This window comes from Terribacillus halophilus, assembly GCF_900101385.1.
Lineage (GTDB): Bacteria > Bacillota > Bacilli > Bacillales > Amphibacillaceae > Terribacillus > Terribacillus halophilus.
Map to the genome: position 1 here is coordinate 1 of NZ_FMZB01000008.1, position 57,671 is coordinate 57,671.

Annotated in this window: 49 protein-coding genes, 11 tRNA genes, 1 rRNA gene and 1 pseudogene (1 of these 62 running past the window's edge); 47 read left to right on the top strand and 15 right to left on the bottom strand. The window is 44.6% G+C overall.

Annotation, left to right across the window (positions count from 1 at the left end; all coding sequences use genetic code 11):
* Positions 1–144 precede the first annotated feature (144 nt).
* From rrf to BLQ53_RS13605, 3 genes are all read left to right on the top strand, one after another.
* Positions 145–257 (top strand): 5S ribosomal RNA (gene rrf, locus BLQ53_RS13595).
* A gap of 31 nt (positions 258–288) precedes the next feature.
* Positions 289–363 (top strand) — tRNA-Asn (locus tag BLQ53_RS13600).
* A gap of 2 nt (positions 364–365) precedes the next feature.
* Positions 366–438, top strand: a tRNA-Thr gene (locus BLQ53_RS13605).
* A 642-nt stretch (positions 439–1,080) separates the two neighbouring features.
* Here BLQ53_RS13605 and BLQ53_RS13610 read toward each other — a convergent pair.
* The 4 genes from BLQ53_RS13610 to BLQ53_RS13625 all read right to left on the bottom strand — a co-directional run bounded on the left by BLQ53_RS13610 (position 1,081) and on the right by BLQ53_RS13625 (position 3,427).
* A complete protein-coding gene (locus tag BLQ53_RS13610) occupies positions 1,081–1,425 on the bottom strand; it encodes a DMT family transporter (protein ID WP_093727858.1) in 345 nt (114 codons plus the stop codon).
* 16 nt (positions 1,426–1,441) lie between these two features.
* Positions 1,442–1,756 (bottom strand): DMT family transporter, encoded by a 315-nt coding sequence (locus BLQ53_RS13615; RefSeq protein WP_093727859.1) that lies wholly within the window; start codon positions 1,754–1,756, stop codon positions 1,442–1,444.
* A gap of 6 nt (positions 1,757–1,762) precedes the next feature.
* On the bottom strand, positions 1,763–2,293 hold the full coding sequence (locus BLQ53_RS13620) for a TetR/AcrR family transcriptional regulator (RefSeq protein WP_093727860.1): 531 nt from the start codon (positions 2,291–2,293) through the stop codon (positions 1,763–1,765).
* Between the two features lie 222 nt (positions 2,294–2,515).
* A complete protein-coding gene (locus BLQ53_RS13625; protein WP_093727861.1) occupies positions 2,516–3,427 on the bottom strand; it encodes an AraC family transcriptional regulator in 912 nt (303 codons plus the stop codon).
* Positions 3,428–3,555: 128 nt separating this feature from the next.
* On the opposite strand from BLQ53_RS13625, the gene BLQ53_RS13630 reads away from it, so the two are divergent.
* The 3 genes from BLQ53_RS13630 to BLQ53_RS19325 all read left to right on the top strand — a co-directional run bounded on the left by BLQ53_RS13630 (position 3,556) and on the right by BLQ53_RS19325 (position 4,912).
* A complete protein-coding gene (locus BLQ53_RS13630) occupies positions 3,556–3,804 on the top strand; it encodes an Atu4866 domain-containing protein (RefSeq protein ID WP_093728000.1) in 249 nt (82 codons plus the stop codon).
* A gap of 42 nt (positions 3,805–3,846) precedes the next feature.
* Entirely contained in the window at positions 3,847–4,578 is a 732-nt protein-coding gene (locus tag BLQ53_RS13635) for an SDR family oxidoreductase (RefSeq protein ID WP_093727862.1), read from the top strand.
* A 202-nt stretch (positions 4,579–4,780) separates the two neighbouring features.
* Entirely contained in the window at positions 4,781–4,912 is a 132-nt protein-coding gene (locus BLQ53_RS19325) for a hypothetical protein (protein WP_280137072.1), read from the top strand.
* A 43-nt stretch (positions 4,913–4,955) separates the two neighbouring features.
* Here the strand turns inward: BLQ53_RS19325 and BLQ53_RS13640 are convergent, their stop codons facing one another.
* From BLQ53_RS13640 to BLQ53_RS13650, 3 genes are read right to left on the bottom strand one after another with little or no spacing between them, the layout of a single operon-like run.
* Positions 4,956–6,593: an FAD-dependent oxidoreductase gene (locus tag BLQ53_RS13640; RefSeq protein ID WP_093727863.1), complete on the bottom strand. Its 1,638-nt coding sequence runs from the start codon at positions 6,591–6,593 to the stop codon at positions 4,956–4,958.
* A gap of 12 nt (positions 6,594–6,605) precedes the next feature.
* The gene (locus BLQ53_RS13645) at positions 6,606–7,904 is read right to left on the bottom strand and encodes an arsenic transporter (protein ID WP_093727864.1); all 1,299 of its coding nucleotides are present in this window, start codon (positions 7,902–7,904) and stop codon (positions 6,606–6,608) included.
* A gap of 17 nt (positions 7,905–7,921) precedes the next feature.
* Positions 7,922–8,257: an ArsR/SmtB family transcription factor gene (locus BLQ53_RS13650; RefSeq protein WP_093727865.1), complete on the bottom strand. Its 336-nt coding sequence runs from the start codon at positions 8,255–8,257 to the stop codon at positions 7,922–7,924.
* A gap of 129 nt (positions 8,258–8,386) precedes the next feature.
* Between BLQ53_RS13650 and BLQ53_RS13655 the strand changes: the two genes are divergently transcribed.
* The 13 genes from BLQ53_RS13655 to BLQ53_RS13715 all read left to right on the top strand — a co-directional run bounded on the left by BLQ53_RS13655 (position 8,387) and on the right by BLQ53_RS13715 (position 21,515).
* Positions 8,387–8,707, top strand: coding sequence for an ArsR/SmtB family transcription factor (locus tag BLQ53_RS13655; RefSeq protein WP_093727866.1), 321 nt, complete (start codon positions 8,387–8,389; stop codon positions 8,705–8,707).
* Between the two features lie 15 nt (positions 8,708–8,722).
* A complete protein-coding gene (locus BLQ53_RS13660) occupies positions 8,723–9,994 on the top strand; it encodes an FAD-dependent oxidoreductase (RefSeq protein ID WP_093727867.1) in 1,272 nt (423 codons plus the stop codon).
* Entirely contained in the window at positions 9,988–10,476 is a 489-nt protein-coding gene (locus tag BLQ53_RS13665) for a GNAT family N-acetyltransferase (protein ID WP_280137073.1), read from the top strand. The genes BLQ53_RS13660 and BLQ53_RS13665 overlap by 7 nt, the downstream gene beginning before the upstream one ends.
* A complete protein-coding gene (locus BLQ53_RS13670) occupies positions 10,463–10,675 on the top strand; it encodes a hypothetical protein (protein ID WP_093727869.1) in 213 nt (70 codons plus the stop codon). The genes BLQ53_RS13665 and BLQ53_RS13670 overlap by 14 nt, the downstream gene beginning before the upstream one ends.
* A gap of 128 nt (positions 10,676–10,803) precedes the next feature.
* A complete protein-coding gene (locus BLQ53_RS13675; RefSeq protein WP_093727870.1) occupies positions 10,804–11,520 on the top strand; it encodes a YebC/PmpR family DNA-binding transcriptional regulator in 717 nt (238 codons plus the stop codon).
* Between the two features lie 112 nt (positions 11,521–11,632).
* On the top strand, positions 11,633–13,291 hold the full coding sequence (locus BLQ53_RS13680) for a sigma-54-dependent Fis family transcriptional regulator (protein WP_093727871.1): 1,659 nt from the start codon (positions 11,633–11,635) through the stop codon (positions 13,289–13,291).
* 152 nt (positions 13,292–13,443) lie between these two features.
* Positions 13,444–14,325 (top strand): 4-hydroxy-tetrahydrodipicolinate synthase, encoded by an 882-nt coding sequence (dapA, locus tag BLQ53_RS13685; protein ID WP_093727872.1) that lies wholly within the window; start codon positions 13,444–13,446, stop codon positions 14,323–14,325.
* A 12-nt stretch (positions 14,326–14,337) separates the two neighbouring features.
* Complete coding sequence (locus tag BLQ53_RS13690; RefSeq protein ID WP_093727873.1) at positions 14,338–15,498, top strand: iron-containing alcohol dehydrogenase; 1,161 nt, start codon at positions 14,338–14,340, stop codon at positions 15,496–15,498.
* A 12-nt stretch (positions 15,499–15,510) separates the two neighbouring features.
* Entirely contained in the window at positions 15,511–16,806 is a 1,296-nt protein-coding gene (locus tag BLQ53_RS13695) for a four-carbon acid sugar kinase family protein (RefSeq protein ID WP_093727874.1), read from the top strand.
* Entirely contained in the window at positions 16,775–17,782 is a 1,008-nt protein-coding gene (pdxA, locus tag BLQ53_RS13700) for a 4-hydroxythreonine-4-phosphate dehydrogenase PdxA (RefSeq protein ID WP_093727875.1), read from the top strand. The genes BLQ53_RS13695 and pdxA overlap by 32 nt, the downstream gene beginning before the upstream one ends.
* Positions 17,783–17,798: 16 nt before the next feature.
* A complete protein-coding gene (locus BLQ53_RS13705) occupies positions 17,799–18,743 on the top strand; it encodes a phosphoglycerate dehydrogenase (protein WP_093727876.1) in 945 nt (314 codons plus the stop codon).
* 13 nt (positions 18,744–18,756) lie between these two features.
* Complete coding sequence (locus tag BLQ53_RS13710) at positions 18,757–20,061, top strand: MFS transporter (RefSeq protein WP_244499352.1); 1,305 nt, start codon at positions 18,757–18,759, stop codon at positions 20,059–20,061.
* Positions 20,062–20,159: 98 nt separating this feature from the next.
* Complete coding sequence (locus BLQ53_RS13715) at positions 20,160–21,515, top strand: Nramp family divalent metal transporter (RefSeq protein ID WP_093727877.1); 1,356 nt, start codon at positions 20,160–20,162, stop codon at positions 21,513–21,515.
* 85 nt (positions 21,516–21,600) lie between these two features.
* Here BLQ53_RS13715 and BLQ53_RS13720 read toward each other — a convergent pair whose 3' ends face one another.
* Together BLQ53_RS13720 and BLQ53_RS13725 are read right to left on the bottom strand one after the other, a co-directional pair.
* Complete coding sequence (locus tag BLQ53_RS13720; protein WP_093727878.1) at positions 21,601–23,052, bottom strand: SLC13 family permease; 1,452 nt, start codon at positions 23,050–23,052, stop codon at positions 21,601–21,603.
* Positions 23,030–24,226, bottom strand: a complete 1,197-nt coding sequence (locus BLQ53_RS13725) for a glycerate kinase family protein (RefSeq protein ID WP_093727879.1) — start codon at positions 24,224–24,226, stop codon at positions 23,030–23,032. The genes BLQ53_RS13720 and BLQ53_RS13725 overlap by 23 nt, the downstream gene beginning before the upstream one ends.
* A gap of 700 nt (positions 24,227–24,926) precedes the next feature.
* Between BLQ53_RS13725 and BLQ53_RS13730 the strand changes: the two genes are divergently transcribed.
* Positions 24,927–29,246, top strand: a complete 4,320-nt coding sequence (locus tag BLQ53_RS13730; protein WP_093727880.1) for a S8 family serine peptidase — start codon at positions 24,927–24,929, stop codon at positions 29,244–29,246.
* A 32-nt stretch (positions 29,247–29,278) separates the two neighbouring features.
* On the opposite strand, the gene BLQ53_RS13735 is transcribed toward BLQ53_RS13730, so the two are convergent.
* Genes BLQ53_RS13735 through gabT form a run of 3 tightly spaced genes read right to left on the bottom strand, consistent with a single transcriptional unit; the run spans position 29,279 to position 33,368 of the window.
* Positions 29,279–30,664: an NAD-dependent succinate-semialdehyde dehydrogenase gene (locus BLQ53_RS13735; protein ID WP_093727881.1), complete on the bottom strand. Its 1,386-nt coding sequence runs from the start codon at positions 30,662–30,664 to the stop codon at positions 29,279–29,281.
* Entirely contained in the window at positions 30,648–32,048 is a 1,401-nt protein-coding gene (locus BLQ53_RS13740) for an APC family permease (RefSeq protein ID WP_093727882.1), read from the bottom strand. Before BLQ53_RS13740 ends, BLQ53_RS13735 begins: the two co-directional genes overlap by 17 nt.
* A 12-nt stretch (positions 32,049–32,060) precedes the next feature.
* Complete coding sequence (gene gabT, locus BLQ53_RS13745; protein ID WP_093727883.1) at positions 32,061–33,368, bottom strand: 4-aminobutyrate--2-oxoglutarate transaminase; 1,308 nt, start codon at positions 33,366–33,368, stop codon at positions 32,061–32,063.
* A 100-nt stretch (positions 33,369–33,468) separates the two neighbouring features.
* Between gabT and gabR the strand changes: the two genes are divergently transcribed.
* Positions 33,469–34,884, top strand: coding sequence for a MocR-like transcriptional regulator GabR (gabR, locus tag BLQ53_RS13750; RefSeq protein WP_244499353.1), 1,416 nt, complete (start codon positions 33,469–33,471; stop codon positions 34,882–34,884).
* 33 nt (positions 34,885–34,917) lie between these two features.
* Here the strand turns inward: gabR and BLQ53_RS13755 are convergent, their stop codons facing one another.
* Complete coding sequence (locus BLQ53_RS13755) at positions 34,918–36,306, bottom strand: NAD-dependent succinate-semialdehyde dehydrogenase (RefSeq protein ID WP_093727884.1); 1,389 nt, start codon at positions 36,304–36,306, stop codon at positions 34,918–34,920.
* Between the two features lie 327 nt (positions 36,307–36,633).
* Here BLQ53_RS13755 and BLQ53_RS13760 point away from each other — a divergent pair.
* The 13 genes from BLQ53_RS13760 (at position 36,634) to BLQ53_RS13820 (ending at position 40,758) form a co-directional block, all read left to right on the top strand.
* Positions 36,634–36,705: transfer RNA gene (locus tag BLQ53_RS13760), tRNA-Glu, on the top strand.
* 7 nt (positions 36,706–36,712) lie between these two features.
* Positions 36,713–36,788, top strand: a tRNA-Val gene (locus tag BLQ53_RS13765).
* Positions 36,789–36,890: 102 nt separating this feature from the next.
* A tRNA-Thr gene (locus BLQ53_RS13770) sits at positions 36,891–36,966 on the top strand.
* Between the two features lie 8 nt (positions 36,967–36,974).
* A tRNA-Tyr gene (locus tag BLQ53_RS13775) sits at positions 36,975–37,060 on the top strand.
* A 4-nt stretch (positions 37,061–37,064) separates the two neighbouring features.
* Positions 37,065–37,138, top strand: a tRNA-Gln gene (locus BLQ53_RS13780).
* A gap of 29 nt (positions 37,139–37,167) precedes the next feature.
* Positions 37,168–37,240 (top strand) — tRNA-Lys (locus BLQ53_RS13785).
* A gap of 35 nt (positions 37,241–37,275) precedes the next feature.
* A tRNA-Leu gene (locus BLQ53_RS13790) sits at positions 37,276–37,357 on the top strand.
* 21 nt (positions 37,358–37,378) lie between these two features.
* Positions 37,379–37,453 (top strand) — tRNA-Gly (locus tag BLQ53_RS13795).
* 3 nt (positions 37,454–37,456) lie between these two features.
* Positions 37,457–37,529, top strand: a tRNA-Ala gene (locus BLQ53_RS13800).
* A 128-nt stretch (positions 37,530–37,657) separates the two neighbouring features.
* A complete protein-coding gene (locus BLQ53_RS13805; protein ID WP_170829702.1) occupies positions 37,658–38,116 on the top strand; it encodes a DUF2243 domain-containing protein in 459 nt (152 codons plus the stop codon).
* Complete coding sequence (locus BLQ53_RS13810; RefSeq protein ID WP_093727886.1) at positions 38,103–38,867, top strand: cytochrome c oxidase assembly protein; 765 nt, start codon at positions 38,103–38,105, stop codon at positions 38,865–38,867. The genes BLQ53_RS13805 and BLQ53_RS13810 overlap by 14 nt, the downstream gene beginning before the upstream one ends.
* 121 nt (positions 38,868–38,988) lie before the next feature.
* On the top strand, positions 38,989–40,209 hold the full coding sequence (locus BLQ53_RS13815) for an MFS transporter (protein WP_093727887.1): 1,221 nt from the start codon (positions 38,989–38,991) through the stop codon (positions 40,207–40,209).
* Between the two features lie 57 nt (positions 40,210–40,266).
* Positions 40,267–40,758, top strand: coding sequence for a hypothetical protein (locus tag BLQ53_RS13820; protein ID WP_093727888.1), 492 nt, complete (start codon positions 40,267–40,269; stop codon positions 40,756–40,758).
* A 74-nt stretch (positions 40,759–40,832) separates the two neighbouring features.
* Here the strand turns inward: BLQ53_RS13820 and BLQ53_RS13825 are convergent, their stop codons facing one another.
* Complete coding sequence (locus tag BLQ53_RS13825; protein WP_093727889.1) at positions 40,833–40,994, bottom strand: aspartyl-phosphate phosphatase Spo0E family protein; 162 nt, start codon at positions 40,992–40,994, stop codon at positions 40,833–40,835.
* A 207-nt stretch (positions 40,995–41,201) separates the two neighbouring features.
* On the opposite strand from BLQ53_RS13825, the gene sigW reads away from it, so the two are divergent.
* From sigW to glmS, 6 genes are all read left to right on the top strand, one after another.
* Complete coding sequence (sigW, locus tag BLQ53_RS13830; RefSeq protein ID WP_093727890.1) at positions 41,202–41,765, top strand: RNA polymerase sigma factor SigW; 564 nt, start codon at positions 41,202–41,204, stop codon at positions 41,763–41,765.
* 13 nt (positions 41,766–41,778) lie between these two features.
* Entirely contained in the window at positions 41,779–42,396 is a 618-nt protein-coding gene (locus BLQ53_RS13835) for an anti-sigma factor family protein (protein ID WP_093727891.1), read from the top strand.
* Between the two features lie 199 nt (positions 42,397–42,595).
* Positions 42,596–43,420: a diadenylate cyclase CdaA gene (cdaA, locus tag BLQ53_RS13840; protein WP_093727892.1), complete on the top strand. Its 825-nt coding sequence runs from the start codon at positions 42,596–42,598 to the stop codon at positions 43,418–43,420.
* Complete coding sequence (locus tag BLQ53_RS13845) at positions 43,413–44,699, top strand: CdaR family protein (protein ID WP_093727893.1); 1,287 nt, start codon at positions 43,413–43,415, stop codon at positions 44,697–44,699. Before cdaA ends, BLQ53_RS13845 begins: the two co-directional genes overlap by 8 nt.
* A gap of 29 nt (positions 44,700–44,728) precedes the next feature.
* Positions 44,729–46,078 (top strand): phosphoglucosamine mutase, encoded by a 1,350-nt coding sequence (gene glmM, locus BLQ53_RS13850; protein ID WP_093727894.1) that lies wholly within the window; start codon positions 44,729–44,731, stop codon positions 46,076–46,078.
* Between the two features lie 407 nt (positions 46,079–46,485).
* Positions 46,486–48,288: a glutamine--fructose-6-phosphate transaminase (isomerizing) gene (gene glmS / locus BLQ53_RS13855; RefSeq protein WP_093727895.1), complete on the top strand. Its 1,803-nt coding sequence runs from the start codon at positions 46,486–46,488 to the stop codon at positions 48,286–48,288.
* A 230-nt stretch (positions 48,289–48,518) separates the two neighbouring features.
* Here glmS and BLQ53_RS13860 read toward each other — a convergent pair whose 3' ends face one another.
* Positions 48,519–49,694: an RNA-directed DNA polymerase gene (locus tag BLQ53_RS13860; protein ID WP_093727896.1), complete on the bottom strand. Its 1,176-nt coding sequence runs from the start codon at positions 49,692–49,694 to the stop codon at positions 48,519–48,521.
* A gap of 251 nt (positions 49,695–49,945) precedes the next feature.
* Here BLQ53_RS13860 and BLQ53_RS13865 point away from each other — a divergent pair, with 251 nt between their 5' ends.
* From BLQ53_RS13865 to BLQ53_RS13895, 7 genes and pseudogenes are all read left to right on the top strand, one after another.
* A complete protein-coding gene (locus tag BLQ53_RS13865) occupies positions 49,946–51,931 on the top strand; it encodes an RNA-directed DNA polymerase (RefSeq protein ID WP_093727897.1) in 1,986 nt (661 codons plus the stop codon).
* A 580-nt stretch (positions 51,932–52,511) separates the two neighbouring features.
* Positions 52,512–53,153 carry a sensor histidine kinase gene (locus BLQ53_RS19220; protein ID WP_244499354.1) on the top strand — a complete coding sequence of 214 codons (642 nt, stop codon included), beginning with the start codon at positions 52,512–52,514 and terminating at the stop codon, positions 53,151–53,153.
* On the top strand, positions 53,146–53,778 hold the full coding sequence (locus BLQ53_RS13875) for a response regulator (RefSeq protein ID WP_093727899.1): 633 nt from the start codon (positions 53,146–53,148) through the stop codon (positions 53,776–53,778). Before BLQ53_RS19220 ends, BLQ53_RS13875 begins: the two co-directional genes overlap by 8 nt.
* A gap of 108 nt (positions 53,779–53,886) precedes the next feature.
* Entirely contained in the window at positions 53,887–54,819 is a 933-nt protein-coding gene (locus tag BLQ53_RS13880) for an ABC transporter ATP-binding protein (RefSeq protein WP_093727900.1), read from the top strand.
* Positions 54,820–54,831: 12 nt separating this feature from the next.
* Positions 54,832–56,100 (top strand): ABC transporter permease, encoded by a 1,269-nt coding sequence (locus tag BLQ53_RS13885; protein ID WP_093727901.1) that lies wholly within the window; start codon positions 54,832–54,834, stop codon positions 56,098–56,100.
* Complete coding sequence (locus BLQ53_RS13890; protein ID WP_093727902.1) at positions 56,097–57,194, top strand: ABC transporter permease; 1,098 nt, start codon at positions 56,097–56,099, stop codon at positions 57,192–57,194. The genes BLQ53_RS13885 and BLQ53_RS13890 overlap by 4 nt, the downstream gene beginning before the upstream one ends.
* A gap of 130 nt (positions 57,195–57,324) precedes the next feature.
* Positions 57,325–57,671, top strand: a pseudogene (locus BLQ53_RS13895) (GNAT family N-acetyltransferase); it runs 187 nt beyond the window's last position.

Genomic DNA, 57,671 nt, shown 5'->3' on the forward strand with positions numbered 1-57,671 from the left:
GGAGCTGGATCTAGCCGCAGCGCTAGTCATTAGTAAGTCAACGCCAAAGACCAAGCACTCCGGTGCTTGGCACGCATGAGATGTAAAGCATGAAAAGTTTCTTATCTAGTTTTGAGGGTTCATTCCATATGAATTCTTGAATTGTCTGGTGGTAATAGCGAAGAGGTCACACCTGTTCCCATGCCGAACACAGTAGTTAAGCTCTTCAGCGCCGATGGTAGTTGGGTTCGCCCCGTGAGAGTAGGACACTGCCAGGCAGTTCTTTTTTGTATACATAATTGATATTGATCCACAGTAGCTCAGTGGTAGAGCTATCGGCTGTTAACCGATCGGTCGCAGGTTCGAATCCTGCCTGTGGAGCCATTGCTTCCTTAGCTCAGTCGGTAGAGCACCACCATGGTAAGGTGGGGGTCAGCGGTTCAAGTCCGCTAGGAAGCTTATAAGAAAAAACCTAGAAATCCAGTGTTTCTAGGTTTTTTTGTGCTTTCTTTTTAGTAATGACATAGTTTGTATATGTGGGCGGCCTCCCGACTCAGTTTTTTCGTGCTCGAACTTCACCAAATGGATTATCTGTCTCTGGCTCCATCTTCTTCGTAACGAGAGCATACAGGTGTTCATTGTTTTTTATGTCCTAGACGCTCTTGAATGGCCTTCATACTGTACCTTGGACTTAATAAGTAGGTTGACGTAGATCGGAAAAGATATCTTTCCGCCTCCCAACTTGCGATACAGTGCGGGGTCCATCAACGTAAGCAAGTTAACGGAATAGCCATAGATATCTTTATATCCTTTGTACTCATAAAAGATTGAGCAGAAGCAAAAAGAACTGATGACGAAAGTGATCGATAAAAAGACAGCTCCTGTTAGCAACAGCTACTTTCCTCTAATCTGCTAAAAGGTTTGCTAGTTGGTTTCATCGGGGAACATGTCATATCCTTGGAAACCAGAATGAATGGACTGTGACTATCTTTAAGGTGTATAAGCTTAAGTCGGGTTTGTATATCACCGCCACAAAGTATGTAACGTAGAACTAAAATAAATCGCATCAATCAAAAAAGCCTAGAGTACGAATCTCTAAGCTTATAATGATTCTGTTTCGCTGGACGCTTTATTTTGAGTATTTAATAGTATCAAACCGGCTATTGCCAGAGCAAGACCTAAGAACTTTAAAACTTCTGCAGACTCATCAAAAAGTACTATCCCAACTAATGCAGTTAGTGCTGTACCCCCACCTGCCCATGAAGCGTATGTTACCGATAAGGGTAATCTTTTTAAAGTAAGTCCAAGTAAGTAAAACGATCCAAGATAACCAACCACCACAAAAATGCTAGGAAGCAGTATGGAAAAACCATTCGAAATCTTGAGAGCTGTTGATGCAATAACTTCTAAAAAAATAGCGATGATTAACAGCATTATCTCTTTCATATTGTACTTCTCCTTTCTATTTGGAAATGTTCATTAGTACAAGACCTATTACTAAGAACCCTATCCCAATGAATCCCTTCTTTGTAATTTTATCTTGGAACAACATAACTCCTATTACTGCAGTTAAAATGGTACCAACACCGCTCCATGTGGCATAAACGAGTCCAAGTGGCAATGCTTTTAGAGTTAATGAAAGAGCATAGAAGCAGATGCCATAACCTAAGATTACTCCTACTATTGGAAGTACCTTTTTGAATCCATCGGATAGTTTCAACATGGTTGACCCAAAAACTTCAAAAATAATGGAGGCTGCTAAAAGTAGATATGCCATTTATTTTTACTCCTTTTCAAGATTATCTATTAAATTTTGCAGTAATTCTTTGCTATAAGGTAAAATATCGTTAATGTTCAATAAATTATTGAACCATAATCCATCGCAAACAAAGCGGATCGCAGCTACGTCTTTCCAATCTAAATCATCTTCCTTACATTTTTGCTGCCATTCTAAGTAAGCTCCCTTCCATAATTCCATTATTTCAGGACTATCTGTAAACGAGGCAACAAAACTGCTGTTAACAGAGCCGTTAGACGACTCTAAATCGTTTAATGTTGCTTGAGCATACGCTTTTATATATTTACCTTTCTCATCTGGATTTACTTTAATTAATCGCTCAAACTCGCTATTAAATTCTTCTATAGCGAGTACGTTTAATTGATAAAATAACTCATCCTTCGTCTTAAAATAATGAAGTAGCCCTCCTTTGCTCACACCTGCCTGATTCGCCACTTTTGCAAGGGATAGGCGACTTACACCATGTTCCATAATCATTTGTGCGGTTGTGTGCAATATGTGTTCTCTTTTATTCATCAAGATTCGCCTCCCAAAAACCGTCCAGACGGTCTGGTTTCGTGTTTTAAATTTAACATGTTGCACTGTGCTGCTGTCAATTAATAGTAAAAAATGCCCCCTCCTTAACAGGTGGGGAGCTTAGAAAAAAGTATCAGGGGTCATCCGCTGATACTTTTATAGAATGGAGAAAATAACGTACTAGAGGCAGAGTGTTAAACATGGCTTTCTTTTAAATTTGGGCTACACATTATAGAAATGCATATTCTCTTTACGATCTTTCCCTGGAGGCTTACCGAACATCTTCCTGTACTCCCTGTTAAAATAAGAAGGGCTATCATAGCCAACTTGAAAGGCAGCGTCAGCAACCCTCATATCTTTCCCGATAATCAACCGCCTTGCTTCATGGAGACGCAATGCTCTCTGGTATTGAATCGGCGTCATGGTTGTAACCTGTTTAAAATGATGATATAAAGCTGATAGGCTAAGGTTTACCGTTTTAGCTAGTGCCTCTATCTTTATTTCTTGGGAAAAGTTTTTCTTTAAATAATCCAGTGCAGCAGCCACTTCAGATAATTTACTCCCCTTGGCAACAAGGCTTTTTACTGTGTTACCGTGCTTTCCCTGCATAATGCGATATAGAATTTCCTTAATGATTAGGGGGGCGAGTATTTCTGTATCTTCAGGGGTATCCAGCAGTTTTACGAGTCTGATAATCGCATCCAGCATAACTTCATCTGTCTGATCTACAAATATCCCGCGCTCGGAAACATCTTTATTAGTGCTATGCTGCTTATACTCTTTTGAAACCTCTGCAATCTGCATCATGTTAAAATTCAATCTTAGACATAAATAAGGTTCCATCTCACTTGCTTCTAGAATTTCCCCGATAACAGGCAGATCGACTGCTACGATTAAGTAATCCCCTTTCTTATAAAAGAAGTCTTTTCCAATAATCGAGACCACTTTTCTTCCTTGCAGAACAATGCATAATGCAGGTTCATGCATAGTATGTACAGGCTCCAGCGGCTTGGCAGATCGAATAAATTCCAACCCATGGATAGATGTTGGATTCGTACCTTCCTTGACAGCGAAAGATGAGACTAGCTTTGTAAGCTCCTCTTCTCTACATTGCACGTGCTCTTCTGGCGACATGAATAATCCCTCCTTTTTGTGGAGCTTATCGGTTTGGAGGATAGGGCAAGAATCAAAGAGATACCGGCTACCACTCCATGTTAACTTTCCCTGATACTAATGGTAGAACAAATGAAGGAGCTGAAGATGTGAAAAAAACCGATCATTCTTATACTGGGCTTTGGGTTACCAAAGATCGCTATATCAGGCATGAGCTGCTGCCCGAAGGACGCTATGTTGAAGCTCGCGGCAATGTGGGATGCGCCTATACAGGTAATTATCAAATAACAGGTGACCACATTGAATATCAAGATGATACAGGATTTACAGCTGATGGAGATTTCCAAAACGGAATTCTATATCACGCAGGGATGGTTCTGTATCGTGAAAATAGCTAAAGATTCCTTAACGAAAATTAATAAAAAGAGGATGGTACAAGGATGAGTATAAAGAATAAAGTGGTTCTTGTCACCGGTGGAAGCAGCGGTATCGGAGCAGCAACTGTTGATTTATTAGCTGAGAATGGCGCTACGGTGATAGCAGCAGCACGCAGAACAGATAAGTTAGAAACACTCGTATCCACTCTTCGCCAAAAAGGATATAGTGCAGATTATAAGCAACTGGATGTGACAGACTTTGAACAAATGCAGCATACAGTACATGAAATAATAGAAGCACACGGAAAAATCGATGTCATCGTAAATAATGCCGGTGTAATGCCATTATCTAAATTGGAAGCTCTGAAAATCGCTGAATGGAATCGTATGATTGATGTAAATATCCGAGGGGTCCTGCATGGTATCGGAGCAGTGCTGCCTTTAATGAAAGAGCAGAATAGCGGACATATTGTCAATATAGCTTCAATAGGCGCATATGAGATTACTCCAACAGCAGCAGTTTATTGCGCAACCAAGTATGCTGTCCGTGCCATCACGGAAGGTTTACGACTGGAAGCAACGAATAATATCCGAACAACTGTAATTGCACCAGGGGTAACGGAATCAGAATTAGCTGATCATATTACCGATAAACAGGCAAGTGAGGCTATGATTGAGTACCGAAGACAAGCGATTCCTGCTTCTGCCATTGCACATGCAATTCTTTATGCAATCTCGCAGCCAGCAGAAGTCGATGTAAGTGAATTAATTGTAAGACCTACTCTTTCACTATAAAAGGAGTCAAATTTTATTTAGTGAAGTATTAGTAAAATTGATAATTAGTTAGAAAGGGGCTGAGTATGGAACGCAGCCCTTCCCGGTTATAGCGCTCAGTTTAAGAGCCATCATTATTTCTGTTCGCATTTATATAATTCCTTACGTCAGTTTTAGCTTGTTCCGTTGATTTTGTAAGATGTTCAATCGAAGTGGTACTTTTTTGTTTCCGAATAACCAAGAGGGTGATTGGGATGACTACAGCGAATATGGCGAAGAGGATGAGGAATACCATTCATTACCTCCTTTTGAATTTTGGTCGATTGTAGCATATGCATGTGACCGCTATGTGTAGATACTAATTCTTCGCACAAAAAAGATGCCGTATATGGCATCTTTTACTTTCGGTACACCTGATAATTTTTATTTCCGCCGGAGAGATTATATACTTCCTCAAAACCCATTTGGCGTAAAATATTTTGCGCAGCATTTCCTGTAACACCACTATTGCAATAGCAGAGGATCGGCTTTTTCGGGTCGAGGTCTTTTGCTTTGTTCCGTAGCTCTGCCAGAGGGATGTTCACAGCATCTGGAATATGTGACTTATCGTATTGGTTTTTCGCCCGTGTATCAATGATCTGGAAGGACTCTCCTTTTTCCATCCGGTGCTGCAGTTCTTTTGGTGTAAGTAGTTTATTTTGTTTTTTGATGGCATTATCAAGTGCCATGCCGGTGTACATGACGGGATCTTTTGTCGTGCTGAATGGTGGTGCATAGGCAAGGTCCAGGTGGAACAGGTCTTCTGCTTTGGCTCCGAAGGTCATTGCCGTAACAAACACGTCGATGCGCTTGTCCACACCTTCTTCGCCTACTGCCTGGACTCCGAGTAAGCGGCCGGTTGCTCGGTCGGCAATCGCTTTTATGATAATTTCTTTGCCGCCAAGATAAGCAGCGCGGGCAGGTTTGATATTGTGCAGAGTCTCTATATCATATCCTTGAGCAAGAGCCTCTTGTTCGTTCAAGCCGGTCTGTCCGATAGCAAGTTCAAATACACGGACAATCCCGGTGCCAAGGATACCGCGGTGAATAGAATTGCCTCCGGTAATGACATCACCCGCAATGCGTCCCATTTTATTCGCTGTCGATCCGAGCGGTCGGTATAGTGGCTTACCTGTAATGACGGAGAAGCTCTCTGCCACATCTCCGACTGCGTATACATCCGGCAGATTGGTCTGCATCTTTTCATTGACTGCAATTGCCCCAGTTTTTCCAAGTTTAACGTCGATTTTTTCGGCCAAAGCTGTATTTGGTTTGACTCCTACAGCTAGGAAGACAAGATCAGAAGCAATCGTATCGCCCTTGGAAGTAATGATCTCTGTTTCGGTAATGCGGACAGCTTCCTGATCAAGCAGCACATTCACACCATGTGCCTTCAGCGTGTCCGTGATACGATCGGCTATATCTTTATCCAGATGCTTCATCACTTGATTGCTGCGCTGGAGTATGGTCACTTCAATCCCTAGATGGGTAAGCTGTTCGGCCATTTCCAATCCGATATAGCCAGCGCCGATGATTGTAGCTGTTTTCGGCTTGCGGGATTCGATGAACTGATCGATTGCACCGGCATTCTGGATGGTTCGAATGTGGAAGACATGTCCCAGCTCAGTGCCTTCGATATTTGGTGTCAATGGACTGGCACCAGTTGCGAAGACGAGGATATCATACGTATCTGTCAGCGTTTCCCCAGTATCCAGATTTTTTATGGTTAAGGTCTTTGTATCATGATCTATGTCTGTGACTTCATGTCTCGTTTGAATATCGACGTTGTAACGTTTCTTGAACCAAGCTGGATCGCGGGGATTCAGTGTCTCCAGATCCTCGACCTCATCGCCTATGAAATAAGGAATGCCACAGACGCTGTAAGATATATCATAGTCTCTGTCATAAATGCGGATATCAGCTTCTTCGTTGTTCCGGCGTGCCTTGGCAGCAACTGATGTTCCGGCAGCAACGGAACCGATGATGCGTATTTTCATTGTATCTCTCCTTTAATGGATGATGATTAACCAAATATAAAGTCCAGTCAGTGTGATAAACAGCGTGGGTATCGTTAGAATGATACCAGTTTTGAAATAGGTGCCCCACGATATTTTGACACCTTTTTGAGAAAGGACGTGGAGCCACAATAAGGTTGCTAATGATCCGATAGGTGTGATTTTCGGACCAAGATCAGAACCGACCACATTTGCATAAATGAGGGCTTCTCGTATCGCTCCTGAAGCAGAAGTATGCGATATGGCAATAGCATCGATCATGACCGTCGGCATATTATTCATAATGGAAGATAGAGTGGCTGCAATAAAGCCCATGCCGATTGTTCCGATGAACATACCTTGGTCAGCAATATATTGAATGGCATCGGCGAGTATATCTGTCAAACCGGCATTACGCAATCCATAGACGACGACATACATACCGATGGAGAAGAAGACGATATTCCATGGTGCGCCTTTCACGACGGCTCTTGTTTCGACGGCTGGACTGTGGCGTGCGATCAGCAGGAAGAAGATTGCGATTGCCCCTGCTACAAAAGATACAGGGATACGGAAAAACTCACAAACCATATAGCCGATCACTAATAATGCCAATACATACCAAGATAGTTTAAACATTTTTCGGTCTTTAATAGCCGAAGAAGGCTGTTTTACAAAATTCACTTCATAGGTCGAAGGGATACGTTTACGGAAAAATAAATAAAGTACAAGAATACTTGCTCCCAGGGAAATTAAATTCGGAATAACCATTCGAGATGCATATTCCAGGAAAGTGATGCCGAAGAAATCGGCGGAAACGATATTCACCAAGTTACTTACAATCAACGGCAATGAGGTTGTATCGGCGATGAACCCGCTCGCAATGATGAACGGAAACACCAGTGTTTCATCAAAGCGGAGTGCCCGAACCATCGCCAATACAATCGGTGTCAGGATCAAGGCTGCTCCATCATTGGCGAAGAAGGCGGATACTAAAGCACCTAACAGGCAGACGTACACAAACATTTTCACGCCGTGTCCTTTGGCAGCTGCCGCCATATGTAAAGCGGCCCATTCAAAGAAACCGATGCTGTCCAATATAAGTGAAATTAAAATAATGGCCACAAAAGCCAAGGTAGCATTCCATACGATGGTGGTCACTTCCCATACATCGGAAAAATCAACCACGCCTGCCAGTAAGGCTAGTATAGCTCCTCCACAGGCAGTCCATCCTATATTCAGGTTCTTTGGCTGCCATATAATCAAAATAAGTGTTACAAAAAAGATGATACAGGCTAAGACTATTGTCAACATGTGTAATAACTCCCTACTTAACAAGTGATTGCTTCTGCTTTGCTTCGCAGTTTGATGAGCTGTTCATCATTATCATCCAACTGTCCGATGATCTGCTCCACTAAAATGTGTTGCTCACAAGCCTCATTAAAGCAATAGTAGCGCCACTGTCCGCGCTTTTCTTCACATACAAGACCCGCTTTTTTATACTTACGCAAATGCTGGCTCATGGCCGGCTGGCTAACTTCAAACATACCTACCAGCTCACATACACAGTACTCCTTTTCGGTCAGCAGTTTCATTAAAAGCAATCGAGTTGGATCATGAAGAATCTTTAAGGTCTCCGTGATCTTTTCAGTCGATAATCCTAACATCCAATCCCTCCCCTCGAAGCTAGTATATAAGCGAAATGTTATATAAGGCAATCATTATATACTTGTAAATCAAAAAAAGTTGATTTATAATCTATACATCAAAAAAAGTTGATGTAAGGAGTGCTTGTGATGAAGGAATGGCAAGATTATGAGCGTATGTTTAAAGCGCTCGCTGATAGTAAACGTCTCGAGCTGTTACATTTACTGGCTCAAACGCCAGAGGAGTCTGTTTGTGTTTGTGATCTGACTGAAGCGCTGAATATGGCGCAATCCAAGCTGTCCTATCATATCAAAATCCTGCTGGATGCTGGTTTGATCACAAAGGAAAAGCGGGGGACATGGAATTACTATGGCTTGCAGCATTCAAACTTGAATCATGTTTTGTCCGAAGAATTATGCTGTCTCTTAAGGGGACCAAAAGAAACAGCGGCTCAAGCGTGCTGTAAATAATAAGGAGGAGATCTTATGGGAAATGATTTACCTGTCGTTATTATCGGAAGCGGACCGGTGGGCCTTGCCGCAGCTGCACATCTTGCAAAGTATGGCGTGCCATTTCTTATCTTGGAGAAGGGGGAAGCAGCAGGGTCTACTATTAAAGAATGGAAGCATGTCCGTTTATTCTCGTCTTGGGAATATAACATTGACCAAGCAGCTAAGGAGCTGCTTGAGGGTAATGGTTGGCTAACGCCGGATATAACACAGCTTCCGACTGGAGGCGAACTGGTTGCCCGTTATCTTCAACCGCTGGCTGCTTTACCAGAAATCGCTCCATATGTTGTCTATGGTGCAGAAGTAATTGCTGTCACTCGAGAGGGAGTCGATAAGCTGAAAACTGCTGGAAGGGATAAGCTGCCGTTCCTTGTCTATGCTAAATCAGGCGGTAAAACAGCAGCATACCGTGCGAAGGCTGTCATCGATGCAAGCGGGACTTGGTATAACCCGAATCCCCCCTCAGCAGACGGTGTATGGCAGAAAGAACTTCAAGTACATACAGGCATTCCCTCTGCTGCTGAAGATATGGATGCTTTAAAGGATAAGCATATAGCGGTGATCGGCAGCGGTCATTCTGCTTTGCAAACATTGGCTGAGCTTGCTCAGGTAAAGCAGATTCACCCTGATACAGCTATTACTTGGCTGATCCGGCGTGGGAACCCTGCTTCCGCATATGGAGGCAAAGAGAGAGATCAATTGGCGGCAAGAGGCGCGTTGGGAATGCACGCGGAGAGCTTGGTTAATAGTGGTGTTTTAAATATCAAGCCAGGTTTCCGTACGGATAAGATCACCAATCAGGATAAGCGCTTCCGGATAACCAGTCTGTCTGGAGAAGCGGTTGAAGAAGTGGATGAAATATACGTCAATACAGGTGCTCGGCCTGATTTCAGTTTTTTAAGGGAAATACGATACCAAATTGATCCTGCCATTGAAAGCACGCCTGCTTTGGCACCATTGATCGATCCGAATGTTCACAGCTGCGGGACCGTAAGACCGCATGGTGAAAAGGAACTGCGGCAGCCAGAGCCGAACTTTTATATCGCTGGTGTGAAAAGTTACGGAAGAGCACCGACATTCTTGCTGGCAACCGGATATGAACAAGTACGCTCCATTGTCGCCAGGATCGCGGGTGATAAGCAAGCAGCGGAGCAAGTGAAGCTTTCGCTGCCGGAGACTGGTGTCTGTTCAACCGACCGTCTTTCTGTACAAACCAGCTGTAGTGAGAAAGGATGTTGTACATGCTGATAAGGATACTGGAACAGCGGGATTGGCCGGCTGTTAAACAGATCTATCAGGATGGTATGGATGGGGGAAATGCTACATTTGAAACAAATGCTCCTGACTGGGAAGAGTGGAATAAATCGAAACTGCCATTTGGAAGATTGGTGGCGAATCAAGATGGTATCGTCACAGGATGGGTAGCACTGACACCATATTCGAGCAGAGAGGTATACCGAGGGGTAGCGGACATCAGCATCTATATCCATCCAGCTTATCAAGGTCGCGGGGTGGGCAGGAAACTAATGAAGAAACTGCTGGAAATATGCGATCAGCAGGGCATATGGACAGTCCAAGCAAGTATATTCCCGGAGAATACAGCTAGCCTGGCACTCCATAAAAGCTGCGGATTCCGGGAGGTCGGAATCCGTGAGCGAATCGGAAAGCTCTACGGGAGGTGGCGGGATGTCATGCTATTGGAGAGGAGGATGACCTATGATCCTGAATAAAGGCGGAAAACTGAGTGTGGAATACTTTTTATCTTATTTAGAACTGGTTTCCAATGCCAGGCAATGCAGCACTGCAGAAGTGTATGATATTGTTTTTGACAGACTATTTGACCAGGATGAAACAAAACTTGGGCAAGCTAGCTTCCAAGCATTCAATGATGCATATGAACAGTTCACAAAGAAGCCGGAATCCATATGAGGACCCGGCTTTTTTGTAAAGGACCTAAAGTACTCCAGTTTTAGTACCGCCCTTTTTGCGTTATAATGGTAATAGCAATCATCATTTCACACCCGGTTTTAAAATAGATTGAAAGAGAGTGTTCAGCAATGGGACGTAAATGGAACAATATCAAAGAAAAGAAAGCTTCGAAGGATGCCAATACGAGTCGGATTTATGCGAAGTTCGGTCGGGAAATCTACGTAGTAGCCAAACAAGGCGAGCCGGATCCGGAAGCCAACCAGGCGTTGAAGTTCGTCTTGGAGCGCGCAAAGACATATAACGTACCAAAGGCAATCATTGAGCGTGCGATTGAAAAAGCAAAGGGCGGCGGCGAAGAGAACTACGATGAAATGCGCTATGAAGGCTTCGGTCCTAACGGATCCATGATCATCGTTGATGCACTGACGAACAATGTGAACCGTACAGCGCCGGAGGTTCGTGCTGCGTTCGGTAAGAATGGCGGGAACATGGGTGTCAGTGGATCGGTTGCCTACATGTTTGATGCAACGGCAGTAATCGGTATCGAAGGCAAATCCTCTGATGAAGTATTGGAAATCCTAATGGAAGCTGACGTTGATGCACGGGACATCATCGAAGAAGGCGATGCAGTCATCGTTTATGCGGAACCGGATCAATTCCATGTTGTACAGGAGGCACTTAAACAAGCTGGTATCGAAGAGTTCACAGTAGCTGAGCTTACCATGCTTGCGCAGAACGATATCAACCTTGATCCGGAATCCCAAGAGCAATTCGAGAAGCTGATCGATGCACTGGAAGATCTGGAGGATGTGCAGCAGGTTTATCATAATGTTGATTTAGGTTGAGTCCAGAAACACTTTTTCCTATCGGGAAAAGGTGTTTTTTTCTTGGTTTGCTTTTCTTATGATCGATTGCTAGTCTTAAAGTGTGTTTACGTTTGCAACAGGAGGAAAGAAAATGAAGGTAGTTGCAATTGCTCCCTACAAGGGATTAGGTATCTTGATGCAGGAAGTGGCAAACAGTCTTCAGCTAGAGGATGTTGAAATTTTATACGGTGATTTGGCTGAAGGTGTAAAAAATGCTGTTAGGGCAGAACAAGAAGGTGCCGATCTGATTATCAGCCGCGGCGGTACTGCGGAACGAATCAAGCAGAGAGTTAATATCCCAGTAATCGAAATAGAGGTATCAGGTTTTGATGTACTTCGTGTACTTTCCTTGGTTCGCGATAAGCAAAAGAAGGCTGCGTTTGTTGGATTTCCTGTTTTAGCTAAAGCCGTCTCGACCATTAGTAAGCTGACTTCCTCGGCAGTGGATGTATACGCAATCAACAAAGAAGAGTCTATTGAAACACGACTGCAGCAACTTAAAGATCAGGATTATACGTTCGTGGTTGGAGATGTAATCACTGTAGAGCTGGCTGAACGGATAGGCTTGCATGGAATCTTGCTAACATCAGGCAAAGAAAGTGTGCAGCAAGCTTTCCTGAAGGCGAAGGAGACACTTTCTTATTTAGAATCCTTTAACAATAAAAATAAGCAGCTGCTTCAAATGTTAAAACAGTTGAAGCAGTGGATACTCGTAGTTGATGAGCAGCAAAATATTATATTGGAAACAAAATCGGTTTCATCTTTCTTTCAGCAATATTTGCTTCAAGTGGCAGTGCGCGTGCAAAGCAGCTGTTCATTCGTTCTATCCGGTAAGGAAGATAGATTCTTGATAAAAGCAAATAGATTGCAGCAGGATAATCTGATCATGTACCAGATCGAGCCTGCATATGAAGATGAGGCGGCAATTGAAGTACGTTTAGGACAATATGCTGACACACCTGGCAGTGAAGGGTTATATGTCAGTAGATGGATGGACAAGGCACGACATTTCAAAAAGGACGAGTATGCGAGAGGAATATGGCTGATAGGAGAATCAGGTTCGGGCAGAGCCATTCTTGCTAGGTATCTGCACAATGTGCATGCTCCCTTCCTACGCATTTCCGGTAAACTGCTTAATAAGCAGCATTTAAATGAATTAAATACTGTTCTTTTAGAAGAAGGAACTATTTTTGTAAGGGATGCTGATCAGCTTAATCGGGTAGATATTGAAAAGATGGAGAAGCTTGTAAAGGACAGATCCGGTAAACTGCTTTTATCTGCTGCAGAGGAACCGCAAGATAAAAGGGGCACTGCTGTATTTAATCTGCCGCCGCTCCGGGACCGCAATGAAGAGATTCCTGTACTGACAAAAGTCTTTATCAGTCATTTTAATAATATGTATGGGAAGCAAATTGCCGGTGTTGAGGAGGAGGGGCTGGAAGAACTGATCCGCTTTGAATATCCCGGGAATGTAACGGATCTCCAACGCATTATTAAACAAGCAGTATTGAAATCAACTGGTGAATATCTATCAAAAGAATGTATCCTGGAGAGTATTTCATCAAGCAATCTTTTAAAGTGGGAGCTGCCGCTTCATGGTACACTAGCTGAAATTGAATCTGAGATAATATACCAAGTATGGAAAGCAGAGAACCAAAATAATACGAAGACAGCTGCGAGGTTAGGAATTAACCGGACAACATTATGGAGAAGACTGAAGGAGCGGGTTGAAAAAGGAGGACGCACATGAATTGTGCGTCCTCCTTTTTATATAAGTGTTTAAAAATGAAACAAAATAAAGTAATTAAAATAAAATAAATCAAAATATAAGAATTAGGTTGATTAATTAAACACCTTCTCCTATAGTTGAATTATGAAAGCGCAAACAACGGAGGGGATTATATGAAGTTAGCTGGTATTTGGCCGGCAATGGTGACGGCCTTTGATGAAGAACAACGCGTATCAGAGAAACATTTAAAACAGCTTACTGATCATTTGATCGGTGAAGGTGTCCATGGTTTGTTCATTTTAGGGACGAACGGTGAATTTCATACGCTAACCACAGAAGAGAAGCTGTTAGTTGCCAGAACGGTGATGGAAGCAGCAGATGATCGTGTACCAGTCATGGTTGGTACAGGAGGTAATTCAACCAAGGAAGTAATAGATTTATCCTTGCAGATGAAAGATTTGGGCGCGGATGCGTTATCGATTATCACCCCGTACTTCATACCAATAACGCAGGAAGAGCTAGCGGAGCACTACGAATACATTGCAGATGCAATTGAAATGCCAATCATGCTTTATAATATCCCATCTAAAACAGGGATGCATATCGAACCGGAGACAGTGGAGAGATTGGCAGATCATCCTTATATTATCGGAATAAAGGACAGCAGCGGTAAATTCGATAATATCCAAGCTTATATCGATGTGACAAAAGGAAAGGATTTTGCTGTATTCGCGGGTACAGATTCCCTTATTCTGCAGACACTGCAGGCAGGAGGTAAGGGGGCAGTAGCTGCAACTGCAAATGTACTGCCCAAGACGGTGCTGAGTATTTATCGCCATGCTCAAGAAGATGCAGCAGCTGCTGAAGCAGCGCAAAAATCACTGCAGTCTCTCAGGGATACATTTGCATACGGCACCATTCCGTCTTCCCTGAAAAAGGCTATCCAGATAAAAGGTTTTCAAGTTGGTGATCCGAGACTGCCTGTGAAACCTGTATCTGAAGAGGCTCTTCGAAAAATAGAGAACATGATGAAACAGTACAAGATGGGCTTATAGGAGGTCATACGCATGTATGTATTCAAAACGGCAGATACCATTATTACCAAAGTCGGGATCGCAAGTGAAATAGGAGAGCATCTTTCGCAATTAAAGCAGCATGTTCAAAAAGCTTTATTGCTGACACAACCTGCATTGCAAAAGTCAGGAGCAGTGGAGAAAGTTGTGGCAAGTCTTAATCAGGCGGGGGTATCGGTTGATGTGACAACAGATGTGGAACCCGAGCCGACTTTGTCCAATATAGAGACTGTCTACCAAGCAACGCTCAACGTGACAGACTACGATGTATTGATCGGTCTCGGCGGCGGCAGTATCTTGGATACGACAAAACTGCTCTCTGTCATGAAGACCAATGACATGTCATTGGATGAAATGCTAGGGTCAGACCAAGTGAAGCAGCCAGGGATTCCAACAGTCCTGATTCCGACAACTTCTGGAACCGGAGCGGAAGTGACACCTAACGCTATTGTCACTCTGCCAGAGAAAGAACTGAAGATTGGTGTGGTAAGCAGCTATCTTCTGCCGAATTTAGTACTGATCGACGCAGCTTTGACGACTGGCTTGCCAAAACCTATCACCGCAGCTACAGGAATGGACGCCTTTACACATGCGCTGGAATCTTATATTTCCAATAAAGCAAATCCTATCAGTGACATGTTCGCTTTGGAGGCTATCCGTCTTATCTCGGCAAATATCGAAACCGCTTACTTTAACGGCGGGAATATCGAGGCGCGGGAGCGTATGCTGATTGGTTCCATGTATGGGGGAATGGCCCTGACGGCTGCCGGCACTGCTGCAGTTCATGCGATGGCGTATCCATTGGGTGGTAAATACAAAATTGCCCACGGTGTTGCAAACTCCATGCTGCTGCCACATGTTACGCAGTTCAATATGGATGCGATTGAAACGAGACTAGCGACTGTTGCGGAACCGATGGGAATCAAAAAAGAGAATCAAGATGAAAAAGAAATGGCGCAAGCAGTTGTGGACCGAATTGTTGAACTTACGAAAATTTTGGAGATTCCGCAGGATCTGAGTGCCTATGGTGTCCAAGACAGCGCAATCGAGTCAATGGCAGTTGCTGCATTGGATGTGAAAAGACTGATGGATAACAATCCGAAACAGCTTACAAAAGAGGATGTAAAAGCAATATACGGTAAGCTGCTTGCTTAAGGTGGGATAGAGATGAACAGGATAGCGATCATCGCGGATGATTTGACAGGGGCGAGTGATTGCGGTGCCGCGTTGCTCCCATATGGAAAGGAAGTAAATGTGCGAGTCGGGGACACCTTTAATGGTGATTCCCATCAGGCTGTGGTCTGGAATACAGATAGCAGGGCATTACCTGCAAAAACAGCTTACGAGCAAGTGAAGCAAATAGCTTCAACAGTAAAAGAAGAAGCTTTCGATCTTGTATACAAGAAAATCGATTCTACTATGAGAGGCAATATCGGCAGCGAGCTGGATGCTTTGTATGATGTATTTCATCCGGATGTCATCATAGTCGCGCCTGCTTTTCCTAAGCAGAGTCGAATAGTAAAGAATAGGATTCATCGGGTTAATGGTGTTCCCTTGGGTGAATCAGAGGTAGCGCGAGATCCGAAGACACCTATCACCATTTCCGATATACAGACGCTTTTGCAAATGCAAAGTGCCCATAAAGTGGGTCACTTAACAGTGGAGCACTTGGAAAGCGGAGAGGTTCGAACCGAGGAGCAGCTCAAGCGTTTGGTTGCACAAGGGCATGATTACATCACTGTGGACGCTGCAACCGAGAATGATTTGAAGGTGCTGGCAGCAGCTGGTGTAAATAGTGGACTGCAAATCATATGGAGTGGGTCCTCAGGATTATTCCATCACTTGCCGGGATCCTTTGGTTTTGCCAAAAAGATAATGCCAAATGAAATGACGATCCAGCAGGGGAATGTGTTGTTTGTTATAGGCAGCATGAGCCGACATGGAAGAAATCAGCTCATGCAGTTATTGAGAGAAAAAGAGCTTGCATCGGTTGAGGTGAACGCAGAAAATTTGGTCACTGACACGGAAGCTGCAGAGAAAGAAAGTAAGCGAGTATTTCAGGAAGTACAAAAAGCGGTAGTTGAAAATCTGCATCCCGTCCTTTTCGTTTCGGAAAAACTGGTTGAAGCTCATGACGAGCTGGAAGCAGTCTCACATAGCAATCGAATTGCAAAAGAGCTGGGAAGACTTGTTGAGCAGATTGTTGAGCGATTAGGAATAAACCGCCTTTTTCTTACGGGAGGAGACACAGCCTTACAGGTTCTTCGGCAGCTCAGGGTCACTTCATTCCAACTATTCAAGGAGATTGAGCCGGGAGTTCCGTTTGGGAAAGCGTCGGAGCAGGACCTATATATCGTGACGAAGGCAGGAAGCTTCGGAAGTATGGAAGTAATGGTGAGGGCTTTGGAAGCATTGAAGGGAGAGAGACAGCTTGAAACCAATCATCGGAATCACAATGGGTGATGCTGCAGGTATAGGGCCCGAGATAATAGTTAAAGCATTGACGCACGAAGCTGTATACGAGTATGGTAGACCGCTTGTCATCGGTGATTTGTCTATGTTGAAACGTGCACAAGAGCAAACTGGGGTTGAAATCACTTTCAAATCAGTTTCCGCTATATCGGAATGTGTATTTGACTATGGCACTGTTGAAGTAGTGGATTTGAATTTGCTGCCGGAAGATCTGCCTCAAGGCTGTGTTTCAGCCGAGGCAGGAAATGCAGCTTTCCAATACCTTGCAAAAGCAATTCAATTAGGAAAGGAAGGGAAGTTGGCTGCCATCTGCACGGCTCCTTTGAATAAAGAAGCACTTCATCTAGGCGGACATCATTATCCGGGTCATACAGAGATACTTGCACATCTGACGGATACAAAAAATTATTCCATGATGCTTTCTTCTCCTAAACTGCGAGTCATTCATTTGACTACGCATCAAGGGTTGCTTGATGCTATCACTTCCATTACCCCTGACCGGACGTATAAAGTCATTCGGCTGGCTTATGAGACATTGAAGAAAGCAGGTTATGAGAATCCTAGAATCGCAGTCTGCGGAATTAATCCCCACGCCGGGGAGAATGGCTTATTTGGTAACGGAGAAGAAGAGGAAAAGCTTATCCCGGCTATTGTACAGGCACAGGAAGAGGGAATTTCAGCAAGTGGACCGCATCCGGCAGACACGCTGTTCTTCCGGGCCGTGCGCGGAGACTTCGATCTCGTCGTGGCCTGCTACCATGACCAGGGGCATGTGCCAATCAAAGTGTTGGGACTGGAAGAAGGGGTCAATATTACGGTGGGATTGAAAGGCGGCTTGATTCGAACGTCTGTGGACCACGGTACTGCTTTCGACATTGCCGGTAAAAATATAGCCGACGAACGGAGTATGCTGCAAGCCTTACAAACAGCAGCCGACTTGGCTCCAAAACAATCCATCACTAGATGAAAGAAAGGTGAATGTCATGCTAGTCGTTTCTACATCTCCTTCATTTGCTAAATACAGCAATGAACCAATAGAGTTACTGAAGAAAAACGGCATCGAGCTTAAGCTGTTGCCAGCAGATATATCCGAGGAGGACTTTATCAAGGAAGCAAAAGATGCACAAGCTGCAATTGTTGCGTTCAATAGTATCAATGAGCATGTGCTTAGCCAGCTGCCCGGCTTGAAGATAGTTTGTAAGCATGGGGTTGGGATCGATAATATCGATGTAAAAGCAGCAGCGCGAAATAACGTCATCATCACGAATGTACCGAATGCAAATAAACATGCTGTAGCGGATTATGCATTTGCCCTTATATTGTCTTTGGCACGTGATATTCCCAGAGCAAATCAGCTCACGAAAAATGGAGAGTGGCCGAGGGTATTCGGTTCCGATGTGTATGGGAAATCCTTGGGAATCCTTGGAACTGGACAAATAGGGAGAGAAGTTGCCAAACGTGCCAAAGGATTCAGCATGGAGGTACTTGCTTATGATCCATTTCCTGATGAACAATTTGCTTCAGCATATGACGTGAAATATGTCGATTTGCAGGAACTGCTGCAGTCAAGCGATTACGTGACGATGCATCTTCCGCTGCTGCCAGAGACAAAGCATTTGATTGCAGAGAAGGAATTAAAGCTGATGAAGGAATCAGCCTTTTTGATCAACGCTTCGCGCGGGGGTGTCGTTTCGGAGCAAGCCTTGTACCAAGCGTTGTCGAACGGCTGGATTAAAGGGGCGGCATTGGATGTATTCGAGGAAGAGCCATTGGTATCCCATCCATTGTTTGAATTGGATAATGTGCTTGCTTTGCCTCATATTGCCGGATATACACCAGGTGCAGTCAATAAATTGAGCGTTATTTGTGCGGAGAATGTCATCGCTGTACTCAAGGGATTCGGAATAGTAAAACACAAACTGAGATAAGGGGGGAACCTGGGTGGAGAAGAGAACGTATCAACCCGATCTGGGAGTGGGGAAAAAGACCAAGGTACGCTGGGTCGTTGCAGCAATGATGTGGGCAGCTATTGCGATCAACTATATTGATAGGGCAGTGCTCTCGGCAGCAGCGCCTTTTATATCAGAGGACTTTCATATCAATGAAGCACAGATGGGTATCTTGTTATCTGGATTCTTTTGGTCTTATGCGTTATTGCAGGTACCAGCTGGGTGGGCAGCGGATAAATTCGGACAAAAGAAAACGCTTGGATTCGCTGTTATATGGTGGTCGGCTGCGACTGCGGTAACAGGACTGGCAGCTGGATTCAAATCCATGCTGACCTTCAGGGTGGCGCTTGGTGTCGGGGAGGCTGCCGCTTATCCGAGTAATGCTGGTATTTCAGCGAAGTGGTTCCCTAAAAAGGAAAGAGGTACTGTTGCGGGCATTTTTGATAGCGGTTCCAAATTTGGCGGTGCGATAGCCACGCCGCTGATTGTCGTTCTGATTGCGTGGGTTGGCTGGAAAATGACATTCGTCCTGATCGGATTGTTGGGTATCATCTGGGGCGTTATTTGGTTATTCTTCTTCAAGGATAATCCAGCTGATCATAAACGTGTGAATAAAGCTGAGCTGGAATATATCCGGGATGGTCAGTCGGAAGCAGAATTGGCAGACAAGACGATGCCGATGAAATGGTATCAACTATTGAAATACAGGAATATATGGGCTATGTGTATTGGCTTTTTCATGATTAACTACAACTCCTACTTTTTCATTACTTGGCTGCCATCTTATTTAGTTGATGAACGCGGAATGAATTTGCTGGAACTTGGTATCTTTGCCTCCTTGCCACTCTTGTCAGCGATGGTTGTCGAAGTTATTGCCGGTTGGGCTAGTGATAAAGTGCATGCAAGCGGCAAACTTTCCCTCACTGCAACTCGGAAACTCTTTCTGATCATCGGCTTGCTTATGGCTGCTTGTATCGGGCTGGCTGCTTTTGCTGATTCAGCTGTGCTGGCAATTGTATTATTGTGCATTGCTAAGTCAGGAACGACTGTAGCGGCTTCTCAAGTCTGGGCGCTTCCGGCGGATGTTGCACCAAAGAATATGACTTCCGTTGTTGCTGGTATGCAAAATACGGTCTCCAATATGGGTGGCGTTGTTGGTCCGATCATCACTGGTTTCATCGTAGCGGCTACGGGTTCCTTTGTACCTGCTTTGCTTTTCTCGGCCGCGCTGATTATTATAGGCATTCTTAATTATTTGTTCTTGCTAGGCGATGTGAAGCGGATTGAAGCTGCTTAATATCAATATCCGGATTTTTTATCCGGATATTGATTTACCTTAGAGAGTATGGATGATCAAAATGTAAGCGTTATCAAAAAAGGGGAGGGGTAAAGGCGATGAGCAAGAGCTTGAAAGACTTGGAAGCACCTGTCAAGGAAAGGGAAGAGGCACCATCCGCACTGCCTAAGACATTTATGGAATATATGCGAAGTCTCGGCCCAGGTCTTGTGCTGGCAATGACTTTCCTTGGGACTGGAGATCTGGTCAGTTCCACAGTTTCGGGTGCAAACTATGGTTATGCACTTTTATGGACATTGATTGTTGCGTTAGCTGCCCGCTATTTCATGGTTTCCGCAGTAGCAAAATACAAATTACAAAACCGACACGGCGATACATCTATCTTGCAAGGATTTCAGAGAGTCTGGCGCGGTTTTCCTTTGCTGCTTGGTGCTGCTATATTATTCCTTGGAATAGTTATTCAAATGAGCTTCCTTAGAGCTTGTGCAGTTGCTCTTTATAATTTATTTGGAGGATTCGGCGGGGAAACATGGGGTGTCTTTCTCTTCAGTTTGGTGGTTGTTGGCCTTACGTTCCTATTATTAATCAATCCAAATCAATATAAGCTACTGGAAATGCTGGCTCGTTTTGCTTCTGTAGCAATTATTGCATCGTTCGTTTTTGCCCTTTTTCGAATTGGTTCATTTGATTTCATCGGGTTTCTTAAGGGGCTTACATTTGATATGCCTCCCAATCAAGGTCCATTCAATGCCATATTCATCGCGGTCGCTACGATTGGAGCAATTGGTGGATCTGCTGTAAACCTGCTGTATCCTTACTTCATGGAGGACAAAGGATGGAATAAACCGAAATACCGGAAAATCCAGCAGCTTGATTTGATTACTGGAATGCTGCCCCTCTTGGTGATCAATGTGCTTTTCTGGGTAGTGGCTGCAGAGGTATTCTATGGTACTGGTATACCGGTCAGCAATGAAAATGACTTGGCACTTATGATGGAATTGGCTGTGGGGCCGGCTGGTCCGACGATGCTTTGGATTTGCTTGTTCCTGGCAGCTTTCACAAGTTTTCCAGCTCAAGCTCGCGGTTTTACTTTGCTGATGCTCAATGGCTTCCATCTATCTGCTAAAAAAGAATACAAGAAAACAGATGATGACCCTAAATTCCGCTATCTATCCATTGGATTATTCCTGCTGTTACCAATTCTCATATCGATTCCTGGAGCACCTGACTTGGTACTGCTGAATGTATTCGGCACGAGTGTCATCACCGCTTTGATACTGCCGCCTATTGTGATCGGATTAGTTCTCATGACCAGCAGCAAGAAATATATGATGGATGGATTCAGGAATAAATGGTGGGAAACAGGCATCCTTACTTTGATAGCAGCTATCGGGATATGGTCGACAGTTGAAATCATCCGTAATTTTGTCGATCAGATCAATAAATTTATATGAAATCTGGTTTTCAATAAAGAGAAAAGCTGTCAATAAAGTCCTGACAGCTTTTTCTGTTTAAAGGGGGGCGTGTGCAACCGCCCTTTTAAATTGATAATCCGGTCCACTTCCAATAAGTAAAATAAAACAGAAGTATTACGAAGATGTATATTGGCATAAGAACAATGCTGATTTTAAGTAAAGCCTGGGCGTTATACCTCATGTCGCCTTCTTCATAAAATAGCAGCAAAGCCTTTGAACTAACAGGAAATGTCACGCAATAATTCATCCCTATTAAACTTAAAAACACAAAAGAATCAAGATCTGCACCAATTGCTTGCCCGAAAATGATGAGACTTGGTATAAACACGATGGCCCGTGTTGTATGCGACGTAATATATAAGTGACTTGTAACGGTTACAATGGAGAGAATCAGAACAATTGTCCATTCAGAAGCCCCTGTAAATGAATGCAGGTTAGCTATGATTTCTCTTTCCATCCAGCCTATGACTCCTGTATCTACGAGAATATGCCCAAGGGCAGTAGCAGCAGCAACAAAAAGAAGCAAGTTCCACGAAACTGCTTTTATACCCTGCTTCCAGCTTATTATTCCGTAACGGGGGATCATTAAAAGTATAGAGCCGATTATGGTGACAAATGCTGTATCATAACCGTGGATATCCTCTGTCACCCATCCAATGATCAGTGCGATTAGCACGATAACAGCCTTTTTCTCTTTTGGCAATAAATGCTGCAACATATCTTCTTGAGCAAAATCAACTGGCTTTGCGTCACTGCCGGATATTGAGCTGCTTTTTGGCCATAACAGCAATTTTACGATATACATCGTCAAAATGGTTATGACAATCGTAAAGGGAATGCCCCATATCAACCATTGGAAGAAGGAGATTGTTTTACCAGTTGTAACCTCCAGCAATCCAACTCCGATCAAATGGGAACCGGCCCCAATTAACGTGGCTGATGTACTCATCAAAATGACCACCGGAGTCAATATGGCAAGAAACTGTTTTTCTTTATTGGAGAAATGAAACGCCAACTGCTTGATGATAGGCATGGAAAGGGCTGCTCTTCCTGAGGTGGAAGGGATGAATAGCGCTGTCAGCCCTAATACGAATGTATACCCTCGTATGATGGAATGTTTATTTTTTGCCCGATGTATAATAGCGCGGCTGAACCGGGCGGCAAGTCCCGATTCTTTAATAGCCTCGCCTATAATAAAAGCCCCAAACATCAGCCACACCACATCTTCACTGAAAGCATTATAAAGCAGATCAGATGTCGCAGCTTTCATGAAAACGATAAGCGATATAAGCGAAATTGCAATGAATCCAGCTGGGATTTTTGTGCCGGTCCAGAGTGTCATAGCTGATAGGAAAGCAAAAAGCGATACTTTTGCAGCGTAATCCAAATCAGCAAGAACAACAATAAAGAAGAAGCAGATGTGTAACAGACAAACAACACGGAATCGGACAGCATATTTCCCGGTCTGCTTGGAGGAGTTTCTTTCACTTCTTCTATATCGATTGATTTGTTCCATTAGATTGGATCCTATTCTTCTGATTTGCCAATTTTACACCTATGGTAATTTGCCGCAAGATACATTCCACGCTATCTTCAATCCACCGAGGTGCATTAGCGATCGCTTTATCTAATGTGACAGGGTTTTGGATGATACTCACGTAAGCATCTATTCCTGCATCATAATTACTTTCGGCTCCGCGTCCGATGGTACCAGTTATGGCGATGACGGGTATATTGTATTTTTTTGCAATCCGTGCAACTTCACAGGGAATCTTACCATCCGGTGTCTGAAAATCCAGACTGCCTTCACCGGTTATGACGAGGTCTGCATTTGCTATTTTTTCTTCTATTTGAACGTATTGCTTAATCAAATCAAAGCGCGGGTGCAGCTTGGCATCTGCAAATGCGAGGAGTCCTGCACCTAGTCCGCCAGAGGCGCCGCTTCCTGGTGAGCAGTGGATATTCACGCCTATGCAATTTTCAATCAAATCGGCATAATGATCCAATGTTTCAGAAAGGCTATTGACTTGTTCTGGAGAAGCTCCTTTTTGCGGGCCGAAAACTCTCGCTACACCGCGTTTTCCACACAAAACATTTTTCCAATTACAAGCAACATCGATGGAGACTTCTTGCAGGCGTGGATGTAACTTGGATGTATTGATTGTCACCGCTTTCATAATATCGGTGACAGATCTTATGTCAATAGGATGCTGTTTATCATTCAAAAATTGAACACCGAGAGCTTGGGCCATTCCTGCTCCGCCATCGGATGTACCGGAATCGCCGCAGCCGATAATGATCTTGTTCACACGTTTGTTTAATGCGTCAAGGATCAATTCGCCTACACCATACGTAGTTGTGTGCAATGGATTTCTAAGACTCTTCGGAACCAGCTTTAATCCAGCTGCAGCAGCCATTTCAATGACGGCTGTCCGTTCATTTCCTTCTTGGAAGATACCGTAATGGCTGTTGATCTTCTTCCACACAGGACCAGTGACTGTCTTATGAATCAGATCACCATCCTTCATTCTAACGATAGCTTTTGCGAAACCCTCTCCTCCATCTATCATGGGAAGCATCTCCGTTTGGATAAACGGTTCGAATCTTTTTGCGCCGGCCCCCATTGCCACTGCGACTTCGTCTGCATCGAGACATTCTTTAAAACCTGATGGAATCATAATGACCTTCATGTTTTTATCCTCCGTATAATTTTTAATACTGTTATCATAGCTGCGAAATTGGAGTATTCACTGTGAGGTGTATTAAAGATGGATGAGAGATTGATGAATTTTCAGATAATTAGAAGACAATAATGACAGTGTGGTCAAGCGCCTGAACAGCTTGCATTCTAGATTCACTTACTTTCTAGATTTTATGATTGTGACTATATGCATGTCCCCATACAAATATTTTTGGAATTTATAGGCTGATAGGAGTATCGCTGAAATGCTGAAGGAAGCTAGGGTTTTGCTAAAGCGAAATAGCTTCCTAATTGATGACTTTCCCAATTACGCATCGTGACAAAAGGTATTGAGTTGATTACTAGGTATAAACAGCTAACTCATGCCCAGATCTCGGGAGATTTGCTGCTAATTAAGCTCCGCATTCTAAGGTTATCCGAGGGCTTTTGAAGGCGATCGAAAGTTGTGCCTGTTACAATATGGCGTATTTATGCGACTAATTTACAGAAAATTATTACTATTATCCCGCATGAATCCGCTCTTTCTGCGTATTTGCTCCTGTTTTACCGCGGCTCTCTTCCCGAAACCGACAGATTCTCGTAATCTATCTATAACATCTGAGCGATATTGCATAATCTGTCATTTAACGTGCGGAGGTGGATAAGGTTAGCGGGAAGGACCATATCAAGAAAAGGGAGAGTGTGGGAAGATGCACAAAAGGATGACGAAGTGGCTCAGTATTTTGGCGATCGGTGTCTTTCTCTTGTCGTTGCTTTCTCCTACAGCTTCACGAGCACAGTCTTCTGAGCGAACTTCTGTGAAAGCGAGTGAGGGTGTAGCAGCGAAGGTAGACAAGGATGTTACGTCACAGTTCAAGGCGGATGAGCAGGTGACGTACTTGGTGAAGCTGAAGGATCAGGCGGATACGAAGAAAGCAGCAGAGACTGCTGTCGAGAAGGCGAAGAAACAGTCCGTCAGTTTGTCCGCCAAGGAAGAGAAGCGTATCCAGAATTCAGCTGTTGTCAGTGATTTGCGCGCGACAGCAGATACAACGCAAGCGAATTTGCTTGATTACTTGAAGCAGGCGAAGGATAAGGGTGTCGTGAAAGACTATGATTCCTACTATATCGTCAACGCCCTGAAAGTAACGAGCTCCAAAGATGTGATGGAGGAGCTGGCTGCTTCGGAGGAAGTGGAGAAGATCCTGCCTAACAGAGAGCGTAAAATCCTTGAGCCAACGAAGGCAGAGGAGAAAAAGGTAGCTGCTTTGGCTGAGGAAGTCGAAGCGTGGGGTGTGGAAAGAGTCGGAGCACCTGCAGTATGGAAGGAAACGGGACTGAATGGATCGGGCGTCGTCATCGGCGGATTGGATACAGGGGTACAGTATGACCATCCGGCACTTTTGGAAAAGTACCGCGGCTATGATGCGGCAGACCCGGATAATGTCTCGCATGAGTTCAACTGGTATGATGCGGTCGACGGAGAAGCTGTGCCGTATGATGACTTGGATCATGGAACACATACGATCGGTACGGCTGTCGGTGCAGCCCCGGATGGCTCTGCTGATATCGGCGTTGCACCGGGGGCCAAGTGGATTGCGGTAAAAGCTTTCCATCCGGATACCGGACAAGGGCAGACAACGGATGCCATCCTGCTGGATGCCGCGGAATGGATGCTTGCGCCAAAGGATGAAGAAGGCACGCCGCATCCAGAGCAGGCGCCGGATATCGTCAATAATTCTTGGGGCGGCGGTCCGGGACTCGATGAATGGTATCGCGAAGTTGTCCAGACTTGGCGGAACGCAGGTATCGTCCCAGTGTTCTCTGCGGGTAATGATGGAGATGGAGACGCGACAGTGTCAGCTCCTTCCAACTATCCAGAGTCCATCGCTGTCGCTGCAACGGATAGTGAAGATGGTTTGGCGAGCTTTTCATCCCGCGGTCCTTCTCCTTATGAAGGGGAAATAAAACCGGATATTGCAGCGCCAGGCGTGAGCGTGTATTCCTCGGTCAGCGGCAGTGAATATAGTGCCTCTTTCAGCGGTACATCGATGGCTGCCCCGCACGTGAGCGGCGTCATCGCACTGCTGCTGCAGGCCGATAGCTCGCTGACAGTCGATGAAATCGAAACGATTCTCTATGACACAGCTGATCGAAAGACAAGCAGCGACTATCCGGACGAAATCAATGAAGGCTTCGGCCATGGTATCGTCAATGCATACTTGGCGGTATCCACCATCGCGACTGGTGTCGGCGAAATAAACGGAAATGTGTATCAAGATGGTGAAGATGAGGAACCAGCCGTCATTACCCATGAAGCTGTATCAGAAGTGTATCAGGGTGTTGCCACTCCGCTCACAGCAACAGTGACGGATAATATCAGTGCAGACACAGTGACGCTTCAATACCAGCAAGACGCAGGAGAATGGCAGTCTATCGAGGCGGCGCTTGTGGATGGAAATGCCGCAAGCGGCACATATCAAGCGGTGCTGCCAGCTGAAGCGACAACGGGTGAGACACTTGCTTATAAATTTGTCGCAACTGATTTTGGCGGTAATACAACAGAGACGGATGCGTACGAAGTGGAACTCATTGCACCGCTTTCAGTCGGTTATAGCCAGGACTTCGAAGCAGAGCCATCAGGCTGGACGTCATTCGGTGATCAAAACTCCTGGGAATGGGGAGCACCGGCAGCAGGTCCTGAAGCAGCTGCATCTGGTGAAAATGTATACGGTACAGGCGCCTATGCTAATAATGCCGATGCGACCTTGCTTGCACCGCCTGTAGCAGTCCCGGAGGATGGAGAAGCTTATCTGCAGTTCCAGACATGGTTCGACTTGGAGAGCCGTTATGATTATGGCCATGTGGTCATATCGGCGGATAAAGAGAACTGGGATCAGGTTGGGACCTATAATGGTGCCAATGGCGCTTGGTCTGCTGAACAAATCGATTTGGGTGATTATGCCGGGCAGACCGTCTATATCGGATTCCATCTGGAAACAGACGGCAGCATTGGAAAACAAGGCTGGTATATCGACGATGTAGCCATTTCGGATACTTCCAACACCTCTGCCTCCATTATGAAAGATACAAAAAAGGTGAAAGAAGATAAACAAACGAAGGAAAGTGCGAAGAGTAAAAAGAAAGTGAATGCGAAAAAACTTGCTCCAACACCAATCCGAAACGTACAAGGGCCAACGCTTCCGGATGGACAGGCTGATCCAGCTGACATAAGCCCAAGTGCATTGCCGGTTGATGCGACGGTGACAGTACAGGAAACAGGACGAAGTGTCCAGACTGACCCAGCCGACGGCAGCTATCGCTTACTGCAGGCAGCAGGTGATGTGACCCTGGAAGCATCCGCTTACGGCTTCCACTCCAGCACTGCGCCAGTGACTGTAACAGAAGCTTCTGCCGTCACCCAGAACTTCACGCTCGATCCGATTGCGGAGGGTACAGTGACGGGAACGGTGACGAACGCGCAAACAGGGGAACCTATTGCTGGTGCCAACGTGTATGTAATCGAGGATGCAGCCATCGAACCGGTTCAAACCGATGATGACGGTACGTATACGCTGACTGCCTATGAAGGAGCATATACTCTTAAAATCACAGCTCCTTCCTTCAAGGGAGCAGAACTAGAAGTGACGGTGACTGCTGAGGAAACAACAGAACAAAATGTCGAACTGGAGCCGTTCGTCGGCTTTGCAGGAGAAATCGGTTATGATGACGGTACGGCAGAGAATGCACATGCCTTTTACGATGCCGGAAATGGCTGGGCAGTGAAATTCACGCTGGCGGAAGGACAATCATCTGCTCAGGTGACAGGCGGATTGTTCCGCTTCTGGGATGAAAGCTTCCCGACGCCAGGCGGCACAAACTTTGCCGTGGAAATCTATGATGATTCCGGTGAAGATGGTGCACCAGGTGAGAAGCTTGCCGGACCAATTACGGCAGAAGCCCTCCGTAATGGGGAATGGACACAGGTCGATTTGGCTGGCGAAGGTGTCGTAGTCGATTCTGACTTCTATATTCTATATGTCCAAACAGATCCGAATCCGAATACACCTGCTTTGGCAACGGATGAAGACGGAGAATTCTCCGGTCGCAGCTGGCAAAACATAGGTGGAGAATGGAGCCTGGTGCCGGAAGAGGATGGCAACTACATGATCCGGGCGCTTGTTGATTACGAGGCGCAGTCCCCGGTCATCACGTCGCCTGCTCCTGACACGGTCACAAAAGAGGATAGTGTGACAGTGGAAGGAACAGCCGCACCTGGCGGAACAGTCGAAATCAGCAATAACGGCGAAGTAGCAGTTTCCGTGGAAGCTTCAGACGAAGGAGCCTTCACAGCGGAAGTTGACCTTGCAGAAGGGGAAAACAGTCTGACTGCCGTGACGAAACTGGAAAATGGCAGCACAGCACCATCTGAAGCCGTAACAGTCATCCGGGATCAAACGAAGCCGGAATTGACAATTACAGCACCGGAAGATGGCAGCAAGACAAATAAGGAAACAGTGACCGTCACAGGAACGGCGTCTGATGATTATTTGAAAAAGCTGACGATCAACGGGGAGAAAGCGGATGTGAATGAGGACGGGGCATTCTCCAAACGTATTCTATTGGATGAAGGCGTCAATGAAATCACAGTGGTCGCAGCAGATGAGGCTGGAAATAAAGCGAAGAAAGTAATCAAGCTGGAAGCAGACTACACGGCTCCTGCTCTGGAAAATGTGAAGCCAGAGGAGGATGCAAAAGTGCAGCCTGGCGAAACGGTGGTCATTTCCTTTGAATCCGAACCTGGATTGGAGGATGCGACATTCTATTTGAAGGCGCCGCTGACGAATTTCCGCACCACATCACAAGCGACAGAGCTGCCGATGCGGGAAACGGAAGATGGTGTATATGTAGGTTATTGGACGGCAACATCGTCTGCGAAGCTTGATGGAGCGGATGTCGTCGTCAAAGCAACAGATGCATTCGGAAATGAAACCGAGGCTACTGCTGCCGGTAAGGTATTCATAGAATAACAAAGAGGACCCGTCGGCGACGGGTCCTTCTTTTATATACCAATTGAAATATACTTTGTTTCCAAATAAGGCTCGATTCCTTCGATTCCGCCTTCGCGGCCGACGCCGCTTTCCTTCATGCCGCCAAATGGTGCCTGTACGGCAGATGGACCGCCGTCATTCCAGCCGATGATACCATATTTCAGGTTTTCGGCGATATAAAGTCCGCGGCGATAGTTTTCCGTGAAGAAGTATGCTGCTAAGCCGTATGGTGTGTCATTTGCCAGGCCGATTGCTTCATCGATGTTGGTGTAAGTCGTGATCGGGGCTACTGGTCCGAATGTTTCTTCGTGCATGATGTCCATGTCTGTCGTTACTTGATCAAGAACAGTAGGATGTACAAAATAATATCCTTTTTCGTCATCTTGGTTATAAGAGCCGCCTGCACGGATAGAAGCACCTTTCTTCTTGGCGTCTTCCAGCTGGGAGACTATTTTTTCGAACCCTCTTTTATTGATGATCGGTCCAATGTCCACGTTTTCGGTCCCTACCCCAACTGTTAATTGTGAGACAGCCTCAGAGAAGCGATGGATAAATTCTTCTTTTACAGAGGAATGGACGAGGAGACGATTGGCGCAGACACAAGTTTGTCCGGCATTCCGGAACTTGGATGCGACTGCTTGTTTGACTGCTCGATCTATATCGGCATATTCATCAACGATCAATGGTGCGTGCCCGCCAAGCTCCATTGATACATGCTTTACCGTGTCTGCACTTTGCTTTATCAACTGCTTACCGACGGGTGTGGAGCCGGTAAAGGATATTTTGCGAATAAGCGGATGCTCCGTGAATAGCTTTCCGGTCTTTTCGCCATCTGCATTTACATATTGAATGACATCCTCCGGAATACCGGCTTCATGTGCCAGTTCCACTAAGCGGATAGCCGTAAGCGGGGTGTCCGGAGCAGGTTTGATGATGAATGTACAGCCCGCAGCCAATGCAGGTGCTGCTTTTCTTGTAATCATCGCTGCCGGGAAGTTCCAAGGTGTGATCGCTGCAACCGGTCCAACTGCTTCGCGGGTGACAAGCATACGCTTATCCATCGTGGAAGCAGGAATGGTGCGGCCATAAACACGTTTAGCTTCCTCGGCAAACCATTCGATATAGCCTGCAGCATATAAAACTTCACCTTCGGCCTCTATAAGTGGTTTTCCATTTTCCGCTGTAATCAAGGCAGTGAGCTCTTTCTTATTCACTAGCATCAATGAATACCACTTCCGCAATAAATCGCTTCTTTCTGCAGCGCTCGTTTTCGACCAGCTAAGAAAGGCAGTGTGCGAAGCATGGATTTTCTCATCGATTGTTTGAAGCGTATCTTGTTCAACCGAGGCTATATAGTCACCAGTTCCGGGATTGTATACATTAAATACGTTTGTCATTGGCGATGCTCCTTTCCTGAGTGGAGGCAGCTGCTAATTTGCGATTTGTTACCGCATAGAGACCAAGACCGATTGCGGTCCAGCCAATCAGCATCACCCACTCATAAGGCCATACGAGTGCGGCTGGCATTCCAGGCAGGTAGAAGGTCAGGAAGACGACACTCATGATGACAGCGCCCCAGCCGATTGTGCGCCAGTACTTGATTTTATATGGTCTATCCAGCTCAGGCTCGATTTTACGCAACCGAAGAAAAGCGAGTGCCACGAGTACATAGCCGACAACCATTCCGACTCCGCCAGCATTCACGATCCAGACTAGTGCAGGGCGGCCGAGTAAAGGTGCCAGGAATGCAAGTGCACCAAGGAATAGAATGGCATTGGTGGGTGTTCCGTACTTGGGATGGATATACATGAACCAAGATGGAATCATCTTTCTTTCTGCCATTGCATACAGAATCCGACTGGCACCTATGATGAATGCATTCCAGCTGGTAATGATGCCGGCTACGCCGCCGATAACCAGGATAGTACCGAATGCTTGGCTGCCAAAGAGACTTGCCATCGCATCTGCGGTTGCCAAACTTGAATTCTCCAGCTGCTCTTGGGAAAGTGCGGCAGAAACACCGTACACAATCAAAAGGTAGAATAATACAGCACAAACAATGGATATCATCAGAATGCGTGAAATGGTCTTGGCTGGTGCATTGATTTCCTCTGCAACCTGCGGCACGACATCAAAGCCCACAAACAGGAAAGGCACCATGACCAGAACAGTGATGACACCTGCTGTTCCATCTGTGAAAAGAGGCTGTAAATTAGCTGTGCTTCCGTTGAAAGAGGCACCAAACAAAAGCAGGATGGCAGTTGCAATCATGAGAATGGTGAAGACAGACTGAAAGATGGCTGCTGGCTTTGCCCCGACATAGTTAAGGAGTGTCAAAATCAGGGCACCGCCTGAACCGATCAATACCCATGTAAGATAAACAGGCCAATCATTCAATGTCCAAAGGTACCCGACATGATTCACCGGTACGATGTAATCGATGACAGTCGGCAATGCGACAGCTTCAAACGTTATGACAGTCACATAACCGGCAAGTACCGCCCAAGCTGCAGCAAAGCCCATCTTCCTTCCGAAAGCACGGTTTACAAAAACCAGACCGCCGCCTGTTTCTGGCATGGAAGAAGATAACTCCGCATACGTCAGACCAATGAGGCAGATAAGTAATCCTCCAATAACAAAGGCTATGATGCTGCCAAGAAATCCGGCACCAAGAATCCAATCACCGGATAGTACGACCCATCCCCAACCGAGCATGGCTCCCACAGCGAGGAAAATGACATCCGACTTCGACATGGTCTTCTTTAATTGCTGTCTGGCCATAGAGACCCTCCTTTAAATGGATTCCAAAGCTTGTTCGATGATTTCCAACCCTTCGTTCAGCTGTTCATCCGTGATGACGAGCGGGCTGAGGAAGCGAACGATGTTTCCTTTGATACCAGCGGTAAGAAGAAGGAGGCCATGTTCATTTGCATACGCTGCAATCTTGGCTGCCATCTCTTTATCCGGGAGCTTCGATTGGCTGTCTTTGACGAATTCGATTGCAGCCATCGCTCCAAGACGTCTAATATCGCCGATAGATTCATAGTGTTCTTGCCAGCGTTTTGCAGCTTGTTCAATGGTTTTGCCGATGTGCTCCGCTCTTTCATTTAATTTCTCAGATTCGATGATTTCCAAAACGGCAAGCGCTGCGACACAGCCAAGCGGGCTGCCAGCGTAAGTACCGCCCAGTTCACCAGGATTGGATGCGTCCAGCATTTCAGCCCGGCCGACTACACCACTGATTGGAACACCAGCTCCAAGTGATTTAGAAACGGTGATCAAATCAGGAATAACTTCAAAATGTTCGATTGCGAAATACTTGCCTGTTCTAGCAAAGCCAGTTTGGATCTCATCTGCCACGAAAACAATGCCGTTTTCTTTACAGAATGATGCCACGAACTGTACGAAGCGTTTGGACGGAATAATGAAGCCGCCTTCTCCTTGAACAGGTTCCATCACGACACATGCGACGGTTTCCGGGGCAACCTGGGAAGTGAAGAAATCTTGGAATTGCTCGATGATGAAATCTTCATATGCATCTTCTAGCATATCTTTCGGGCGTTGGTAGCTGTACGGGTAAGGAGCTTGGTAAACTTCCGGAGCGAATGGACCGAACCCGAATTTATATGGTTTTACTTTGCTTGTCATACTCATGGCAAGATTTGTGCGTCCATGGAAACCACGGTTAAACGTGACGACCGCTTGTCTGCCGGTATATTTCCGGGCAATCTTTACGGCATTTTCCACGGCTTCGGCACCAGAGTTAAGGAAGATAGCTTTCTTATCAAAGGAACCAGGAGTCAGATTGCATAGTTTTTCGGCTAGTTCGATATAGGAAGCATACATCATGACGTTGAAGCCTGGATGAACAAATGCTTCTGCTTGCTTCTTGAGTGCTTCCACTACTTTCGGGTGGCTGTGTCCGACATTCATCGTTCCGATTGCACCCGCGAAGTCAACAAAACGTCGTCCGTCCTGATCGAAAAGAAGGGCTCCTTCGCCTTTAGCTGCGAGGGACTTATTTCCGTTGCTAACGCCTCTGGCTACGTATTTGTCACGTTTCTGCTGAAGCAGCAATGTTTCATTCGTTAAAGTTGCCATTATCCCACTTCCTTTTTCGGTATTTTTTATATTTTCAAACTTTTCTTGTATAATAAAAAGTACCAAACAGAAGTTTTTTATGGTACCAGAGGAGGCGCTTATGAGTTTATATATCATGAAGCTGGATAGAGAACGGAATGAGGCTTTCCTATATCAGCAAGTTTACCAGCAAATGAAACGAGCCATATTGGAACGGCGATACTTGCCGCATGATAAGCTGCCTTCCAAAAGGGAGCTGGCAGCCAACCTACGCATAAGCCTGAACTCAGTCAATGCTGCCTATCAGCAGCTCGTGGCAGAAGGCTATCTTTACACACGTGAAAGACAAGGCTTTTTCGTGGAGGAACTGGACTCCTTTTATGTGCAGCCGGAAAATCACGACTCAGCCATTCCATCTCATTTGCTGGAAGCGACTAAAGATCGGGAAGTCAGGAAGTCTTTTTCCCATATGAGTGCAGATATAGATGTATTCCCTTTGGAGAAATGGCTGTGGTGTGAGGAACAGGCGCTGCGGAAGAAGAAGGAGCTACTGGAGGAGTATGTCGATCCTCAAGGATTATATAGCGTCCGGAAGACGATAGCTCAATTTCTTTCTCAGTCACGAGGAGTGCGCTGTTATCCCGAACAGATTGTACTGGGCTCCGGGACACAGCTGCTGACCAGGCAATTAACGAAGCTTTTGCCAAAGGAAGCGATATATGGATTGGAGGAGCCTGGTTATCAGCGCATGTATCAGCTGCTGAAGAGTGAAGGAAGAGTTGTTTCCGCTCTGGAAATAGACCAAAAGGGGATTCGTATCGATGCATTGGAAACAAGTGAGGCCAATGTTCTGCTCACAACGCCTTCCCATCAATTCCCGACCGGGGCAATCATGCCGATATCACGCCGGATCCAGCTGCTCAATTGGGCGAATTCCGCCCCGGACCGTTATATTGTCGAGGATGATTATGATAGTGAGTATAAATACGATGCAGACTCTATTCCATCATTGCAAGGAATGGATGGTGCTTCACGCGTCATTTACATGGGTACTTTCTCAAAGTCCCTTTTACCGGGCTTGAGGATGAGCTATATGGTACTGCCAATACCGCTCTTGGAGGTTTACAGGAAATCATTGCATTTTTTGATGTCTTCTTGCAGCACCATTACACAGCTTACACTGCAGGCATTTATTGAAACTGGGGAGTACCAGAAGCATATTAAGAAAACGACGAAATTATATCGATCCCGACGGGCTGTGCTGATAGAGAAACTGCAAGCAAAATTCGGGGATACCATCTCAGTCAAGGGGGAAAAGTCGGGCTTGCACTTTTTGGTTTCTTTTCGTGTGGAACGTTCGGAAGCAGAAATAAAAAGGAGAGCGGAAGAGAGAGGACTCTTGCTTTATGGAATTAGCCGTTTTTATAATCAATCGGCACCGCCGCGGCCACCAACGCTTATCCTTGGCTTTGCTAGCATGCGTACAACACAGATGGATGAAGCTGTGGAACTTCTATATGAAGCAGTTTTTAGATAAACAAAGAGGACCCGTCAGCGACGGGTCCTTCTTTTATATGCCAATTGAAATATATTTTGTTTCCAAATAAGGCTCGATTCCTTCGATTCCGCCTTCGCGGCCGACGCCGCTTTCCTTCATGCCGCCAAATGGTGCCTGTACGGCAGATGGACCGCCGTCATTCCAGCCGATGATACCATATTTCAGGTTTTCGGCGATATAAAGTCCGCGGCGATAGTTTTCTGTGAAGAAGTATGCTGCCAAGCCGTATGGTGTGTCATTTGCCAGGCCGATTGCTTCATCGATGTCGGTGTAAGTCGTGATTGGGGCTACTGGCCCGAATGTTTCTTCGTGCATGATGTCCATGTCATCCGTTACTTGATCAAGAACAGTCGGGTTGACGAAGAAGTAGCCTTTGTCGGCATCTGCATTATATGTGCCGCCTGCGAGGACTTTAGCGCCTTTGGATTTGGCATCATCGATTTGGGCAACGATTTTATCAAAGCCTTTTTTATTGATGACTGGTCCGATTGCGACGTCTTCCTCTGTACCTACGCCGACTTTCATTTCGGATACTGCTTTGGTGAATGCTGCTGTGAATTCGTCTTTGATGGATTCATGGACGAGCAATCTGTTGGCACAGACACATGTCTGGCCTGCGTTTCGGAATTTAGATGCAAGAGCATGCTTCACAGCGTGGTTGATATCTGCGTACTCATCGACAATAAGCGGTGCATGTCCGCCGAGTTCCATGGAGACGTGTTTCACACTGTCAGCGCTTTGTTTCATGAGCAGCTTGCCGACAGGAGTGGAACCTGTGAAGGAAATCTTCCGGATGTAAGGATGCTCGGTGAAGATCTTGCCGACCATTTCGCCATCGGCATTCACATATTGGATGACGTCTTCCGGTATGCCGACTTCATGCGCCAGCTCGACCAGCCGTATTGCTGTCAGCGGGGTATCCGGGGCAGGTTTGATGATGAAAGTACAGCCTGCAGCTAATGCTGGAGCTGCTTTTCTGGTGATCATCGCTGCCGGGAAGTTCCAAGGCGTAATCGCGGCAACCGGTCCGACAGCTTCGCGTGTGACGAGCATACGTTTATCAGTAGTGGAGGCAGGGATGGTACGGCCATAAACACGTTTGGCTTCTTCGGCAAACCATTCGATATAACCGGCGGCATATAATACCTCGCCTTCCGATTCTTTCAGCGGCTTGCCATTTTCGGCTGTCATAAGTGCAGCAAGTTCTGCTTTATTTTCAATCATTTTGTCGTGCCATGCCCGAAGAAGCTTGCTGCGTTCCGTTGCGGACGTTTTGGACCAGCTATGAAAAGCTTGATGTATCTTTTCGATCTTTTTGTTGATTGCCTCTTTTGAATCAATCGCTACTTTTTCGATCAATTCACCTGTGGCTGGGTTCGTTACATCGAAGGTATCTGTCATGTTACATGCCCCTTTTCTGTTTTTTTTCATAGGAAAAGCGTATCAAGGAAATATTGAATCAGACAAAAAAACTGCTCAAGTTTTTGGTGTTCTTGTTTATATTCCTGTTTTGAGAGGAAAATATGCAGGAAGTTGAAAGTTTATGAAAATGGCTGAAAACGTTGATATGATGCGTTTTTGGTAGAAAAGGGAAGGATAAAAACAAGCTATTATTATCTGAATAAAAAGAAATTTAAAAAGTAGCTTTACAAACTGTTGCGTTCCTGTATATAATAACTCTTGTCAGTTTCGAGTTACGAAAAACGTAACGAAGAAAAAGGACAATCTGGCCCGTTGGTCAAGCGGTTAAGACACCGCCCTTTCACGGCGGTAACACGGGTTCGAATCCCGTACGGGTCATCAAGTCGGAGGATTAGCTCAGCTGGGAGAGCATCTGCCTTACAAGCAGAGGGTCGGCGGTTCGAGCCCGTCATCCTCCACCACTTGCTTGATGGAAAATCAAGATTAAAAAAGTGTTGACAAGCTGATTAATGGATGATATGATATCATTCGTGACGGTTAAAGTCAACGAAACTTAATATCTTGCCGGTCTAGCTCAATTGGTAGAGCAACTGACTTGTAATCAGTAGGTTGGGGGTTCAAGTCCTCTGGCCGGCACCACCTATGATGGAGGGATAGCGAAGTTGGCCAAACGCGGCGGACTGTAAATCCGCTCCCATCGGGTTCGTAGGTTCGAGTCCTACTCCCTCCACCATCATTGGGCTATAGCCAAGCGGTAAGGCAACGGGTTTTGGTCCCGTGATCGTTGGTTCGAATCCAGCTAGCCCAGCCATTTACTTTCTTTATCAATAGAATGTTTTTGAGCCATTAGCTCAGTTGGTAGAGCATCTGACTTTTAATCAGAGGGTCGAAGGTTCGAGTCCTTCATGGCTCACTTTATAGATCAGTTCCTGTAACTGCTTCTATTACGCGGGTGTGGTGGAATTGGCAGACACGCTAGACTTAGGATCTAGTGCCGTATGGCGTGGGGGTTCAAGTCCCTCCACCCGCATCATCATTACTATACTGCTGGGCGGAAGTAGTTCAGTGGTAGAACACCACCTTGCCAAGGTGGGGGTCGCGGGTTCGAATCCCGTCTTCCGCTCCATATGGGGCCTTAGCTCAGCTGGGAGAGCGCCTGCTTTGCACGCAGGAGGTCAGCGGTTCGATCCCGCTAGGCTCCACTCATGATAGCCACCCGATTGGGTGGCTTTTTTATTTTAGCACAGGAGAATCTCCTGTGCTTTTTTGTTTATTTTTTGGCATATCGGGAAACAGTTTAGATAGAAGTCTGCTGGTAGGAGGATATAAATTGGGGGAAATTCATACATATAAACGCAGGAATATCTTATCTGGTTTCTTGTTCGGTGTTGGTTTGGTTGCATTCATTGATGAAGCGGTTTTTCATCAGCTGCTGCATTGGCATCATTTCTACGATTTATCTTCTACGACGTGGGGGCTTGTCTCGGATGGATTTTTCCATGCGCTGAGCTGGTTTGCGACAGTTGGCGGGTTATTCCTTTTTGCTGATCTGCGCAGGCGTAAGCGTTTGATTCCGCTCAGGTGGTTCGGGGCTGTTTTGCTCGGGATTGGTGTTTTTCAGTTGTACGATGGCCTTATACAACATAAGGTGTTCCGGATCCATCAAATTCGTTACGGAGTGGATATCTTCTATTATGATCTGATTTGGAATGTTACGGCAGTTCTGTTGATTGCAGCAGGAATCTTGTGTATCAGCCTTGCTAGGAGGAAGCAGTATGTCCGTCGATAAGCTGGCTTTATGCATTGCCTCCTTTGGTATATTCGCTTATCTGCTGGCGATGAAGTATTCCGCTAAGCGATTCAAAAATTGGCCGCTATACAGGCTGGTCTTGTTTGTAAGCGGAACTCTAGCCGGTCTTCAGGCTGTTTCAGGATCCGTAGCGATGCAGGCACATCATAGTTTTGTCTATCATATGATCGGGCACTTATTACTCGGGATGCTGTCTCCGTTGCTGCTAGTCTTATCACGGCCCATGACCTTGGTTCTGCGTGCACTTCCGCAATCTGGTTCAAAAGCAGTCTCTCATTTGTTCTGCAGCCGATACGCCCGCCTGATCATTCATCCAATCACTGCAGCAGTCCTTAACATTGGTGGGCTTTGGCTGCTTTATACGACTCCTTTGTTTCATCATATGCATCAAGCCAGCTGGATTTCGTTCTTGGTTCATCTGCACGTGTTTGCGGCAGGTTATGTGTTCACATTAGCTATGTTATATTCCGATCCTGTAGCCTATCGGAAAAGTCATATGTACCGGATGGTTGTGTTCATCTTTGCATTGGCCGGACATGGCATCCTGTCAAAATATCTATACGTAAACCCGCCTGCCGGTGTAGCTCCTGCTGATGCACAGGCAGGCGCTGTACTGATGTATTATGGCGGAGATTTGATTGATTTGATCCTGATTTTCTTATTATGCTGGCAATGGTACCAAACCGCTGCTCCCAAAACGTCATTACCTGCAACAAAGACTGCCGAATAAGGCAGTTTTTTTCATGTCTGTCGGCATCATTGGTAAAAATAACGCTAAAATCAATTTACAAAGTGTCAAGACACATGTAAACTGTAGGTGTAAATTAACATAATTTAGCAGAGGTGTTGAGATGGAACAACCAATAGAGGGCAAAAAAGCCAACAGGCCGATTTCCGAGCGGAAGCTGCTCGGTATTGTCGGTACGGGCTGGTTATTTGATGCAATGGATGTAGGTATCTTATCTTTTATCATTACAGCGCTGACATTGGATTGGGGATTATCAGCCCAGCAGGCGGGCTGGATCGGCAGTGTGAACAGCATCGGAATGGCATTGGGTGCATTCGTATTCGGAATCATGGCGGATAGGGTTGGCCGCCGCACGGTATTTATGATAACGATTTTGGTATTCTCCATTGCGAGCGGCTTATCTGCGCTTGCAACTTCCTACTTGATCTTTGTCGTACTGCGCTTTTTAATCGGCGCAGGACTTGGTGGAGAGCTGCCGGTAGCGTCGACATTGGTTTCCGAATCGGTGGCACCTGAAAGACGAGGGCGCATGGTCGTGCTGCTGGAGAGTTTCTGGGCAGTCGGCTGGCTGCTTGCAGCAATCATCTCTTATTTTGTCATACCAGCTTACGGCTGGCGGATAGCGCTTGTGTTGACAGCCATACCGGCGCTGTTCGCCGTCTTTCTTCGCAAAAATCTGCCGGACTCGCCATCTTATACGAAGCTTGAGCAAAAAACATCTGTCATGGATGGTATCCGGCAGCTGCTGGCAAAAGGATTTGCCAAGCGCAGTGTCATGCTCTGGATCGTCTGGTTCTGCATCATGCTTAGCTATTATGGCATGTTTCTCTGGCTTCCAAGTGTCATGGTTGAAAAAGGATTCGATATGGTCCGCAGCTTCGAGTATGTACTGATCATGACGCTTGCACAGCTGCCAGGATATTTCTCTGCTGCCTGGCTGATCGAGAAAGTGGGACGCAAACCGATCTTGATCATTTATCTGATCGGTACTGCCATCAGTGCCGTGCTGTTCGGTAACGCAGAATCGGCTGTGATGCTGCTGACATCAGGTATGCTGCTGTCGTTCTTCAATCTCGGGGCTTATGGTATTTTATATGCGTACACACCGGAACAGTATCCGACGGCTATCCGTGCGACGGGTTCCGGGATTGCGGCAACCGCTGGCAGGATTGGCGGAATTTTGGGACCACTGCTGATCGGTTATCGCAGTACATTCGGGTTATCTGTCAGTACGGTCTTTCTTTTGTTCTGTGTGACGGTATTGATTGCTGTTGTCGCTGTTTGGATCCTTGGTGAGGAGACAAAAGGCAAGACGCTTGCTTGATGGCATGATTTCGGTGCTGTGTGGTAAAGTGGAGCAAGAGTAAGGGGGTTAAACGCTTTGTTTTCCATACAAGATTATACCGAGACAGTAAGTGTCTGCCTGGATAAGCATTCGGAAGATGTGATAGGCGAATTGAAGCAGATTTTCCAGCTGCCATTCCTGCCGGAAGTGAAGAAGATCGCTTTTCGCATGTTCAAAGAGCCAATGGCTTTCGAATTGACGATTATGTATTACGCGCTCGATGCAGATGGCAATGAACGTTATTATGATGAAATGGGCGATAAATACGCCGGCGGGAGCGAAGAAGTAGCGGAGGATATTGCCTATTTCCAGCTGCCAGATGATGCTTTCGATAAGTTCGAAGCTTTCCGTGAACTGCAGGACGATGCGGTGGAGAAAGTGGATGAGCAAGTGATGATTGCCTGGTTCAGTGACTGCTTCAAGCGTGCTGGGGGTAATGCTTTTCCACTTGAGGTGAATGTCGGTTTTCATAATGATGTGAAGGCGTATTCTATCAAACGGGGAACTTGGGCGGAAGATCGTGATTGAGTTAAAAGTGCGTACATGGTGTACGTGCTTTTTTTGTGCAAAAAAAATAACAGCTTCTCTGCGGCTGTTAATAGCTAAATATCTTTTCTCTGTTTCTCATATTCATTCAACAAATCATCGAGCTGTACACTGGCAGTGACGACTGCATCGGAAGTGAGCGGCAAGCGGCGGGACAAAGTGAGCATGCGGCTGCGCGTCTGTTCGATTTTTTCCAAAAGATTGTCTATTGTAACCATTTTTACCTCCAAAATCTGATATACTATTTGTCGTTATGATTACCCTGTCCATCATCATTTAAAACGTCTACATTTAAAAAAATATAAAAAAAGAAAAAACTGTTGCTGGCATACTATAAGGTTTATAAAAAGATATTTTCGTGAAAGTGAAACCTTTTCAGAACGTCATTCGTTACTAAGAAGCCGCAGTTAGGCGGGAGGATTTTCATGGAGAACATCATAAAATATCATATAAAAAACGTCAAGAAGGGTGATCACGCTGCCTTTGAGGAAATAGTTTCCTTTTACCAGAACAAGGTGTACCATATCGTATACCGCATGGTCGGGGACAGTCATGAAGCGCAGGATATCGCCCAAGAGGCATTTATCCGTGCTTACACCAACATTCATTCTTTTGACGAGAACCGGAAATTCTCCACATGGCTTTACCGGATCGCAACCAATCTCAGTATCGACCGTCTGCGTAAAAAAAAGCCGGATTTTCATCTTGATGCCGAGGTGAAGGGAACGGAAGGATTGGATATGTACTCGCAGCTCGCAGCTGACCAAGCGCTGCCTGAGCAAGAGGTGGAGAGCATGGAGCTTCAAAGCTATATCCATAAGGAAATATTGTCCCTTCCACCTAAATACCGCAGTGTCATCGTACTGCGGTTCCTGGATGATTTGTCATTAGCGGAGATAGGTGAAATCCTGGACCTGCCGCTAGGGACAGTGAAGACTCGTATCCACCGTGGCAGAGAACTACTACGGAAAAAACTGCGCCACGTATAAAGGGGGGTTACACATGAATTGCGAAGAAAGCCTTGCGCTTATGCATCTATATCTGGACGGAGACGCTTCAGAGGAAGAAGCACAGCAGCTCAGGGAGCATTTGAAATCCTGTCCTGACTGTAATCAGCATTACCGGGAGCTCAAACAGACGGAAAGCCTGCTTAGTGGCGCCGCTTACGAATTGAGCGCACCGGCCGGATTCACTGCCAGTGTCATGGCGAATCTGCCGAAAGAGAAGAAGCGTGTCGGCTACATGAGATGGTTCCGTGCGCATCCTGTCATCACAGCAGCTGCGGTATTCTTCCTTTTCATGTTCACAAGCATCATTTCTGCTTGGAATAGTGATGGCAGTGTCAGTGTATCGAAGCAAGAGGGTTTGATTGTAGAGAATGATCTCGTCATCGTACCGGAAGACGTCACGGTCAAGGGGGACCTTGTCGTTAAAAACGGTGATTTGGATATCAGGGGTAAGGTGGATGGCGATGTCACGATCATCAGTGGGGATCTCATCGATGATCCCGGTGCAAAAGTGAACATGGCGTCTGCTGACAATATCACAGGGGAGTACCAGGAAATCGACCGGATATTCGGCTGGACATGGTACCATATCAAAGAAATCTTTACATTCTGATAACATTCTACAGAGCTGCTTGTAAAAGGGGCTCTTTTTTGTACGAGAATCATTGGCGATATAAGCCTGTATTGGGGTAAGATAACAGGGGACAGTAAGAGTGGGACGCTCCCCCTGTTTGGAAGCGACCGCAATAGGGGAACTGTGCTATAATGTACGAAGAAATTCGAGCTATTCATATATAAAAGGACGTGTATCCATGTTTGGGGGATTAAGTGAACTTTCCATATTATCCATACTGCGGATCATCGTGGACATTGCGGCGGTATGGTTCATCTTTTATAAAGTATTGATGCTCATAAGGGGAACGAAAGCGATTCAGCTGCTGAAGGGTATTTTCATCGTCGTCATCATCGCTTTCCTGAGTAGTGAGCAGATACTCGACTTCCCGATGCTCGCCTTCTTGAGCTCACAGGCCATCACCTGGGGGTTTGTTGCCATCGTCGTCTTGTTCCAGCCGGAAATCAGACGTGCCTTGGAGCAGCTCGGCCGAGGCAGCTTCTTCTCCCGCAACAAGGGGTCGGAGGAAGAACAGGCAAACAAGAATATCGAAGCAATCGTGAAGTCCTGTAATTACATGGCGAAGCGTCGAATCGGTGCACTGATCACGCTGGAGCGCGAAACGGTTATGGGGGATTATATCGAGACAGGTATTCCGGTGAACGGTCACCTGACATTCGAACTGCTCACCAATATCTTCGTGCCGAATACGCCTTTGCATGACGGAGCTGTCATTTTGAAAGACAACCAGATTGCAGCAGCAGCCTGCTACTTGCCTCTATCAGAAAGTCCGTTCATATCCAAGGAACTCGGTACACGTCACCGTGCTGCCATGGGGATCAGTGAAGTGACGGATGCACTGACGATTGTCGTTTCGGAGGAGACAGGGGCAATTTCCTGTACCAAGAACGGAGAGTTGTTCCGTGATATCACACCTGATGCGTTAAAAGAAATCCTCGTCAGGGAACTCAGCGTACCAGCAACTGGTTCCAAGGTAAGAAGATGGAGGGGTAAAAATGGATAAATGGTTGAAGAGTCCATGGACCTTACGCGTTTTGTCTCTCGTATTTGCTGTCCTTCTCTACGCCTATGTGAGTGCTGAATCGGATGTGAACAACCGTGCGGGGGAAGTTCCGATCACAAGTTCGGATGAAACGAACACAGTCGATGCACCTGTCAGCATTCGCATCGATGACTCCAAATATGTCGTCAGCGGTGTTCCGGAGTATGTATCCATGCAGCTTGTTGGTTCAGCAAGTGATGTGACAGCTGCCATTCAGCAGAAAAACTATGAAGCTTATGTTGATTTGACAGACCTTGGTACCGGAACGCATACCGTGAAGCTGCATTACGAGAACGTTTCAGATAATCTGCAAGTATATATGCAGCCAGCTAGCGTCGAGGTGACAATCCAAGAAAAAGCTTCACAGCAATTTAATGTTAACGTAGGCTATACCAATGAAGATCAAATGGCAGCAGGTTTCCAAGTAGATAGTTCCACAGTGGAACCTCAGACCGTTTCAATCGTAAGTACACAGGAGGTCATCGATCAGATTGCCAGTGTACGTGCGTATGTGGATTTGACCGATGTCGATGCTGATATAAATAGCAAAGAAGCACCAGTGAAAGTGTATGATGCACAAGGTAATGAGCTTAGTGTGAATGTACAGCCGGAAACAGTCGAGATTTCCGTTCAGGTAAGCAATCCGAGCAAGACAGTCCCGGTGGAAGTCAAAACAAAAGGGCAAGCCCCGGATAATGCATCCGTTGCGTCGCTTTCAGCAGGAACGAAGGAAGTGACGATTTATGCACCGCAGGATACGCTGGATGGCATTGATTCCATCAGTACCGAAGAAATCGATTTGTCCAAGATAACAGAGAATCAAACGATCGATGCCGACTTGCAGCTGCCGGAAAATGTCCGATCTGCTAGCAAAGAGCAAGTAGAAGTCGACATAGAGCTGGAAGAAACGAGCGAGACGACGATCGAGAATGTGCCGATCACGATCGAGAACCTTTCAAGCAGGTTGGAAGCAGCGTTCAGCGACCCGCAAAATGAACAAATCGATGTCACTGTAAGTGGAGCGAAGTCGGAAATCGAAAGCCTCTCGGCTGATGATATTACGGCGACCATCGATGGCAGCGGCTTGGAACAAGGAGAACAGACAGTACCGATTGAAGTGACAGGACCTGAGAATATCGAGCTCACCCCTGGTCAGGAAGAAGCAACAATAACTGTCCAAACGACACAAGATGAAACGAATGAAGAGGCAGGTACGAATACAGATACACAGACACAGTGACTGTGAGCCATGTGAAGGAGAGGTAACAAATGGGAAAATATTTTGGAACGGACGGCGTCAGGGGGATTGCGAATAAGGAGCTCACCCCGGAGCTGGCCTTCAAGCTAGGCAGATATGGTGGTTATGTACTGACAAAGGATAATGAGGATCGTCCGAAAGTGATGATTGGCCGCGATACACGTATTTCCGGCGAAATGCTGGAAGGAGCACTTGTGGCAGGACTTCTGTCCATCGGTGCCGAGGTCATGCGCGTCGGTGTCATTTCCACACCAGGTGTCGCTTACCTTACGAAGAACATGGGAGCAGCTGCAGGTATCATGATTTCTGCTTCTCATAACCCTGTACAGGATAATGGGATCAAGTTCTTCGGTCCGGACGGCTTTAAGCTTTCCGATGAGCAAGAGAATGAAATCGAACAGCTGATCGACGCCGAAACAGATGATCTGCCGCGTCCATCCGGCGCAGATCTTGGTCAAATCAATGACTATTTCGAAGGTGGTCAAAAGTATATCCAATATTTGAAAGGGACAATCGATAATGATTTCGAAGGACTGCATATCGCCATCGACTGTGCCCACGGGGCGACTTCTTCCATTGCCACACACTTGTTTGCGGATCTGGAAGCAGATATCTCCTCGATCGGTTCATCACCTGATGGACTGAATATCAATAAGAACGTCGGTTCCACGCATCCCGAAACATTGCGTGATTTCCTTCTCGAGAAAGAAGCCGATATTGGACTTGCCTTTGATGGTGATGGTGACAGATTGATTGCTATCGATGAAAAAGGACAGATTGTAGATGGGGACAAAATCATGTACATCTGTGCCAAATTCCTGAATGATCATGGACGACTGCGTCATAACACAGTCGTATCCACGGTCATGAGTAACATTGGTTTCTACCGCGCTTTGGATAAGCAGGCTATCAAGAGCAATAAAACAGCTGTCGGTGATAGATACGTGATGGAAGAAATGCGCCGCGGCGATTTCAATCTCGGCGGAGAGCAATCCGGCCACATCATCTTCCTCGATTTCATGACGACTGGCGACGGGATGCTTGCAGCATTGCAGCTGATCAATGTGATGAAGGAAACGGGCAAAAAGCTATCCGAGCTTGCAAATGAAGTGGAGATCTTCCCGCAGATCCTGAAAAATGTGCCGGTAACAGACAAACAGGAAGCACTTGTGAACCAGCAGATCCTTGACTCCATCGCAGAAGTGGAGCAGGAGCTTGGTGATCAAGGCCGCGTCCTTGTACGACCTTCCGGTACGGAATCACTTGTACGGGTGATGGTGGAAGCACCGACGAAAGAAGACTGCGAAAAATACGCAGACAGAGTCGTTGCAGTAATTGAACAGGTATTAGGAACGAAGTAAAAGCCGCGTATGCGCCGGGAACAGAACATGCTCCCGGCGCATACGTTATTTACATAGCAAGAAATAATTGACCAACATGATTTCCTTCATGTAAAATGAAGGGGTTAGTCATTCCAGCAGGAAAGTGAGGATAGAGGTTACAACAATTTAAAAGCGCCAGGACTTATCCCGAGCGGTGGGGTAAGTTGACGAGGTGGAGGTTTATCGAAGTATTCGGCGGATGCCTCCCGATTGCACACATCTCAGTCGTCATGTTTATGGCCGAAAGCAAAGAGGCGACTCTTTGGATAAGGACAGAACAAGATGTGAAAAATAGATAAAACGAGAAAGGGGCAACTAACGCCCCGGAGCTTCATGCGCAGGCCGTTTGTTTGCCCCTTCCAAGTCTTGAGGAGGACAACAACGACATGTGTGGAATTGTAGGATATATCGGACAGAATGATACGAAGGAAGTATTGCTTAACGGACTCGAGAAGCTGGAGTATCGCGGATACGATTCAGCTGGTATCGCAATTGAAAACGAGCAAGGCGTGAACCTTTTTAAAGTAAAAGGCCGCATTGCTGCATTGCGTGAAAAAGTAGATCACAGCGTTTCATCCACAATGGGAATCGGCCATACACGCTGGGCGACACACGGTGCACCGAACGAAGATAACGCGCACCCGCATCAGAGTGCATCCGGCAAATTCACCATCGTGCATAACGGTGTAATCGAGAACTACGTCGACATCCGTAAAGAATACCTTGCTGATGTAACACTAAAAAGTGATACCGATACAGAAATCGTTGTACAGCTTGTAGAGAAAATGTATGAAGAGACACAGGATACAGCTCAAGCATTCCGCAAAGCGGTCAGCTTGCTTACTGGTTCTTATGCCCTTGCCATGATCGATGCAGATGATAAAGAAACAATCTATGTAGCGAAAAACAAAAGCCCATTGCTTGTAGGTATCGGCGAAGGCTTCAACGTCGTAGCAAGTGATGCGATGGCAACACTTCGCGAAACAGATACGTATAAAGAAATCCGTGACAAAGAAATCGTCATCGTTCGCCGTGACAGCGTGGAAATCCAGCTGCTTGACGGTACGAAGGTAGAGCGTGATACGTTCAAAACGGAAATCGATGCAGCCGATACGGAAAAAGGCACATACGATCACTTCATGCTGAAAGAAACAGATGAGCAGCCATTTGTTATCCGTAAAATCATCCAGCACTACCAGGATGAGGCGGAACAAATCAAAATGGAACCTGCTATCCGTCATGCGATGGTAAATGCAGACCGTATTTACATCGTGGCAGCGGGAACAAGCTACAACGCTGGATTAGTTGGTAAACAATTCATCGAAAACCTGGCTAAAATTCCGGTGGAAGTGCATATCGCGAGTGAATTTGCCTACAATATGCCGCTTCTATCTGAGAAGCCATTATTCATATTCCTTTCCCAATCCGGCGAAACTGCCGACAGCAGAGCCGTATTGGTAAAAATCAAAGAACTTGGACACCCAGCACTAACGATCACGAACGTGCCAGGATCCACCCTTTCTCGTGAAGCAGACTTCACATTGCCGCTATACGCTGGCCCAGAGATCGCGGTAGCCTCTACTAAAGCATATACAGCGCAGATGGCAGTTATGCTATTGCTTGCTGTGGATGCAGCAAAAGGCAAAGAAATCACACTTGATTTCAACCCGCTTCAAGAGCTTGCGATCGTTGCAAATGCAATGGAAGTACTGACAGACCAAAAAGAAACATTTGAAACACTAGCACAAAGCTATCTAAGTGTATCCCGCAACGCATTCTTCATCGGCCGCGGCGTCGATTACTTCGTCTGCGTCGAAGGATCACTGAAACTGAAAGAAATCTCCTACATCCAAGCAGAAGGCTTCGCTGGAGGAGAACTGAAACACGGAACAATCGCCTTGATCGAAGAAGGCACGCCTGTCATCGCGCTAGCAACACAAAGCTCCCTGAACCACTCCATCCGTGGTAACGTCCAGGAAGTAAACGCACGCGGTGCCAACACATTGCTTATCAGCATGAAAGGCCTAGAGCACGACGAAGACGCCTTCGTCATCCCAGCAGTGCATGAGCTATTAACACCACTTGCAAGTGTCGTACCGCTTCAATTGCTTGCTTATTATGCAGCAGTACAGCGCGGCGCTGATGTTGATAAGCCGAGGAACTTGGCTAAGAGTGTTACGGTGGAATAAAGAAACAAGGGACTGTACCTAGTTAGGTACAGTCTCTTTGTTTATGACAAAAATGACTTTTCTCGATAAAAAGACCCAAAAAGAAGTGATTTGGTCAGTAAAAAAGAATTTATAAGAAAATCAAAAAAAGAACTTTAACAGAACAAGAGAGACTGGTGCGCTTGTTTACGCTAGTCTCTCTTGTTCCAGAAGGTACATTAAGTACAACTACAGTATAGATGTTTTCTTAATTATTTCACATAAAGTTCGTAGAAGAGCCTCTTTGCAAAGTTTTTATTGTTTGGTAGATTGCTTATTTTTAAACGATTAGCTATTTGTTCTTTTTGGTTATCAGTAATTGATATATAATTATACCTTTTCTTTAATAAATCAATAGGTCGATTATGATAGTTAATTATACTTAAAAGGGTATGTGTTTTATTTGAAGATAATTTCAAGGCATAAATGAGTTGTTTTATAAAATTGCTTAGTTCACTTATATTATCATTGTTGTTTACGAACCTATAATTATACCCGAGGCCAAATTTAAACTTCATGCCTCTTTTATCATACGAAATAATTCCGAATACTGTATTTTTAAGTTTATAGTATAATCTCCAGAAGTCCTCTTTATTCTTACTACTTTTGTTATATTCGCGAAACAGCAAGTTAATGCGTTGACGTAACTTCCTATCTTTTGAATGACTAATGCCAATAGATAATAACTTATCTTGGCTTTTGAAATTGTAACCTAAGAAGTCAAAATCCAATTCTTTTTTAAAGTTATTAGAAGTAGTGTAATAGCTAAATTGAGTCTTTTTCACATTTCTTTGTAATGAATATTTACGAAATACCTCATCTAAAAACATTAAATCTTGTTGTTTTCTAGATTGCTGTTCTTGAGGAGATTGTGCTAAGTCGTACCTTAAAATAATAATGTCATCAACATACCTAAAATATGCCAAAGGGTTGAAATGTTTTTTTATGTCTAAGTCAAAATCTTCAAGGTATAATTCGGCTAGATCGCTCGAAAATTGAAGCCCTAATGGAACTCCAGAAATTCTTTTTGTAAAGGAAGATTGTTTTATGATTTGAAGTGTATGGTTGGATAACATATTAGAATTATTTAGCTTCCTGTATAGGCTGTGTTTATTAATACTGGGAAAGAAATTTTTAATATCAGTTCTAATGATATTGAGGTTAATGTTAGGGAGACTATACTTTAGATAATCACCTTGTATAAAATGACTGATTAATTCCTTAATTATTAAATCCCTGCCGGTTGATTTTATGTTGTATTTATTTCTTATCTCATCTTTTATCTTAGTGTATACTTTTGATTGCTCTTGATCCGGTACTAAGACTGTTCTATTGTTTCTGTTAATTTTGTGCGATGATCTTATCGTTTTAATAATAATTACCTCCAAAGCACTGCAACTTTGCTCAACTGACTGCTTGCATCAACTGAGCAAAAAGGGCCTTTTAAGGTACCCTTTGAAACCTTCTGAGATTTCATCGTGTGTGTACTCTCAAAGTTTTATGCGGGTAACCCGTTTTGCAGAGAGAGTGTATAGTTACATGTGCTGTGAATTGTTAACAAATCGTAATGATATGTATCTAGATATCACTCTCTAATAATATGTTAATATAGGTAAAAAGGTCAATACTTGGAGGAAATATGAGAGAGAATTTATTTTTTAAAACAGATGTATTGCCGGATGAAATTCCATTGTTATACACAAATAAAAATCTATATAATAACTTTAATAAAGAATACATATCTAAGTTACTAGAAAAAGAGAATTTATTGCCAAAGAATAAAAAGGGTAGTCAATTTAATTCTTATACTACGGTACCTTATTACTTTTCTATCCCCAAGAATGATAGAAAGAAAAGAAAAATGGCTCTTTTGCATCCTATCGCACAGTTGCAAATGTTTAGCTACATATTGAGATATGATCAACTTATTGTATCTTATGCCAAAAAGTCTAACTATAGTGTTAGATCACCTATAATTAGAAATAGACCGGTTCATGATATGACTAAAAGTAGTAAAGCTTATTTCACAAGAATGGAACAAGAATTTAGCTTCTCAAAGGAAACGGAAATAACTACTGAAGAGGATCAATCTCTATTTTATTCATACTTTTCTTATAAGCCATATAAAAGAATGCAGCAATTGTATGATTCTAATAAATTTAATAGGCAAAAATATAAATATCAATATTTTATGAAGTTCGATGTACAAAACTTCTTTCCGAGTATATATACTCATGCTCTATCATGGGCGATATTTGGTGATAAATCTTTAGCAAAGAAATTAAAAAGTATAAATGAGGCTTTTGCTAATGCTACTGATATTATCTGTCAAAAAATTAACTTTAATGAAACAAATGGAATAGTTGTTGGACCTGAATTCTCAAGGGTTGTGGCAGAATTACTAATGGTAGCTATAGACGTAGAGGTAGAAAGATCATTAGACGCACAAGGATTATCATTAAATAAAGATTATAACCTTTATAGATTTGTGGATGATTACTTTTTATTTACTCATAACAAAGAACAAGCTTTTAAGATTGAAAGAACTATTGAAAATTCATTAGAAATGTATAACTTGAAGATGAATGCTTCGAAAAGTGAATTACAAGAAAGGCCATTTGAGATGGTTGATGGCTCAATAGTAGAATTAAAGAATGCAATTAAGTTATTTCGTTTAAACTATAAGAGATATAGCGAGCAACCTGGAATAAACGGAGTAAAGATGTACAGGAAATGGCTAAGCAGATTATGGCAAGATTTATTCAATACATTAGAATTAATAATAACCAAATATCCCAATTCAAAAAATAGAATTGTTAATTATTTTCTTAAGACAGCAAGATCATTAATAGTATCTATTGATGTTTTAAATAAATTTAATGTAGCAGAAATATTAGAACTTGTATCAAATATATTTACCTTATCGATCAATACATCTAATACGAGTTCATTAATTGGACTATATATAAAAATACAGAACAATATAAATAAATCGGAAGACAATATGGATAAGGAATATTTAAATGAGAAGGTATTTCAATACGTATACTCCATCCTCAAAAATAATATAAATGATATTGAGCAGATGTTTGACTTGATTATATATCTGAGAACACTTGAGAAAAGGTTGGCGTCATCATTTTTATGTAATTTGATTGAGCACTGCAAAGATTCATACTTTCTAATGTGCTCAATAGCTTACTATATTTTAGATGATGATAGAAAAGGGGTATTGAATAGTTATAAAACTCCAAAGAAAATGCTTCAGACTTTAGTTCTAGATAGGGTAGAAAATTATGTTAGTAAAGGTTCGCAATATCTACTTTTAGAGAGTGAGTACTTTTATCTTATTAATGATTTTTATTATTATCCGGGATTTGACTCTAGAATCAAGGATAAGTTAAAAAAAACTATAGTTAGAAACAAGAAACAAATGAACTTTAGTAACCTCCCATCCAATAGCGCGGATAATCTTAAAGATGTAATGTCTATACATGCAAATATTTTTGAAGAAATAATGAAGGGACCATACTTTAACTGGAATATGAATACAAAAACATTCTTAAGAGAAACTGCAAGAAAAACTATTATTCAATCTATGAATAAAGCTACTTCTTACAATTAATAAAATAAATTTAATAAACATATAAGAAGCACCATACTTTTCTAAGCGTATGGTGCTTTTTATCAAGGAGATGATCGCCTAAGTGAGAAAAACATACTTGTACTGGCTTACTATCGATTGTTTAGTATGGGCAATATTTTATTGGGAGAGCGCATTAGATTTAAATGCTACGCGACTGGCGTGCATGAGTATTTTCTTTAGCCTAATATTTATTTTACCGCTCTTTACTGAGAAACCGGTGATGCAGACTACTATATTTTGTGTACAAGCTATACTTACAATCTTCATCTTCTGTCCAATAAACAACGAACTAAGCCCATATGGAATCCTCATACACTCATTAATAATGGCAGAAGCCGTCTTTTATCTTTCACGAACTAAAAGTTTAATAGTGATTACAGTGCAACTTGCGAGCACAGCTGTTATCTTAATGCTGTCGACACTCACAATCTCGCAATTAGTTTGGTGTGCATTATATTATCTTTTACTGGTGATTGCTTTACTTTATCATCAAGTTATACATAACCGAGAAAAAGAAACTCGTTTAAGCAATGAAGTTCTACTTGAAGAGTACAGGCGCATGAAAAGGCAGCTTGTCGTAGAAGAACAGCAAGCACGGCAAGATGAACGGATGCTGATTGGGCATGAAATTCACGATTCAGTCGGGCACAAGCTAACAGCGCTCCTTTTTCAATTCGAAGCTTTTCGTTTAACGGCGGCTGAGAAGGATAAGGAAATGGTCGGGAAGCTGAAAGAGCTGGCTGAACAGAGTCTGGAGGAAACGCGGCAGGCGGTTCGGTCATTCAAGCAAGATGAAGTAGGCGGATTGCAAGGTGTGATTCGGCTTATTCGGAAATTAGAGATAGAGAGTTTTATGAAAATCAATTTCTCGGTTAGGCATGGGGCGTTTGCGGCTCCTTTGACGGGTGAGCAGTCTTTTGCGATTTATCGTGCTGTGCAGGAGGCATTGACGAATATAATGAAGCATAGTTCAACTAGAGAAGCGCAAGTGATTTTTGAGTCACCTGGCGGGAGTATCTTTCGGTTTGAGGTAATTAATGCAGCATCGGATGATCGATATTTTCAAGAAGGGTATGGGTTGAAGGCGATGCGGGAGCGCTTAGAGAAAGTGGGCGGAACGCTTGAGATCGACTATGAGGCGCACCGGTTTTTAGTGAGAGGTACGATAAGATTGGTAGAATGGAGCGGTTCGGATGATTAGGATTTTGCTGGCTGAAGATCAAGTGATGGTTCGTCAGGGCTTGAAGATGATGATTGAAACGGATGAAGACATTCGTGTGACAGGGGAAGCAGATAACGGGAAAGAAGCGGTCAGCTTATGTGAAAAACAACTTTTCGATGTGGCTATTTTGGATATTCGTATGCCTGTGATGGATGGCATTGAAGCAGCGAAAATCCTGCGCTCACGATTCCCTCAAATTAAAATCCTCATGCTTACTACATTTGATGATAACGAGTATGTATTGAACGCCTTAAAGCTGGGGGTCAGCGGCTATATGCTGAAAAACGGGGATACAGCATCGCTCATTCGTTCCATCAAAAGTGCATTGAGCGGCGGTTTATCCTTGGAGGACCAGGTTGCTTCAAAGGTAATGCCGATTTTACTGCAAAATCAGGAAGAGAAACAAATTGACCCGACGCTGACTCCGAGGGAAAGAGCGATATTAAAGTGTATCGGAGAAGGATTGAATAATAAGGAAGTGGCCGAACGACTAGGCTTATCGGTTGGGACCGTTAAAAACCAGACGAGTCACATTTTAGATAAGTTGGAATTAAGGGATCGGACGCAGTTAGCCATTTATGCGATACGTCATCGTCTCGTATAAAAAAGTGACGAAAGTAATAAGTGTCCAATCGCGGAATGACCATAGTCAGTAGTGGCTTTGGTTTTTTTTATTTATGATGCAAGTAACAACATCAAAGGGGGCAAAAACATGCTGGAAACGATCAACTTAAGTAAGTCCTTCAAAGGAAAGAAGGTTGTGCAGGATATAAATTTATACCTGGACAATGGCGAATCCGTTGGGTTGCTTGGTCCAAATGGAGCTGGAAAGTCCACAACGATTTCCATGATCTCGACTTTGATCAAGCCGACGAGTGGCAGGATAACCATGAACGGTGTGAACGCGATTGCTAAACCGGGTGAAATCAGAAGCGTATCAGGTGTGGTGCCGCAGGAATTGGCGCTGTATCAGGAGCTGTCCGCTTATGAGAACCTGAAGTTTTTTGGATCGATCTATAAATTGAGAGGTAAAGAATTAGATAAAGCTATCCAGCAAGCTTTGGAGTTCGTCGGGTTGGAAAATCGCAAAAAGGACTTGGTAAAGACTTATTCCGGCGGGATGAAACGCAGACTTAATATAGCGGCAGCGTTATTGCACCGCCCGAAGATCTTGATCTTGGATGAACCGACAGTCGGTATCGATCCGCAATCGAGAAATCATATCTTGGAAGCAGTACGCGCGCTGAATCAGCAAGATGGAACGACGATTCTTTATACGAGTCATTATATGGAGGAAGTGGAGCAGCTTTGTGATCGATTATACATCATGGATCATGGCAAGATCATTGCGGCAGGAACAAAAGATGAATTACTCAGCATCTTGTCGACGGAGGATAAGATAAAAGTGGAGGTAAACAAGCTGGATGAAGCCTTTGTAGAGCAAGTAAAGACAATGGAAGGGGTGCGAAAACTAGAGGTATCGGAATTGCAGCTGAAGATTATAGCCGCAAAAGGCAGCAGCTTGATCAGCAAATTGGTTCATCTAACCGAACAGCATCAAATCCAATTGCTCAATTTCCATACTGAAACGCCTAGTTTGGAAGATGTATTCCTTCACTTAACCGGACGTACGCTGAGGGATTAAGGGGGTATCATGATGCGGAGTTTCATCAAAAAGGATTTGTTGATATTTTTACGTGACTGGAAAGAGCTGCTCACGGTCCTATTGCTTCCGATTGTTTTGGTTATCGTGTTGAATTTTGCTTTTGCTGGGTTATTTGATAGTGATGATGAAGTATCGATGGATTTACAATTAGCTGTGGTGAATCAGGATGATGAGACGGATGCAATGGAACAGCTGAAGGAGAGGTTGGTCAGCGATGCTGCTTTTGAAGAGCAGGAGGCAAATGCGATTGTAGAAGCAGCAGAAGAGATACAACCTGTTAACCTGCTATCGGATTATCTGGAAAGTGACGATGTAAAGGAATGGGTGACGATTCATCATCTGGAGGAAAAGGAAGCAGCTGAGAAAGTCAAAGCGGGCGACCTCGATGGTATGCTGATCATCCCCCAGGGGTATGCCGCGGACAGTTTATATGCGAGCTTCGCAGACGAACCTCCAACTACATCATTGATTTATAAAATGGAAGAAGAAACGACGGATAGCAGTGCGCTGCAACAATTCATACAAGGATTTATCGAGGAATTAAATTATCAATTTGCATTACAGGAAATAACGGGCGGTGCAGAAATAGCAGCGGCGCTTCCTGAAGGCGGATTGGAGGATATGGGGACAGCGCACGAGTTCACAATGACCCAGTATTTTACGATAGCGCTAGGAGCCTTATTTGCCTTATTCGTTGTAGCGACGGTAGCGATGAAAACAGGAGTGGAAATCAGGGACCAAGTATTCAACCGAATCTTATTAGCGAATATCCATCCGATGCGTTTTTTGATTGGTAAAATGGTATCCACAATTTACCTGGTTGTCCTGCAGATTGTTTTTGTCCTGCTTGTATCACACTTTCTATTGGGAGTATTTCCTGATCGTACGATAGCCTTTTGGGGTGGTATCTTCGCGTTGATCGTGTTGCTCGCTTTGGTGCTGTCGGGCTTAGCGGCTATTTATACGGCAATTTTATTGCGGATGAATAATGTAGATGCGGCAAATGGGGTTTTCATGTTGGCTACGTTGCTGTTCGGAACATTAGGAGGAGGATTTGTTCCCATTTATATGCTGCCTAAATGGCTACAGCAAATTGGCGAATGGACTCCGAACGGTCTATTCCTCGCCATACTGACAGAGTGGGTCCAATTTGAGAAGCTATCCTCCATCGTCCAGCCAAGCCTGTACATGGTCGGCTTTTTCTTCTTATTCACTATCATTGGTGTAGCTTTGTTTCCGAAAAGGGGGAAAGCGCAATGAAAAACGTATTATGGGCGCAATTCTCAAAAGATAAACGAAATCCGCTGTTCGTTCTATTATTAATTGCAGGAAGTATTGTCGCTACCATTGTATTTGGCGGAGGCATTCAGTCGGCAACAACAGTTGGCATTTTCAGTGAAGAAGACAATGCTGCAGCAATAGAAAAAAAGTGGGGAATGTTGTTAAATACGGATGACTCCTTCACATTTGAAATAGTGGACCCGGAAGAAGCGCGTAAAGACATAAAGAAAGGCAATATCGATGTAGCAGTAAAGGTCACGGAGGATGATTACCGACTGCTTGTCTCCAAGAAAATGCCGACCATTTCTTCCATTGAGCAACATGTGGATAAGGTGTTTAAGCAAGAAGCACAAATCCGTGCAGTTGAAGCACAAGTGGGAAGAGATGTACGGGATGAAATGGAGAACTATCTGGCGGATGCACCACTTCAGATGGAATCGCAAGGGGTGGATAGCGAACAGATTCCTACGTACAATATCCGTACGCAGCTGTTGTTTGCCTTCACTTTCTTGATCTCGATGTTCATCCTTGGATTCAAGGTTAACAATGTGACACAAGATAAAGTATCTGGTATTTGGGATCGAATGATCTTTTCACCAATGAAGAAAACAAGTATGTACAGTGGTTATTTGTTATATAGCTTTCTGATTACGATGCTTCAAATAATTGTCGTGCTGATCGTGTTTAAGTATGTCTTGCATTACGATGTCGGAGATAATCTGTGGCTGATTATACTCATTGCAGCTTGCTTTGTATTCGGCATGATCAGTATCGCCATGTTGATTACCGGTTTTGTCAGGACCCCAGAACAGTTTTATGCCATATACCCGTCCGTCATCCCGTTGATTCCGCTTATTAGCGGAGCTTATATGATGCCGGGGACGATTACGAATCCTGTCCTGCTGTTTATTGCGGATCTGTTCCCGCTGGCGCATGCGATGGATGCCATCATGTCAGTTGTTTTCTATGGTGCTGCTTTGCAGGATGTCACAATGTCTCTATTGTATATGCTGCTGATTGGAATAGTGGCGATGGGAGTGGGGATTAATCTTGTGGAGCGGCGGAGTAGATAGGTATGTGAGACTGAATCAGTGATTCAGTCTCTTTTTTTACCATAAATTTCTGTACATTTTATCCCATAAACCAGATAATTTACATATTGATCCTGAAAGTAAATAGAAGGAGATTGTTAGCATGCGCGTATTGGAAGTACCAAACGTAAAACTGAGAGAATTAATACTTTCTGATGCTGAGGATCGTTATCAATGGTGTCTTGATAAAGAAGTTATTAAACATCTGAACATGCCTTCGACGTATCCGCCCTTTAGCAAAAAAGAGACGGAAGAATGAATAAGGGCATGCATGAACAAGACAAACGGCTATCATCAAAAAGCCATTATGACGGAAAATGGGAAGCACATAGGCTGGGTAGATTTAAAGAACATCGATAAATTAAATAAACATGCAGAATTGGGAATAGCAATCGGGGACAAGGCGTTTTGGGGAAAAGGATATGGATTAGCAGCCATGAGAGAGATGCTGGGCTGGGG

Excerpts from the sequence above, each read along its gene's own strand:
- dapA (WP_093727872.1), top strand. The coding sequence starts at position 13,444 with ATGAAGTTAGCTGGTATTTGGCCGGCAATGGTGACGGCCTTTGATGAA.
- BLQ53_RS13875 (WP_093727899.1), top strand. The coding sequence starts at position 53,146 with ATGATTAGGATTTTGCTGGCTGAAGATCAAGTGATGGTTCGTCAGGGC.
- BLQ53_RS13825 (WP_093727889.1), bottom strand. The coding sequence starts at position 40,994 with ATGGTTACAATAGACAATCTTTTGGAAAAAATCGAACAGACGCGCAGC.
- BLQ53_RS13615 (WP_093727859.1), bottom strand. The coding sequence starts at position 1,756 with ATGGCATATCTACTTTTAGCAGCCTCCATTATTTTTGAAGTTTTTGGG.
- BLQ53_RS13635 (WP_093727862.1), top strand. The coding sequence starts at position 3,847 with ATGAGTATAAAGAATAAAGTGGTTCTTGTCACCGGTGGAAGCAGCGGT.
- BLQ53_RS13865 (WP_093727897.1), top strand. The coding sequence starts at position 49,946 with ATGAGAGAGAATTTATTTTTTAAAACAGATGTATTGCCGGATGAAATT.
- BLQ53_RS13810 (WP_093727886.1), top strand. The coding sequence starts at position 38,103 with ATGTCCGTCGATAAGCTGGCTTTATGCATTGCCTCCTTTGGTATATTC.
- BLQ53_RS13730 (WP_093727880.1), top strand. The coding sequence starts at position 24,927 with ATGCACAAAAGGATGACGAAGTGGCTCAGTATTTTGGCGATCGGTGTC.
- BLQ53_RS13885 (WP_093727901.1), top strand. The coding sequence starts at position 54,832 with ATGCGGAGTTTCATCAAAAAGGATTTGTTGATATTTTTACGTGACTGG.
- BLQ53_RS13815 (WP_093727887.1), top strand. The coding sequence starts at position 38,989 with ATGGAACAACCAATAGAGGGCAAAAAAGCCAACAGGCCGATTTCCGAG.
- BLQ53_RS19220 (WP_244499354.1), top strand. The coding sequence starts at position 52,512 with ATGAAAAGGCAGCTTGTCGTAGAAGAACAGCAAGCACGGCAAGATGAA.
- BLQ53_RS13740 (WP_093727882.1), bottom strand. The coding sequence starts at position 32,048 with ATGGCCAGACAGCAATTAAAGAAGACCATGTCGAAGTCGGATGTCATT.
- BLQ53_RS13720 (WP_093727878.1), bottom strand. The coding sequence starts at position 23,052 with ATGGAACAAATCAATCGATATAGAAGAAGTGAAAGAAACTCCTCCAAG.
- cdaA (WP_093727892.1), top strand. The coding sequence starts at position 42,596 with ATGTTTGGGGGATTAAGTGAACTTTCCATATTATCCATACTGCGGATC.
- BLQ53_RS13755 (WP_093727884.1), bottom strand. The coding sequence starts at position 36,306 with ATGACAGATACCTTCGATGTAACGAACCCAGCCACAGGTGAATTGATC.
- BLQ53_RS13645 (WP_093727864.1), bottom strand. The coding sequence starts at position 7,904 with ATGTTGACAATAGTCTTAGCCTGTATCATCTTTTTTGTAACACTTATT.
- BLQ53_RS13640 (WP_093727863.1), bottom strand. The coding sequence starts at position 6,593 with ATGAAAATACGCATCATCGGTTCCGTTGCTGCCGGAACATCAGTTGCT.
- glmM (WP_093727894.1), top strand. The coding sequence starts at position 44,729 with ATGGGAAAATATTTTGGAACGGACGGCGTCAGGGGGATTGCGAATAAG.
- BLQ53_RS13695 (WP_093727874.1), top strand. The coding sequence starts at position 15,511 with ATGAACAGGATAGCGATCATCGCGGATGATTTGACAGGGGCGAGTGAT.
- BLQ53_RS13650 (WP_093727865.1), bottom strand. The coding sequence starts at position 8,257 with ATGTTAGGATTATCGACTGAAAAGATCACGGAGACCTTAAAGATTCTT.
- BLQ53_RS13690 (WP_093727873.1), top strand. The coding sequence starts at position 14,338 with ATGTATGTATTCAAAACGGCAGATACCATTATTACCAAAGTCGGGATC.
- BLQ53_RS13880 (WP_093727900.1), top strand. The coding sequence starts at position 53,887 with ATGCTGGAAACGATCAACTTAAGTAAGTCCTTCAAAGGAAAGAAGGTT.
- BLQ53_RS13705 (WP_093727876.1), top strand. The coding sequence starts at position 17,799 with ATGCTAGTCGTTTCTACATCTCCTTCATTTGCTAAATACAGCAATGAA.
- BLQ53_RS13845 (WP_093727893.1), top strand. The coding sequence starts at position 43,413 with ATGGATAAATGGTTGAAGAGTCCATGGACCTTACGCGTTTTGTCTCTC.
- BLQ53_RS13735 (WP_093727881.1), bottom strand. The coding sequence starts at position 30,664 with ATGACAAACGTATTTAATGTATACAATCCCGGAACTGGTGACTATATA.
- BLQ53_RS13675 (WP_093727870.1), top strand. The coding sequence starts at position 10,804 with ATGGGACGTAAATGGAACAATATCAAAGAAAAGAAAGCTTCGAAGGAT.
- glmS (WP_093727895.1), top strand. The coding sequence starts at position 46,486 with ATGTGTGGAATTGTAGGATATATCGGACAGAATGATACGAAGGAAGTA.
- BLQ53_RS13670 (WP_093727869.1), top strand. The coding sequence starts at position 10,463 with ATGATCCTGAATAAAGGCGGAAAACTGAGTGTGGAATACTTTTTATCT.
- BLQ53_RS13835 (WP_093727891.1), top strand. The coding sequence starts at position 41,779 with ATGAATTGCGAAGAAAGCCTTGCGCTTATGCATCTATATCTGGACGGA.
- BLQ53_RS13680 (WP_093727871.1), top strand. The coding sequence starts at position 11,633 with ATGAAGGTAGTTGCAATTGCTCCCTACAAGGGATTAGGTATCTTGATG.
- BLQ53_RS13625 (WP_093727861.1), bottom strand. The coding sequence starts at position 3,427 with ATGTCGCCAGAAGAGCACGTGCAATGTAGAGAAGAGGAGCTTACAAAG.
- BLQ53_RS13725 (WP_093727879.1), bottom strand. The coding sequence starts at position 24,226 with ATGAAGGTCATTATGATTCCATCAGGTTTTAAAGAATGTCTCGATGCA.
- BLQ53_RS13660 (WP_093727867.1), top strand. The coding sequence starts at position 8,723 with ATGGGAAATGATTTACCTGTCGTTATTATCGGAAGCGGACCGGTGGGC.
- gabT (WP_093727883.1), bottom strand. The coding sequence starts at position 33,368 with ATGGCAACTTTAACGAATGAAACATTGCTGCTTCAGCAGAAACGTGAC.
- BLQ53_RS13620 (WP_093727860.1), bottom strand. The coding sequence starts at position 2,293 with ATGAATAAAAGAGAACACATATTGCACACAACCGCACAAATGATTATG.
- BLQ53_RS13890 (WP_093727902.1), top strand. The coding sequence starts at position 56,097 with ATGAAAAACGTATTATGGGCGCAATTCTCAAAAGATAAACGAAATCCG.
- gabR (WP_244499353.1), top strand. The coding sequence starts at position 33,469 with ATGAGTTTATATATCATGAAGCTGGATAGAGAACGGAATGAGGCTTTC.
- BLQ53_RS13610 (WP_093727858.1), bottom strand. The coding sequence starts at position 1,425 with ATGAAAGAGATAATGCTGTTAATCATCGCTATTTTTTTAGAAGTTATT.
- BLQ53_RS13715 (WP_093727877.1), top strand. The coding sequence starts at position 20,160 with ATGAGCAAGAGCTTGAAAGACTTGGAAGCACCTGTCAAGGAAAGGGAA.
- sigW (WP_093727890.1), top strand. The coding sequence starts at position 41,202 with ATGGAGAACATCATAAAATATCATATAAAAAACGTCAAGAAGGGTGAT.
- BLQ53_RS13655 (WP_093727866.1), top strand. The coding sequence starts at position 8,387 with ATGAAGGAATGGCAAGATTATGAGCGTATGTTTAAAGCGCTCGCTGAT.
- BLQ53_RS13665 (WP_280137073.1), top strand. The coding sequence starts at position 9,988 with ATGCTGATAAGGATACTGGAACAGCGGGATTGGCCGGCTGTTAAACAG.